The organism is Pseudomonas sp. Fl5BN2 (assembly GCF_009908205.1).
Taxonomy (GTDB): domain Bacteria; phylum Pseudomonadota; class Gammaproteobacteria; order Pseudomonadales; family Pseudomonadaceae; genus Aquipseudomonas.
The window spans coordinates 1-57,391 of sequence record NZ_JAAARL010000007.1; the positions used below are offsets into that span (position 1 = coordinate 1).

The following is a 57,391-nucleotide window of genomic DNA, read 5'->3' on the forward strand; positions in this document are numbered from 1 at the left end:
GACCGTAAGGTAAACGAGCTGGCTACCGAATTTCTTGACGACCATAGAGCGTTGGAACCACCTGATCCCATCCCGAACTCAGTAGTGAAACGATGCATCGCCGATGGTAGTGTGGGGTTTCCCCATGTGAGAGTAGGTCATCGTCAAGATTAAATTCCGAAACCCCAATTGCGAAAGCAGTTGGGGTTTTGTTTTGCCCGAGAAAAAGCTGCAGGCAGCTCTCTGTCCTTGTTGGGTCGGCCCGGCTGCCAGCATCTTGTGACAGCCGCCAGGGCTGCGCGCTGACTTTACAGATGATTCATGGTCTTGATCTGGTAGTGCGATGCGAGCCAAGGCTTGCCTGAGTTGTACACGTGCCTCATCTGGCAGTGCTCCTGGCTTGGCGTCACCAAGTAGCAACTGAACAGTTAGTTCTCAGGGGGCGACGAGTTCATGGCCTTGAAGGCAGAGTCGTCGGGTAAGCCGATATCGCTGGCATTGCTGGTTGTGGCGAGGCGCTACGGGACGGCGGCGAGGGCTCAGAAAGTCGGCGGGGTTATGACCCAAAGCACCAGCGCATCTTCCTCGCCGGGGTTGCCATACTTGTGCGGTTCCTGGCTGGAGAAGCTGAAGCTGTCGCCTTCGCTGAGTTGGAAATGGCGCTCGCCAACCCACAGTTCAAAAGTCCCCGAAAGCACGTAACCGGCTTCCTCCCCCTCGTGGCTGTAGCTCTCCTTGCTATAGGTACCCGGAGGAAATCGCGAGTGCAGGAACTCCAGTTGGCGAGTGGGCTGCGGGGTCAGCAACTGGTCGATGATGCCGTTTTCGTAGTTGACCTGCAGGCGCTGCTTTTTGCGCACCACGTAACCCTGGTCTTCAGGGGCTGTTTGGGTTTCGCTGGCGAAAAACCACTGGATGGTCACTCCCAGGCTGCGGGCGATATTGAACAGCGCGGGAATCGACGGATAGGCCAGGTTGCGTTCCAGCTGGCTGATGTAGCCCGCGGTCAATTCGCTCATCTGCGCCAGCCCGGTCAGGGTCAGGCCCCGGCGTTTGCGCAGGCCCCGAATTCGCGTGCCGAGGAACTGCGGGCCGCCGGCAGCGGACACGGCGATCTCGCTGTCGGTGTCCGGTTCCGGGCTGGCCGCGAGGTTCGCAGACAGTGTCTTGCTGCTGTTGTTCATGGCAGGCTCCGAACCATGGGAACGGGTACGTCCGAGCACCCATCCTGGAAAAAGGCCTGAAGTATAAAGCAGCCTCAAAGCTCCCAGGCGACTTTCAAACCTTCATAGATTGCCTCTTCTACAGTGCGTGGCGCCAGGCAGTCGCCGATGCGGCGAAACTCCACCAGTCCCTGCAACTGTGCGCCAAGCTCGTCGACAGATTGATGGCCCTGGCACAGCACCAGGCTGTCGACGTTTTCCAGCAGCATCGGCTCGCCGCTTGCGGTGTGTTGCAGGTACACAGTGCTGTCATCGCAGCCGTAGAGGCGGGCATAGGGAATGATCGGGATCGCCAGCTTGTGCAGTTCGCCGGCCATTTGGTCACGCACATACAGCGGCAGGCTTTCGCCGCAGTGGGTGCCGTTGACCGCCAGTTGCACTTGATGCCCGGCACGCACCAGGCGTTCGGCTATGCCCGGTCCGATCCAGTCGCAGCGCCAGTCGGCTACCACCACCGAGCGCCCTAGTTGCACTTCGTCTCGCAGCACCTGCCAGGCGTCCACCACCTGAAGTTCGCCACCACGCTCGAAAGCCGGCCAATAGGGCTGGGCGCCAGTGGCGATAATCACCAGATCGGGCTGTTCTCGTTCCACCAAGGCACGGTCGACCCGGGTATTGCGTTGCACCTCGACCCCGGCCAGCTGCATCTCCCGCTGCAGGTTGGTGCTGGCGCCGCCGAACTCGCTGCGTCGGGGCAATAGCTGCGCCAGCAACACCTGGCCGCCGAGTTGCGAGCCGGCTTCATAGAGGGTCACCGCGTGGCCCCGTTGCGCCGCCACCGCTGCGGTTTTCATCCCCGCCGGGCCGCCGCCCACCACCAGGATGCGTTTGCGCCGGGCTATCGCTTTAGGTTGGCCATATTGCAGTTCGCGGCCGGTTTCCGGGTGCTGGATACAGGAGATTGGCAAGCCCTTGTGGAAGTGGCCGATGCACGCCTGGTTGCAGGCGATACAGGCGCGTACATCCTCGACGTGGCCGCTGTCGCTTTTGTTGGGCATCTCAGGGTCGCAGATCAGTGCTCGGGTCATGCCGCAGACGTCGGCCTGGCCCCTGGCGATGATCGCCTCGGCTTCCTGGGGCTGATTGATGCGTCCGGTAACGAACAGCGGGATCGATAGCCCGGCCTTGAAGGTCCCTGCCTCCCGGGCCAGATACGCCGCTTCCACCGCCATCGGCGGTACGATATGCACGGCGCCGCTCAAGGACGCCGAGGAACCGGCGACGATGTGTACGTAGTCCAGTTGCCCTTGCAGCATCTGCACCGCGGCCAGGGATTCGTCTTCGGTCAGGCCTTCGGGGTCGCGCTCATCGGCGCTGATGCGCAGGCCGATGATGAACGCCTCGTCGGTGCTGGCACGCATGGCGTCGAGGATTTCCTGGATGAAGCGCAGGCGCTGTTGCAGTTCGCCGTTGTAGCCATCCGTGCGCCGGTTGACCCGAGGATTGATGAACTGCGCCGGCAGGTAGCCATGGCTGGCCACCAGTTCCACGCCGTCTAGCCCAGCCTGGTGCAGGCGTCTTGCGGCATCGGCATAGCCCTGGATGATCTCGTCGATCATGGCCTGGTCCAGTGCTCGGGGCATTACCCGGAAGCGTTCGTTGGGTACCGCAGAGGGCGCATAGGCCACTGCCAGCAGGCCGTCGCTCGACTCCATGATTTCCCGCCCCGGGTGGAAAATCTGCGACAGCACCACAGTGCCATAGGCGTGGCAGGTCTCGGCCAGGCGCCGATAGCCGTCGATGCAGGCATCGTCGGTGGCCATCAGTACATGGCTGGTGTAGCGCGCACTGTCGTGGACCCCTGCCACCTGCAGCACAATCAGGCCGACACCGCCTTCGGCCCGCGCCCGGTGGTAAGCAATCAACTGTTCGTTGACCAGATTGTCGGTGGGCATCGAGGTGTCATGCCCACTGGACATGATGCGGTTCTTCAGGCGTTTGCCACGAATCTGCAACGGCTCGAAGAGGTGCGGGAAAGCAGGAGCGGCGGTCGACATGCTGCGGTTACTCCAGGCAGGCCGAGGGCAGGGCGCAGGGCCTCGGCGTTGTTATTATGTCTCTATAAAAAATTACCTGTAGTAAAAAATCAACTTGTTTTTTTACTTGCCGATGCAGTAGCTTCGATTTGCGCCCGCTTCGGGACACACCTCACAACAATAAAAAAGGGTCATGCCGGTGCGCGCCGGTCTGGCACCGGCACGAGGAATTACAGATGAAAGCGCTCTCCCTTACGCACGGTTTTTCTTCCCTGACACTGAGCCTGGCGCTAAGCCTGATGTTGGGCCTGGACAGTGCCCAGGCAGCCCCCGACATGGTTGTCGTGGCATACGGCGGAGCCGGACAAAAAGCCCAGGATGTGGCGCTCTTCCAACCCTTCAGCAAGGCCGACGGCAGCAAACTGATCCAGAGCGAATACAACGGCGAGATGGCGCGGATCAAGGTCATGGTCGACACCGGCAACGTCGACTGGGACGTGGTGCAGATCGAGGGCCCGGACCTGATGCGCGGTTGCGACGAAGGCATGTACGAGCGCCTTGACTGGAAGGTCCTGGGGCGTGCTGCGGAATTGATTCCCGACGCCGCCCAGGCCTGTGGCTCAGCGGCGCTGGTGTGGAGCGTGGCGATCGCCTATGACCGCAACAAGCTGGCCAAGGCGCCCGCGTCCTGGGCCGACTTCTGGGACGTCAAGCAATTCCCCGGCAAGCGCGGATTGCGCAAGCGCGCGGTGTACAACCTGGAGTTCGCGCTGCTGGCCGACGGGGTCAAGGTCGAGGATGTGTATAAGGTCCTGGCCACTCCGGAGGGCGTGGACCGGGCCTTCGCCAAGCTCGGCGAGCTCAAGCCATACATCCAATGGTGGGAAGCCGGGGCACAACCGGCGCAATGGCTGGCTGCTGGCGACGTGGTGATGACTTCGACCTACAGCGGCCGGATCGCCGCAGCTGCGCAAGGCGGCGCGCCGCTGGCGCTGGTCTGGCCCGGCAGCCTGTACGGCATGGATTACTGGGCGATCATCAAGGGCTCGAAACACGTGGACCAGGCCAAGCGCTTCATCGCTTTTGCCAATAGCCCCGAGGCTCAGGTGAAGTATGTGCAGCAGATCCCTTATGGGCCTACCAACACCTTGGCCGCAGCGCAGCTTGATTCGGCCCTGGCGCAATGGGTGCCGACCTCGGCGCAGAACCTGGCGGGCGCCCTGGCGATGAACGTCGAGTTCTGGGTCGACCATGGCGAGGAGCTGGAGGAGCGTTTCAACGCCTGGGCCAGCAAGTAGCCCGAACGGGCTGGACGTCGCTGGACGTGCAGCCCTATTGTTTGCCAGCCCAACAGCCCTGAGGACCCCAACAATGAATAATATCGCCTCCAGCCCGACCCACAGTACTCGTGCCACGCCTGAACGCAGCGCCACCGAACAGCGCCTGCGAGAAGAGCTGGCCGCCTGTTACCGACTGATCGCGCACTTTCGTATGAGCGACTTGATCTTCACCCATATCTCGGTGCGCCTCCCTGGCCCCGAGCACCACTTCCTGATCAACCCTTACGGGCTGATGTTCGACGAGATCAGTGCGTCCAACCTGGTGAAGATCGACCTCGACGGACGTGCCGTAGAACCATCGCCATACCCGGTGAATCCGGCAGGCTTCGTGATCCACAGCGCCATTCACGGTGCCCGTGAGGACGCCCAATGCGTCCTGCACACCCACACCAAGGCCGGTTGTGCGGTAGCGGCGCTCAAGTGCGGGCTGCTGCCGGTGAACCAGATTTCCATGGAGTTCTATGGCCGCGTGGCCTACCACGACTATGAAGGCGTGGCCCTGGACCTTGGCGAACAGCAACGGCTGGTCGCAGACCTGGGCGACAAGTCGGTGCTGATGCTGCGCAACCATGGCTTGCTCACCGTGGGCGAAACCGTGAGCCAGGCTTTCTTGCGCATGTATTACCTGGAAAAGGCCTGCGAGATCCAGCTGGCCGCCCAGGCGGCGGGGGAAGTAGTGCTGCCCCCGGCAGAGGTGTGCGCCCACACCGAACGTCAGTTCAACGACCCCGGTCGGCCGTTGCAGGAAGGCGAGCTGAACGATCCGGATGCCATGCAGCTGGCATGGGCTGCATTGCTGCGGCTGCTGGAGCGGATCGCCCCCGACTACCGCGCCTGACTACACGCCTGTAGCAATGAGCCGCGGGCTGGATGGGCTGGCAAGCTTATTGTACAGTCGTTCAGTTTGCTCTTTCGTCATTGCCCCAGGAGTTTGCCCCATGAGCCAGGAAGCGCGTTTTTCTCGTCTGGAACCCGGGCTGCGCAAGGCCGAGCTGATCGAGGCGACGCTGGTCTGCCTCAAGCGCCACGGTTTCCAGGGCGCTTCGATCCGCAAGATTTCCGCAGAGGCAGGGGTCTCGGTCGGGCTGATCAGCCATCACTATTCCGGCAAGGATGAACTGGTGGCCGAGGCCTACCGCGCCATCACCGGGCGGGTCATGGCGCTGCTACGTGAGGCCCTGGACCAGGCCGCTCCGACTCCCCGCGAGCGGCTGTCGGCGTTCTTTCGCGCGTCGTTTTGCGCCGAGTTGCTGGATCCCAAGCTGCTGGATGCCTGGCTGGCATTCTGGGGCGCGGTGAAGACTGCCGAAGCGATCAACCAGGCTCACGAACATTCTTACGCCGAGTACCGCAATGAGCTGGGGAGCATGCTGGCCAGTCTGGCGCGGGAACATGCCTGGGAAGGCTTCGACGCCGATCTCGCGGCCATCAGCCTCAGCGCGTTGCTCGATGGCTTGTGGCTGGAGTCCGGGCTCAACCCCGGGACGTTCAGCCCACAGCAAGGTGTTCAGATCTGCGAGGCCTGGGTCGAGGGGCTGCAGGCCAGTGAAGGCAAGGGCTTCACGGCCCGGACAGAGGGCTGTTGATCGGTTGTTCAGTAATGGCTAGTCTGCAACACGCAAGACCTATAACTCTAATAAGAAACCATCAGGACAACTGGCGATGACTCCTCGGGTATTGATCGTCGATGACGATCCGCTGATTCGCGAACTGCTCCACGCTTATCTCTCCCAGGAAGGGTACGAGGTGCACTGCGCCGCTACGGCGGAGCAGGCGGAAACCTTTCTCGGCCAGCACACCGTCGACCTGCTGATGCTGGACATCCGCCTGCCGGGCAAGGACGGCTTGACCCTGACCCGTGAACTGCGGGTGCGCTCGGAAGTGGGGATCATCCTGATCACCGGGCGCAACGACGACATCGACCGCATCGTCGGCCTGGAATGCGGCGCCGATGACTATGTGATCAAACCCCTCAACCCCCGCGAGCTGGTGTCCCGGGCCAAGAACCTGGTGCGGCGGGTCCGTCATGCGCGGCAGCTGCAACCCATGGCCGCCAGCCCGAGCCCGGTCAAGCAGTTCGCCGACTGGGCACTGGACACCGATCGCCGCCGCTTGATCGACCGCCGTGGCGGCGAAACCCTGCTGACCCACGGTGAGTACCAGTTGCTCAGCGTGTTCCTGCGCAACAGCGGTCACACCCTGAGTCGCGACCAGTTGATGGACCAGATCCGCAACCGCGAATGGGTACCCAGCGACCGCTCCATCGACGTCTTGGTGGGCCGGCTGCGGCGCAAGCTGCACGATGATCCGGCCGAGCCGGAGTTGATCATCACCATCCACGGCGCCGGTTACCTGTTCACCGCCAGCGTGGCCGCCTGAATTGTTGCGGCACGCCTGGGGGCTGTGCTTGATCTTGCTCGCCGGCTCGCTGTCGGCGCAGCCGCTGCTGCGTTACTGCGACTACCCGGTGTACCCGCCGATCTCCTGGAGCGACGGCCTGCAGGTGCGCGGCCTGGCGCCGAGCCTGGTGCGCCAGGTGCTGGAGGACCTGGGTTATCAGGTGCAAGTGGTGGTGCTGGGTAACTGGAAGCGCTGCCTGCTGGACGCCGCCGAAGGCCGGGTCGATGTGGTGCTGGCCTACAGCACGGGCCAGCGTCAGCAAGATCTGCTGTTTTCCCGGGTGCCGGTGTTGCGTGAAGAAGTCGCGCTGTTCGTCAATCGGCGCAACCCGCCGCACTTCCGGCAGTTGCAGGACCTGCGGGCCTATCGCGGCGGCTTGCTGTTCGGCGAAAGCTATGGCCAGGATTTCGACCGTCAGGTGGTGCAGCACGGCAACATCGAATGGGTGTCCAGCAGCCAGCAGAACTTCGGCAAGCTGATCCGCCAGCGCATCGACTTCATTCCCTATGAGCGCCGTACCGGGCAACTGTTCATCGAGCAACTGCCGGGTGCTGAAGACATCGTCGCCTTGCCCCAGGCGATCAGCGTCGATTACCTGCGCCTGGCGGTGTCACGGCAATCGCCCCTGGCCGCGCGCATGGCCGAGATCGACGTGCAGTTGCAGCGTCAGGTGGACAGCGGGGCGATCCAGCGCTGGCTGGAGGAAAGCCAGGCCGGCTATCGCGCCATGCTCAAAGCGCAACAGGCCGACAGACCATGATCCGCGCCCGCCCCGGTGGTCTGTTGCGGCGCCTGCTGCTGTTCATCTTGCTGTTCAGCCTGTGCTTCACCGTGCTCGCCAGCGCGGTGCAACTGTATTTCGAATACCGCCGGGAAATGCGCGACATCGACAGCCGCATGGAGCTGATCCGTGCCGGCTACCTGGGCAGCCTGGAGCGCAACCTGTGGGACCTCAACCAGGAGCAGCTGACCGTGCAACTGCAGGGGCTGGTGGATTTTTCCGATGTGGCACAGGTGCATTTGCTCAGCGCCGATTTCGACTTGCAGCAGGGCCGTGCCGAGCTGATCGGGCCGTTGCGGGTAGAGCGTTTCCCGCTGAGCTATCAACCACCCTCCGGGCCCTTGCGGCAACTGGGAGAGCTGCAGGTCAGTACCGACCTGGGGGCGGTGTACCGACGCCTGTACGCCACCGGGCTGGTCAGCTTGCTGTGGATGAGCGTGTTTCTCTGCGGGCTGGCGGTGGCGTTGTCCGGGCTGTTCTATCGGCTGGTGACCCGGCACCTGCAGGTGATGGCCGACTTTGCCCTGCGGGTGGCGGGCGGCGACTGGCACGAGCCCTTGCGCCTGGACAAGCGCCAGCGACCGGGAGGCGATGAGATCGACACCGTGTCCCGGGCCCTGGATGAGATGCGGCGCTCGATCCTCGACGATATCCAGCGTCGGGAAGTCGACCGCCTGGCCTTGCAGGACAAGCGCGACGAGCTGCAGAAGATGGTCCAGCGGCGCACCGCCAGTCTGATGCAGGCCAAGAACGACGCCGAAGCTGCCAACCTCGCCAAGTCGCGCTTTCTGGCCACCATGAGTCATGAGTTGCGGACCCCCCTGAACGGTATTCTGGGCATGGCCGAACTGCTGCGCACAGCCCCTCTGGACACCCAGGACCGGCAGCGCTTGCAGGCCTTGCACCAGGCGGGGGAAGGCTTGCTGGCGATTCTCAACGAGGTGCTGTCCTTCGCGCGCCTGGAGGAGGGTGAGAGCCGCCCGGAAGTCCGGGATTTTTCCCTGCGCCAGTTGCTCGAGGAAGTCAGCACACTGCTTGGACCCCGTGCCGAGAACCACGGCACGCGTCTTGAACTGCAGATCGACCCGCAGCTGGCGCCCCGCCAGCAAGGCGCCGAGCAGTACCTGCGCCAGGTCCTGAGCAACCTGCTGGCCAATGCCATTCGTTTTACCGAAGGCGGCTGGGTGCAGGTCGAGGTCCGAGTGCTGCGCGCTGAGGTGGATGTGCAGCATCTGCGCTGCTGCGTGCGCGACAACGGCATCGGCATTGCCGCGTCCATGCGGGAAAAGATCTTCGAGCGTTTCGTCCAGGCCAGTGACGAAGTGACCCGGCGTTACGGCGGCACCGGCCTGGGCCTGGCCATCTGCAAGCACCTGGTGCAGCAACTGGATGGTGCCATCGGCGTCGACAGCGAGCTGGGGCAGGGCAGTTGTTTCTGGTTCGAGTTGTCCCTGGGCATCGGCCGTACGCCGCTGCCGGCGCCGGCGATCGTCGGGCCGATCCGAGGGCTGAAGGTCCTGGTAGTGGAAGACGTGGCGCTGAACCGCGAGGTGGCTTGCGGCCTGCTGGAGCGCGACGGCCATCAGGTCTGGCTGGCGGAAGATGGCGAAACCGCCCTGGCCTTGAGTCAGCAACAGGCGTTCGACCTGTTGCTGTTGGATGTGCACCTGCCCGGCATCAGCGGGATCGAACTGTGCCAGGAGATTCGTCGCCATCCCGGGCCTAATCGCCAGGCGCGGATCTTTGCCCTGACCGCCAGCGTGCAGCCGTCCCTGGTGCGCAGTTACCTGCAGGCCGGGATGCAGGGCATCTTGGGCAAGCCGTTGCAATTGGACGGCCTGCGCGAGGTACTTGGCGGGCAGCCACTGGCGCAATCCATCGCTGGGTCGCAAGGGCTCATCGACCAGTCGTTGCTGGACACCCACCGCAGCTTGTTGGGCGAGCAGAAGTTGCAGGGTCTGCTCAGGGTCCTGGCAGATGCCCTGGACCAACAACAACCGCTGTTGGCCGAGGCCCTGGCGGCCGAGGACTGCACGGAAGTCCTGCACTTGTCCCATCGTCTGGCCGGCAGCACCGATTCCCTGGGTTTTTGCGGCCTGGCACGGGCCCTGCGGGAGTTGGAAAACGCGGCCCTGGCAGCTGACCGGACCTTGCTGGCGCCCCTGGCGCAGCGTCTGCAACCCTTCTGGCAACAGTCTCGGGCGCTGTTGGCGCAATTGCTGAACGCCTGACGTACAAAATCCTTACGACTTTTTACATCTTCGATCTTTTGCTTCAACCCGAACTTACATGGCTTTCCAATAATCCCTGGAGCCGCGCCCGTCGCGGTCTTCGAAGCTTATTGGAGATAATAATAATGAACTGCCTGCAAGCTGCTTTTTCCGCCCGCGTTACCCCATCGCCCCGCGCCTTGCGCCTCACAGACTGCTGAGGTGCCCACATGACCACCACGACCGAACGTAAAGGCATCCAACTGACCCGGTCCTTGAAGAGCCGGCACATCTTCATGTTGTCCCTGGGCGGTGTGATCGGCACCGGGCTGTTCATGGGCTCCGGGGTCACCATCAACCAGGGCGGACCCTGGGGCGCAATCCTCTCCTACCTGGTGGCCGGGTTCCTGATGTACCTGGTGATGGTCTGCCTCGGCGAGCTGTCGGTACAGATGCCGGTATCGGGTTCGTTCCAGGCCCACGCGACGAAATACATCGGCCCGGCCACCGGCTTCATGATCGGCTGGGTCTACTGGATGAGCTGGGCCACCACCGTGGGCCTGGAGTTCACGGCAGCCGGCATGCTCATGCAGCGCTGGTTCCCCGGAGTGCCGATCTGGTACTGGTCGGCATTTTTCGTGGCCCTGCTGTTCGGTATCAACGCCATGGCCACGCGCGCCTTTGGCGAGGCCGAGTACTGGTTCGCCGGGATCAAGGTGGCGGCGATCCTGGGCTTCATCATCGTTGGCGTGCTGGTGATTTTCGGCGTGATCGACCTGCCCGGAGGCGCCCCGGCACCGATGTTCAGCAACTTGACCGGTGATTCACTGTTTCCCAACGGCCTGTCGGCGGTGTTCGCGGTGATGATGACCGTGGTCTATGCCTTCCAGGGCTGCGAGATCATGGGGGTGGCGGCGGGAGAGACCGACCAGCCGGAAAAAAGCATCCCCCGAGCGGTGCGCAACGTGGTGTTCCGGGTGCTGATCTTCTACGTGCTGGCGGTGATGGTGCTGGCGGCGATCATTCCGTGGCAGCAGGCCGGGCTGGTGGAAAGCCCGTTTGTCCAGGTGTTCGACATGGTCGGTATTCCCTATGCGGCGGACCTGATGAACTTCGTGATCCTCACGGCGATCCTCTCGGTGGGCAACTCCGGGCTGTATGCCTCCACGCGCATCCTCTGGGCCATGTCCAAATCCGGCATGGCGCCCAAGGCCCTGTCGCCCCTGAGCAAACAGGGCGTACCACTGCGAGCCCTGGCCATCACTCTGTGCTTTGCCCTGGTCTCGCTGCTGACCAGTGTGGTCGCCGCCGATACCCTGTTCATGGTGCTGATGGCGGTGAGCGGCATGGCCGGCACCGTGACCTGGATCGTCATCGCCCTGGCCCAGTACCGCTTCCGCCGCCAATTCCTGCGCGAAGGCGGACAACTGCACCAGCTCAAATACCGCGCGCCCTGGTTCCCCCTGGTGCCGCTGCTGTGCATCGTCCTGTGCAGCTCGTTGTTCGTGTTCCTGGCCCTCGACGAAACCCAGCGCCCGTCCCTGTACTGGGGTTCCGGCTTCATCGCCCTTTGCTATGGCGCCTACTACCTGATGCAGCGCAAGCGCCAACTGCAACCCGCCGCAGCCCTGTAGGAGCCGGCTTGCCGGCGAAGAGGCCCTTAAGCCTTGCATCGCCTGGGCGGACGCCTTCGCTGGCAAGCCAGTTCCGACAGGGCGCGCGTACCACACAGGAATCAGGCCGGCCGCCAGGCAATACACGAACAGAAGCAGGCTCCCTCGCCAAGGCTCACCGCCGTATGGCTTTGTCGAGGGTTGTTCGAAGTTGTAACAGCAACCTCGCCGCAATCCCCATGGCACTATTGTTTTTCCAAACAAAAACAATGAGATAGGTGAGTTTTTCGGCTGCGCCCAGGTACTCAGGCAAGCAATTGCCGCCTTGTTGAACACTCGTTTAGTATGACCCTCAAGTCACCCCCTCACGCCAACCAGAATAATTCGAGGACGCACATGACTCCTTCATCGTCGCTGCTCAGCCGGGTCGAAGCCGGCGTAGCCTGGATCACTCTCAACCGCCCGGAGCAGCGCAATGCTCTGGACATTCCCACCCTCAAGGAGCTGCACGCTCTGCTGGAAAGCTGCAACAGCGATCCGGCGGTGCGGGTGCTGGTGCTGACCGGCACTGGCCGCAGTTTCTGCGCCGGGGCCGACCTGGCGGAATGGGCCGCGGCCGACGCCCGCGGGGCCCTGGAAAGCTACGGTTGGACCGAAACCGCCCACGCTCTGATGACCCGCCTGCACAGCCTGGAAAAACCCACTATCGCCGCCATCAACGGCACCGCGGTGGGCGCCGGCATGGACCTGACCCTGTGCTGCGACCTGCGGGTGGCGGCGCAGTCGGCGCGCTTCAAGGCCGGCTACACCAGCATGGCCTACTCGCCGGATGCCGGCGCCAGCTGGCACTTGCCGCGCTTGATCGGCAGCGAACAGGCCAAGCGCCTGCTGTTTCTCGATGAGTTGTGGGGCGCCGAACGGGCCCTGGCCGCCGGTTTGGTCGGCGAGGTGTGCGCCGATGAGCAGTTGATCGGCAATGTCAGCGAACTGGCTGCGCGCCTGGCCACGGGCCCGACCTTCGCCTTTGCCCAGACCAAGAAGCTGATACGCCTGGGCGCCGATCGCAGCCTGGCGCAGCAGCTGGCCGCGGAACTGGCCGCAGGCCTACTGTGCGGGCGCAGCGCCGACGGGGCCGAAGCCCTGCGCGCCGCCACCGAAAAACGCCCGCCAAAATTCACCGGACTGTAGGAGCGGCCGGGCGGCGTTCCGCTTGCCGGCGAAAGGGCCCTTGGGCCATGCGCCCATTGTGTAGGAGCCGGCTTGCCGGCGAAGGCGCGCTCAAGAACAGCGCCTCATTCAAGGGCCTCTTCGCCAGCAAACTGGCTCCTACGGGAAGGGGTTGTGGGCAGGGAGCCCTAGCAGATCAGCCGTTTTTTGCACCGTCATTCACTCACAGGTAGCGCCATGAATTTCCAACTCAGCCAAGAACAAGAAATGCTGGTGGACGCGGTTCGCAGTTTCGTCAGCAAGGAGTTGCTGCCCCACGAGGAGGCGGTGGATCGTGCCGATGAGGTCAGTGCCGACCTCGCTGGGGAAATCCGCAGCAAGGCCATCGCCGCCGGCTTCTATGCCTTCAACATGCCCGAGGAGGTCGGTGGCGGTGGCCTCGACTACCTGTCCCAGGCGTTGATCGAACGTGAGCTGGCCAAGTGTTCCTGGGCCTTGCACGTGTTCGTTGCCCGGCCGTCGAAGATCCTCATGGCCTGCACCGGCTCGCAGATCGGCGACTACCTGTTGCCCTGCGTGCAGGGCAAGAAGACTGACTGCTTTGCCCTCACCGAACCCGGTGCCGGCTCCGATGCCAACGCGATCAAGACCCGCGCGGTGCGCAATGGCAGCGACTTCGTGCTCAACGGCAGCAAGCACTTCATCAGCCACGCCGGGCATGCGGACTTCGCCATCGTCTTTGCGGTCACCGGCACCTATGAGCACAACGGCCGCCAGCGTAACGAGGTGACCTCGTTCCTGGTGGACCGCAACACCCCGGGCCTGACCATTCGCCGCGGGCCCAAGTGTGTGAGCAACCGCGGCTACCACACCTTCGAGATGTTCTTTGACGACTGCCGGGTGCCGGCGTCCAAGGTGCTGGGGGAGGTGGGCAAGGGCTGGGAAGTGGCCAACGCCTGGCTCACCGCCGGGCGGGTGATGGTCGCGGCCAACTGCGTGGGCCAGGCGCAACGCGCCCTGGATGCATCCCTGCAATGGGCAGCGGACCGCAAGCAGTTCGGCCAGGCCATCGGCAGCTACCAGGGGGTGTCGTTCAAGTTGGCGGACATGGCCACGCAGATCCGCGCCGCCGAGCTGATGACCTTGCACACAGCGTGGAAGATGGACCAGGGCAGCATGACCGATGGCGAGGCCGGCATGGCCAAGCTGTTCGCCAGCGAGGTGTTGGGCAAGGTGGCCGACGAGGCGGTGCAGATCTACGGCGGCATGGGCCTGATGGATGAGGGGCCGGTGGAACGCATCTGGCGCAACGCGCGGATCGAGCGGATCTGGGAAGGCACTTCGGAGATCCAGCGGCACATCATTTCCCGTGAACTGCTGCGCCCGTTGATGCGCTGAGCCGCTTGGAGAACCTGTGTGATGTCCCAGAATCTTCGTGACAACCTCAAGCGTCTGCTCGCCCCCCGGCACCTGGCTTTCGTCGGTGGCCGCAGCATGGCCCGGGCCCTCAAGCGCTGTGCCGAGGGCGGTTTTGCGGGGCCGATGTGGCTGGTCAACCCGCAGTACCCGGAGCTCGATGGCGTACCGTGCGTGGCCAGTATCGAGCAGTTGCCCTGCGCCCCGGATGCGGTGTTCGTCGCCACCAATCGCGAGCTGACCCTGACCTGTGTTGCCGAGTTGGCGGCCAAGGGGGCGGGCGGGGCGATCTGCTACGCCTCGGGTTTCGCCGAGACCGGCGCCGAGGGCCAGGCCCTGCAACAACAGCTGCTCAAGGCCGCGGGTGACATGGCCTTGCTGGGTCCCAACTGCTACGGCCTGCTGGACTATCTGCACAGCGCCGCGCTGTGGCCGGTGGCCCATGGCGGGCAGTCGGTGGCGCGCGGCGTGGCGGTGCTGACCCAGAGCGGCAACTTTGCCTACAACCTGTCCATGAGCGATCGATCGCTGCCGGTGGCCTACATGGCTTCGGTGGGCAATCAGGCGCAGTTGGGCATCGCCGAACTGATGGACGTGCTGCTGGATGAGCCACGAGTGACGGCGATCGGCCTGCACCTGGAGGGCCTGAAGAACGTGCCGGGGTTTGCCCGGGCGGCGCACAAGGCCCTGGAAAAGGGCATTCCGATCATCGCTCTGAAAACCGGGGTGTCGCAGATCGGCGCCGAGCTGGCCTTGAGTCACACCAGTTCGCTGTCCGGTTCCGATGCCTTGTACGACGCGCTGTTCCAGCGCCTGGGAGTGATCCGGGTGAGTGGCCCGGTAAGTTTTGTCGAGACCTTGAAAGCCGCTTCATGCGGGCAGTTGCCAAGCGGCCCGCGACTGATCGCCCTGGCCTGTTCCGGTGGCGATGCCGGGTTGATCGCCGACTACGCCGAAGGCAACCGCCTGAGCCTGCCCAAGCTCGACGGCGGACAATGTGCCGAGTTGGCCGAGGTGTTGCCGGGGTACGCCAACCTGGTCAACCCGCTGGATTTCACCACTGCCATCTGGGGTGATGCCCTGGCCCTGCAACGCATGCTCGACACGGCCCTGCGCAGCGACGCCGATGCAGCGATGCTGGTGCTGGATTACCCGGCGCCATTTACCGGCGAGCGCAAGGAGTGCGACCTGCTGCTGGAGCTGTTCTGCGCAGCGCTGCAACGGCACGGCAAGCGCGGTTTTGTCACTTCGGCGTTTCCCGAGCTGCTGCCCGCCAGCGCCCGTGAACGCCTGCACGCCCACGGGATTCCGGCGTTGCAAGGGGTCGAGGACGGGCTGGCGGCCTGGGGCCGGATCTGCGCGTATCAGGCGCAGCGTCAAACGCTGCTGGCCCTGGGCGAGTCGGCCCTGGTGCCGCTGTGTCCACGGCCGCTGGAGGCGGGGCAATGGCTCGACGAGTGGCAGTCCAAGCAGGCCTTGCGCGGCTTCGGCCTGAACACCCCGGACGGGGTGTTGAGCACGCCCGCAGAGGCTTTGAGCGCGGCGGCCAGCGTGGGTTACCCGTTGGTGCTCAAGGCGGTCAGTGCACAACTGCCGCACAAGACCGAGGCCGGGGCCGTGGCCCTGAATCTCCAGGACCCGCCAGCCTTGAGCGCGGCCCTGCGCCTGATGCGGGCGCGGATCGCCGAGCACGCCCCCACGCTGGCTTTCGAGCAGGTGCTGCTGGAGCCCATGGCGGCAGCGCCGCTGGCGGAGCTGATTGTCGGTATCAAGCGCGAAAACGATTTCGGCCTGGCGCTGGTGATCGGTGCGGGCGGGGTGCTGGTGGAGTTGCTCAAGGACAGTCGCAGCCTGCTGTTGCCAACCACCGAGGGGGCAATTCGCCAGGCGTTGCTCAGCCTGCGCAGCGCACCCTTGTTGCAAGGTTTTCGCGGGCGTCCGTCGGCGGATATGCAAGCCCTGGTGGCGGCCATCGGCGCGGTAGCGGATTACGCCTGCGAAAATGTCGGGCAACTGCTGGAACTGGATGTGAACCCATTGTTGGTCGGTGCCAGCGGCACCGTCGCGGTCGATGCGTTGATTCGCCTCGGCCGGGCTGAAGGAGAACGACATGCATGATCAAACCTTGACCGGTGGCCAGGCCCTGGTGCGCCTGCTGGCCGGCTACGGCGTCGACACCGTATTCGGCATTCCCGGGGTGCACACCTTGGAGCTGTACCGCGGCCTGCCCGGCAGCGGCATCCGCCATGTGTTGACCCGGCATGAACAGGGCGCCGGGTTCATGGCCGACGGTTATGCCCGGGTCAGCGGCAAGCCCGGGGTGTGCTTCGTCATCAGCGGCCCGGGAGTGACCAATGTCGCCACGCCCATCGGCCAGGCCTATGCCGACTCGATCCCGCTGCTGGTGATTTCCAGCGTCAACCACAGTGCCAGCCTGGGCAAGGGGTGGGGCTCGCTGCACGAGACCCAGGACCAGCGCGCGATCACCGCGCCAATCACTGCGTTCTCGGCCCTGGCCCTGAGCCCGGAGGACCTGCCCGAGCTGGTCGCCCGGGCCTTTGCGGTGTTCGACAGCGAGCGCCCGCGGCCGGTGCATATCTCGGTGCCGCTGGATGTCCTGGCGGCGCCAGTGGCCTGGGACTGGACGACGCAGGTGCTGCGGCGCCCAGCCCGTGGTCCGGCAGCGGCGACGGATATCCAGCAGGCGGTGAGCAAGCTGCAGGCAGCCAAACGACCGATGATCATCGCCGGCGGTGGCGCCTTGCACGCAGCGCAGCAGTTGCGGGCCCTGAGCACCCGCCTGGGTGCGGTGTTCTTTAGCAGCGTCGCCGGCAAGGGCCTGCTGCCGGATGAAGTCCCCTTGAATGCCGGGGCAACCCTGTGTGTAGAGCCCGGCTGGCAACTGATCAGCCAGGCCGATGTGGTGCTGGCGGTGGGCACCGAGATGGCCGACACCGACTATTGGCGCGAGCGCCTGCCGCTCAACGGCGAGCTGCTGCGCCTGGACATCGACCCGCGCAAGTTCAATGACTTCTACCCTTGCGCGGTGGCCTTGCAGGGCGACGCCCGGGCGACCCTTGATGCCTTGCTGCAAGCCTTGCCGTCTCAACCGAGGGAGGCCGCGGCGGCGATCCATGCCGTAGCCGAACTGCGCAGGACGGTGCAGGGCGGGCAGGGGCCCTTGCAGCAGATCCATCAGCAGATCCTGCAGCGGGTGGCGGCGGAGTTGCCGGAACACGGCTTCATCAGCAGCGACATGACCCAGCTGGCTTACAGCGGTAATTACCTGTACCCGAGCGGTGCGCCCCGCAGCTGGCTGCACCCCACCGGCTACGGCACCCTCGGCTACGGACTGCCGGCGGCCATCGGTGCCAAGCTCGGTGCGCCCCAGCGTCCCGGGCTGGTGCTGGTGGGCGATGGCGGCTTTCTCTACACGGTGCAGGAGCTGGCCACGGCGGTGGAGGAGCTGGACAGCCCGCTGGTGGTCCTGCTGTGGAACAACGATGCCCTGGGGCAGATTCGCGACGACATGCTCGAGCTGAATATCGAGCCTATCGGCGTGCTGCCGCGCAACCCGGATTTTATCGCCCTGGCCCAGGCCTTCGGCTGCCCGGTCAGCCAGCCATCCAGCCTGGATGAGTTGCAACAGGCGCTGCGCAGCGGTTTTGCCCGTAACGGCGTGAGCCTGATCGAACTCAAGCACGCATGCGCGCGCTGATGCGTTTCAACCTTTTGCCAGGAGTCTCACCATGCGCTTTTCTCAGCTGACCCAACGTATTGCCGGTGACGGCGCCGCTGCCTGGGACATTCATTACCGCGCCCTGGCCAAGCGTGAACGGGGTGAAGAGGTCTGGTTGCTGTCGGTGGGCGATCCGGATTTCGACACCCCGCAGCCGGTGGTCCAGGCCGCCATCGACAGCCTGCGGGCCGGCCACACCCACTATGCCGACGTGCGCGGCAAACGGGCCTTGCGCGAGGCCATCGCCCGGCGTCATCAACAGCGCAGCGGCCAAGTCGTGAGTGGCGAGCAGGTGGTGGTGCTGGCCGGGGCCCAGTGCGCCTTGTACAGCGTTGCCCAGTGCCTGCTGGACCCGGGTGACGAGGTGATCGTGGCCGAGCCGATGTACGTCACCTATGAAGCGGTGTTCGGTGCTTGCAATGCCCAGGTGGTGCCGCTGCCGGTGCGCGCCGAAGATGGCTTTCGGGTGCAGCCCGAAGCGGTGGCCGCGCGTATCACCGGCAAGACCCGGGCGCTGGTGCTCAACAGTCCGCACAATCCCACCGGCGCGAGCATTCCGCGAGCCACGTGGGAGGCCCTGGCGGCGCTGTGCATCGAGCATGACCTGTGGCTGATCTGCGATGAGGTCTACAGCGAGCTGCTCTACGAGGGTGAACATGTCAGCCCGGCCAGTTTGCCGGGCATGGCCGAGCGCACTGCAACCCTGAATAGCCTGTCCAAGTCCCACGCCATGACCGGCTGGCGCCTGGGTTGGGTGGTGGCGCCAATGGCCCTGGCAGCGCACCTGGAAAACCTGGCTTTGTGCATGCTCTACGGTTCGCCGGAATTCATTCAGGACGCCGCCATCGTCGCCCTGGAGCAACCGTTGCCACAGCTGCGGGAAATGGCCGCTGCCTACCGCCAGCGCCGGGATCTGGTGTGCGACTGCCTGGCCGATTGTCCGGGGGCGAAGCCGTTGAAACCCGATGGCGGGATGTTCGTGATGGTGGATATTCGTGCCACCGGGCTCAGTGCCCAGGCCTTCGCTGAACACCTGCTGGAGCACCATGGGGTTTCGGTGTTGGCCGGAGAGGCCTTTGGCCCCAGTGCCGCCGGGCATATCCGCCTGGGCCTGGTGCTGGAACCCCTGGCACTGCGCGAAGCCTGCCAGCGAATTGCCCGCTGTGCCGGTGACTTGCTGGGGTAGTCGTCGCCGCTGCCACAACGGACGCCAGCTTGCGCCGCTCCAGCGACACTGGCGGTCCGTGGAGCTGTTGCCGCCTGTGGCAGCAGTGACAGAGGAAGGTGCCTATCGCTCCTGGGCACTTTCCAGGGGCGGGTCGAAGGCTACGAACAACTGGTCGGCGGTGATGCTGGCCAGGTCCAGGCGCATGTTGCTCTCCAGCAGGCTGAAGAGGCGGGTGAAGACCTCGAACACCTTGCAGTGGTCTTCCATGCCGGAAAACGGGTTGTCGATTTTCTCGGCGATCAGCGAGCTTTCCTGTACCGCGTCATAGACATCCCGCAGGGTGATCTGCGAGGCCGGGCGGGCCAGGGTCAGGCCGCCCTTGGGGCCGCGCCAAGAGGTCAGGATGTTGGCCTTGACCATCTGCGACACCAGGTTGCGTACCCGGGTCGGGTGAGTCTTGACCCACTTGGCGATGGTCTCGGTGCGCAGTTTCTGCGGCGCATTGGCGGCGACGAAGGAGAGGATGTAGGACGCGGTGATCAGGCGGGTCGACTGGCTCATGAGTGTCTGTAAGTCCCTTTGAAAAGTGGAGTATGACAGCCCTGGATCTGCCTGTTCAGGGGCTGCAATTTTTCGGTTGTACGAGGCTTAATGTATTTGTTACGGTGACAATTGCAAATAAAAACAACTGCACCCAGCCGCAACATTTTCTCTGCTTTTCATCAGGGGCAATGCCATGAGCGATAACAACAACAAGATTCCTCAAGCGATGCACGATGTCTTCCTCCCGCGTCGGGACTTCCTCAAATACAGTGCAACCGCGGCAGCGGTGGCAGGGGCCTTCAGCCTGGGCTTGCCACTGGGCGCCCTGGCCGCCGAGCCCATCCCCAAGGCCGGTGGCGTGCTGCGTATGGGCTTGGCGGGAGGCAGCACCACCGATTCCCTGGACCCCGGTTCCTGGAGCGACACCTTCACCTTTGTCGGCTTCTCGGCGGTGTACAACACCCTGAGCGAGATCGCCGTCGACGGTACGGCGATTCCCGAGCTGGCGGAGCACTGGGAGTCGAGTCCCGATGCACGGATCTGGACCTTCAAGCTGCGCCCCGGGGTGACCTTCCATAACGGCAAGTCGCTGACCGCCGAGGATGTGGTGGTCTCGATCCAGCACCACCTTGGCGAGCAGTCGACCTCAGCCGCCAAGACCGTGCTCGGCGACGTTGCCAAGGTGCGCGCCGAGGGCAGCGACAGCGTGGTGTTCGAACTGCATTCGGGCAACGCCGATTTCGCCTATGTAGTGGCCGACTATCACCTGGTGATCATGCCTGCCAAGGATGGCCTCGCCGACTGGCGCTCCGGTGTCGGCACCGGTGGTTACCGCCTGACCTCATTCGACCCCGGGGTGCGCATGCAACTGGAGCGCAGTGCGGACTACTGGAAAGCCGGACGTGCGCATTTTGCCTCGGCCGAGCTGCTGGCCATCAGTGACGGCACAGCCCGGATCAACGCCCTGGTCACCGGGCAGGTGGACGTGATCAACAAGGTCGACCTGAAGACCGTGGGCCTGCTCAAGCGCAACCCGAACCTGGTGATCGAGGAAACCAAGGGCGCCCAGCACTACACCTTTGCGATGCTCTGCGACAGCCAGCCGTTCCAGAACAACGACATTCGCCTGGCGCTGAAGTACGCCATCGACCGCAATGCGCTGCTGGCCTCGGTGCTGCATGGCTACGGCCTGGTGGGCAATGACCACCCGATCCAGCCCGGCAGTCGCTTTATCAATAGCGCTCTGGAGCAACGCAGCTACGATCCGGACAAGGCGCGTTTCCACCTGCGCCAGGCCGGGGTCGAATCGCTCAAGGTGCGCCTGCAGGCGTCGGACGCGGCCTACAGTGGCGCGGTGGACGCTTCGGTGCTGTTCAAGGAACAGGCGCGCCAGGCCGGGATCGACATCGACGTGGTGCGCGAGCCGGCCGACGGCTTCTTCTCCAACGTGTGGATGAAACAACCCTTCACCACCTCCTTCTGGTACAGCAGCCTGACCGCCGACCGCATGTTCAGCATCGGCTACGCCAAGGGCGCGGCGTGGAATGAAACCCACTGGGACAACCCACGCTTCAACCAACTGCTCAATGCGGCCCGGGGCGAGATGAACGATCCGCTGCGGCGTGAGATGTACAACGAAATGCAGGGCCTGTGTCGCGATGACGGTGGCGCCATCGTGCCGCTGTTTGCCAGCTCGGTGGCGGCCCGTTCGAAGCGGGTGACCCATGGCGGCGTCACCGCGCCCTACGGCGAACTCGACGGCTTGCGCTTGATCGAGCGCTGGTGGCAGGCCTGAGGGCCGGGCTGACCGGGTTCGCGGTGGCGGGGCTGCCCGCCACACCATCTGCATTGAAGGAGTGAGTCGGTGAAGAGTCTGCGCAATCTGCTGCTGCAGCGGTTGGCCCTGGGCCTGTTTTCGCTGTTTGCGGTATCCGTGATCATTTTTCTCGCGGTCAGTCTGCTGCCCGGGGACATTGCCCAAGCCATGCTTGGCCAGTCGGCGACCCCGCAAACCGTGGCCGCCTTTCGCACGCAACTGGGGCTGGACCAGGCGCCGCTGGTGCGCTTCGGCCACTGGCTCTGGCAACTGCTGCACGGTGACCTGGGGCTGTCCCTGGCCAACCAGCGGCCCATCGCCGAACTGGTGGCGGCGCGCCTGGGCAACACCTTCAGCCTGGCGGCGCTGGCGGCCCTGGTCTCGGTGCCCATTGCCCTGGGGCTGGGCATGCTGGCGGCGCTGTACCGCAACAGCCGTTTCGATCGGCTGTTGAATACCGCAGCCCTGAGCGCGGTATCGTTTCCGGAGTTCTTTGTCGCCTACATCCTGATCCTGGTGTTCTCGGTCAAGCTCGGCTGGCTGCCGAGCCTGTCCAACCTGCCGCCGGAGGCGTCCCTGGGCACAGTGCTGGAGCGCTCGGTGCTGCCGGTGGCAACCCTGAGCCTGGTGGTGATTGCGCAGATGATGCGCATGACCCGCGCCGCGCTGATCAACCTGCTGGCCAGCCCCTACATCGAGATGGCCCGGCTCAAGGGCCTGCGTCCGTCGCGGATCATCCTGCGCCATGCCTTGCCCAATGCCCTGGCGCCCATCGTCAACGTGGTGGCGCTGAACCTGGCTTACCTGGTGGTGGGCGTGGTGGTGGTCGAAGTGGTGTTCGTCTACCCCGGGCTCGGCCAACTGCTGGTGGACTCGGTGGCCAAGCGCGACATCCCGGTGGTCCAGGCCTGCAGCCTGATCTTTGCCGCCACTTACATCCTGCTCAACACCAGTGCCGATGTGCTGTCGATTGCCAGCAACCCGCGCCTGATGCATCCCAAGGGGTAGTCCATGAGTCTGTTCAAGTCCTTGCTGCGGGCGCCATTGAGTGCGCGCTTCGGCCTGTTGGTGATCCTGCTGTACATCCTGGTCGCGCTGTTCGCACCGGTGCTGGCGCCTTACGGTGAAACCCAGGTGGTGGGCGAGGGTTTTGCGCCCTGGAGCAGCCAGTTCCTGCTGGGCACCGACAACCTCGGGCGCGACCTGTTCAGCCGCCTGGTCTATGGCGCCCGCAACACCTTGGGCATCGCGTTCCTGACCACGCTGCTGGCCTTTGTACTGGGCGGCCTCGGTGGCCTGGTTGCCGCGTTGCGCGGTGGCTGGATCGACCAGGGCCTGTCGCGGTTGGTGGACATCCTGATGGCTATCCCGCAGCTGATTTTCGCCCTGTTGATTCTCAGTGTGGTGGGCACCAACGCCACCTCCCTGGTGCTGGTGATTGCGCTGCTGGATGCCACCCGGGTATTTCGCCTGGCCCGGGCGGTGGCGATGAACATCGTGGTCCTGGACTTTGTCGAGGCCGCGCGCCTGCGTGGGGAAGGGCTGTGGTGGCTGGTGACGCGCGAGGTGCTGCCCAATGCCGCGGCGCCGCTGATCGCCGAGTTCGGCCTGCGCTTCTGTTTTGTCTTTCTGTTCATCAGTGCCTTGTCGTTCCTCGGCCTGGGCATCCAGCCGCCCACCGCCGACTGGGGCAGCATGGTGCGCGACAACGCGGTGCTGATCACGTTCGGCGACTTTAGTCCGTTGCTGCCGGCCCTGGCAGTGGCGCTGATCACCGTCAGTGTGAATTTCGTCGTCGACTGGGTACTGCATCAGTCCAGCGGACTCAAGGAGTGCTGAACATGCCCGAGACTCAGGCAACACCATTGCTGGAGATCCGCGACCTGCGCATCGAAGGCCATTACCAGGACGCCTGGCATCCACTGATCAAGGGCCTCGACCTGAGCTTGCAGCGCGGCGAAGTGCTTGGGCTGATCGGCGAGTCGGGGGCCGGCAAGTCGACCCTGGGCCTGGCTGCCATGGGGTATGTGCGCGATGGCTGTCGCTTCAGCGGTGGCTCGGTGCGCTTTGATGGCATCGAACTGCTGCAGGCCACGCCGGAGGCCTTGCGCCAGCTGCGGGGCTTGCGCATCGCCTATGTCGCACAAAGCGCGGCGGCGTCGTTCAACCCGGCTCATCGGCTGATCGACCAGCATGTGGAAAGCGCGGTGATCAACGGTGGTATCAGCCGGGCCCAGGCCGAAGCCGAGGCGGTGGAACTGTACCGGGTGCTGCGCCTGCCGGACCCGGAGCAGATCGGCCAGCGTTACCCGCACCAGGTGTCCGGTGGGCAGTTGCAACGGGTGATGACCGCCATGGCCATGGCCTGCCATCCGGACCTGATTATCTTCGATGAGCCCACCACCGCCCTCGACGTCACCACCCAGATCGAAGTGCTGGCGGCGATCCGCGACGCGGTCAAGATCTATGGCAGCGCCGCGCTGTACATCAGCCATGACCTGGCAGTGGTGGCCCAGATGGCCGATCGGATCATGGTCCTGCGCCACGGCCAGTTGGTGGAGCAGGCGCCGACCCGGCGCATGCTCAGCGACCCGCAGCAGGCATACACCCAGTCGTTGTGGGCGGTGCGCAGCTTCCGCACCGAAGCCAAGCCGGAACCGGCCCGGGCACGCCCGCTGCTGGAGTTGCGCAACGTCTGCGCGGCCTATGGGCGGCAACCGGTGCTGGAGGACGTTTCACTGAGCCTGCATGCTGGCCAGACCTTGGCCGTGATCGGCGAATCCGGCAGTGGCAAAAGCACCACCGCGCGGGTCATCAGCGGCTTGTTGCCGCCCGGTTCCGGGCAGTTGCTGTACGACGGTCAGGCCTTGCCTCTGGACTACCGGCAGCGCAGCAAGGAGCAATTGCGGCGGATCCAGATGATCTACCAGATCCCCGACACCGCGCTCAATCCGCGCCAGCGCATCGTCGATATCCTCGGTCGGCCGCTGAGCTTCTACCTCGGGCTCAAGGGCGCGGCGCTGCGTGCCAGGGTCGGCGAATTGCTGGAGATGATGGAACTGGACCCGGCGACGTACATGGAGCGTCAGCCCCGCGAGCTGTCCGGTGGGCAGAAGCAGCGCATTTGCATCGCCCGGGCCCTGGCCGCCGAGCCGCAACTGATCATCTGCGATGAGGTGACGTCGGCTCTCGACCAACTGGTGGCCGAGGGCGTGCTCAAGCTCCTGGACCGTATCCAGCGGCAACTGGGGGTGGCTTATCTGTTCATCACCCACGACGTGGCTACCGTACGCGCCATTGCCGATCAGGTGCTGGTGATGCAGCGTGGTCGCGTGGTCGACCAGGGCAGCCGCAGCCGGATCTTCACCCCGCCTTACCAGGACTACACCGGATTACTGTTTTCGTCCGAGCCGCAAATGGACCCCGACTGGCTCGACCAGTTACTGGCCCGTCGCGGCGCACCTTGCCCCTTGCAATCTGTTTGAGGAATGTTCATGAACGTGTTGATCGTCCACGCCCACCCCGAGCCGCAATCCTTCACTGCCGCCTTGCGCGACCAGGCCGTTACCACCCTCGAAGCCCTGGGGCATCAGGTACAGGTCAGTGACTTGTACGCGATGAACTGGAACCCGGTGGCCAGCGCCGAGGACTTTGCTGCCCGGGATAACCCTGACTACCTGGTGTATGCCCTGGAGCAACGCCTGGGGGTGAAGAACGGCAGCATCGCCGCGGACATCCAGGGCGAGCTGGACAAGCTGTTGTGGGCCGACCTGCTGATCCTGAATTTCCCGGTGTTCTGGTTCTCGGTGCCCGCCATGCTCAAGGGCTGGATCGACCGGGTGCTGGTGTCCGGGGTGTGTTACGGCGGCAAGCGCTTCTATGACCAGGGCGGCCTGGCGGGTAAAAAGGCCCTGGTGACCCTGACCCTCGGCGGGCGTGAACACATGTTCGGTGAAGGGGCGATTCATGGGCCGCTGGAGGACCTGCTGCGGCCGTTGCTGCGGGGGACGCTGGCGTATGTCGGGTGTGAGGTGCTGGAGCCGTTCGTGGCCTGGCATGTGCCCTATATCAGCCAGGAGGCCCGGGAGGAATTCTTGCGCAGTTATCAGCGGCGTCTGCAGCACCTGGCGGATGATCAACCGCTGGTGTTCCCGCGCCTGGAACAGTTCGATGAGGCGTTGTATCCACGGCCTGCTTGAGCTGCACGGATGAGTCTGGCGGGTCTTCGGAGTGCTTTCATCAGCAAGCCCCACGCTGATGTCTATAGGAGCTGGCTTGCCGGCGAAAGGCGCCTCAAGCCTGGTACTGCGCTCGCCGGTGCCTGCGTCGGCAAGCCAGCTCCTACAAAAAGTCAGCTGGGGGTAGCGCCTTAGAATCTCAAGGTGACGCCGGTGGTCAGCCAGCGATCACGTGCCTCGGTCAGATGCTGGCCGACAATCAGGTCCAGGTCCAGGTGCTGGCCTACGTGAAGACGGGGGCCGGCCTGCCAGGCCTGTTCGCCACCCCGCTGGCCGTAGCGTTCGGCAATCAGGGTCAGGCTCTGTGCCAGGTCATATTCGACGCCCGTGCCCCAGGTCCAGCGGTGGTTCTGCTCACCGTCGTCGTAGGCATGGGCCCAGCCGGCATTGACGTTCAGCCGCAGGCTCTGGCTGGGACTGAAGGTCAGGGGCAGGCTCAGGTCGCCGCCGTCAAAACTGTGGTTGCGGTTCAGCGCCCAGTGCGCGGAGCCGGCCAGGGCCAGTTGCAGGCCGAGGTCTTCGCGGTCCAGCAAGGCGAGTTTGATCTGCGGGCTGAGTTGCGTTTCGCCCTGGCCATCGGCCTGCTGGCGCTGTACGGCAGCCCCCAGCTGGACCCAGGGCAACTGGCTGAAGGTACAGGCCGGAGCAATCACGCTGTTGTGATTCGAACGCTGGTGCCGGGTGCTCTGGTACCAGACATCGACATTGCATTCCCCAGGGGCATTGATCGCACCGTCATCCACCACGTAGGCGCCACCGGCGGCCTGGGCCTTGGAGCACAGCGCCAGGGTCGCGGTAGCACCGGCGGTGAGGGCGAGGAACAGCAGGTTGCGTTTGAGCATGCGGCTTTTCGCAGCAGGCAGGGAGTGGCCCCAGGAGGTGGAACGTGAGGAGCGATGTGGCGTGTGCTTGGACATGGCGGATCTCGTTCTGTGTGGGGCGCCGGCTCGGTGGGTTATGGGCCGGCGCGGGTGGGTGCTGCATGGGGGTGGGTCTACTGCTCGTCCACCGACAGGGTCTGGACACCACGGTCACGGGCCTGGGCCAGCAACTCTTCGGTGTCCTCTCCGCCGGGCAGGGCGAGGACGATGTCCGGGCGGCTGTCAGCCAGCATGAAGCTGTTGCGCAGGCGCTCGGCGTGTTTGCCGTGCAGTTGCCAGTTGGGCGGGTAGCGGACGATGTCGGCCCCGGTTTCCCGGGCCCAGTCCTCGATGTGCGCACCGAGGAACTGGCTGCCGCCATGAATCACCACCCGGACTTCGTGCAGGCGCTGGAAGGCCTCCAGGACCTGGCGGCACAGGCGGCTGTCGGCGTAGTAGCGGCCGGCACAGATCAGGACGCGCATCGGCTGTTCTCCTTGGCCTCGGCAACCCCAGGCTCGCCGGGCAGCGCTTCGGGCAACGGCTCATGGAGGTCGGTGTGTTCGATGTCGCGCTCACCGGCGCGCTCCAGGGCCGGGTAGGCCAGTGCGGCGATGTGGTGGTGCACCCGTCGGTAGTCCCGCAGCAGACGCTGGAAGATGTCGCCGGATTCGGCCCAGGCGCTGCGGTCTTCGCGCAGTTTGCGAAAGTGCTCGCGACCGGCCGCGGCTTCCAGGCGCCGGACGGTTTCCTTGCGTGCCAGCAACTGGTGCGCGGTGGATAGGTCCTCGCGCAGGAACACGGTGATGGCCAGGCTCAGGCTGTCCAGCAGTTCCTGGTGCAGCGGGTACAGGGTGCCCAGCTCGAACTCGGAGAACGGTTCGCCACGACGCAGGCGGCGTACCGCCAGTTGCGCGAGGCTGGTGGAGAGGATGTCGCCGGCGTGTTCCAGGTTGATCACCAGCAGCAGGATCTCCTGGGAGCGGTCGGCGTCCTGGTCGCTGATGCCTTCCTTGCCGATGTCCGCCAGGTAGGCGCGGATCGCCGCGCTGAGCAGATCCAGGGACTGATCGATCTGCCGCAGCTGATCGGCATTGTCCAGGCTGGAGGTGCGGAACAGCTGCAGCACCCGGTCGAGCATGCCCGAGAGCATGTCGGCCATGCGCAGGGCTTCCCGGGCGGCATTCGACAGGCCGATATTGGCCACTTCGAGCCCGGCTTCATCCAGGTACAGCGGCATGCCCGGATCGGTCACCGGAGCAGGCGCCGGCAGCAGCCGGGTCAGCAGTTTGCCCAATGGCTCGGTGAAACCGATGAACAGCAGGGCCAGCACCAGGCTGAAGGCGCTGTGCAGGTACACCACCAGCAATGCAGGCGGCAGCTGTTCGACGGCCGGCAACTGCGCCAGGGTGCCGATCCAGGGCAGTAGCACAACCACCCCCATCAGGCGCACCAGCAGGTTGCCCAAGGGCAGGCGCCGGGCGACGTTGCCGCTGGCACTGAGCAGCGACGGCAAGGTGCCGCCGAGGTTGACGCCCAGCACCAGAGCCATGCTGGTGGCCGGCGACAGCAGGCCCGTGCCGGCCAGTGACGCGATCAGCAGCACCACCGCGACACTGGAGTGGCACATCCAGGTCAGAAGTACCGCCACCAGCATCGCCAGCAGCAGGTCGCCGTCGAGGCTGCTCATCACTAGCTGGAACACTGGGGTGCTTTCCACCGCCCCCAGGGTTGCGCCGAGCATTCCCAGGGCCAGCAGCATCAGCCCCAGGCCGATCAGCGCGCAGCCGATGCTTTCAAAGCGCGAGTCGCCCTGCAGGCGAAAGCTCAGGAAGCCCGCCAGCAGTACCACCGGGGTCACCAGTGACAGGTCGAGACTGAGCAGTTGGACCACCAGGGTCGAGCCGATGTTGGCGCCGAGCATGACCGCCAGGGCCGGGGCCAGGCCCAGGGTGCCGGCGGCAGTAAAGGAGCTGGCCATCAGGCTCACGGCGGTACTGCTTTGCAGCACGCCGGTAATGCCGACGCCACACAGCAGCGCCAGCCAGCGGTTGTTCAGGTGTTGGCCGAGCCAGTGCCGCAGCGGGCTGCCGAAGCCCCGCAGGAGTGATCCGGAGATCATCTGCGAGCCCCACAGCAAGAGCGCGATGGCGCCGGCGAGGTTGATCAGAAGAGTGGTGCCCGACATGAGTATTCTCCCGGGACTGTTACCGGTTCAGGCAATCGCCAGCCGCAGAGACGTGCGGGTGATGACGGCGCTGAATTCCAGCAGGAAACGAACTTCAACTGCGCTTAGCAGGCCTCGCACATAAAGCCGGATGCTCATGCGGGTGAGCAGGCGGGCGCAGGTGCTGAGGCCGATGACCAGTACTGCGCGCAGGGCGCGCTGCAACGACGAAAAAGGCTTGAAGTACATGGCGATGCTCCTTGCAGGCGAACAGCGTCGCCGTCGGCGAGGCACGGGTCGCGCCGACGGTGGCATCGTGTATCGAGTGTCTGGCGCAGCCGCTCGGGGCGGATGCGCCAGGGCTCAGGCCCTTAGAACCACTGCTTGAAGCGGCGGATGTACAGGGTCTTCATGGTCTGGGCGACCACGCAGTAGGCGAGCAGGGTGCCTACCAGCCATGGGAAGTATTCCCACGGCAGCGGCACCAGGCCGACCATGCTGCCCAGAGGCGAGAAGGGCACGTAGATCCCCAGCGCCATCACCAGCCCGGTCGCCAGCATCACCGGCAAGGCTGCGGTGCTCTGGATGAACGGGATCTTGCGGGTCCGCAGCATGTGCACCACCAGGGTCTGCGAGAGCAGGCCTTCGATGAACCAGCCGGACTGGAACAGGGCCGCCATTTCCACGCTGTTGGCGGCGAACACGTACCACATCAGGGCGAAGGTGGTGATGTCGAAGATCGACGAGGTCGGCCCGATCCACAGCATGAAGCGCCCGATGTTCTTGGCGTCCCACTTGCGTGGCTTGGCCAGGTATTCCTTGTCCATCTTGTCCCACGGCAGCGCCAGTTGGGAGAAGTCGTACATCAGGTTCTGCAGCAGCAAGTGGATCGCCAGCATCGGCAGGAAGGGAATGAAGGCACTGGCCACCAGCACCGAGAACACGTTGCCGAAGTTGGAACTGGCGGTCATGTTCAGGTACTTCATGATGTTGCCGAAGGTCTCGCGGCCTTTGATCACGCCTTCTTCCAGCACCATCAGGCTCTTTTCCAAGAGGATGATGTCCGCCGACTCCTTGGCGATGTCGGTGCCGCTGTCCACCGAGATGCCAACGTCGGCATCGCGCAGGGCGGGGGCATCGTTGATCCCGTCGCCGAGGAAACCGACGGTGTGGCCGTTAGCCTGCAAGGCCTTGAGCACCCGGGATTTCTGCAGCGGGGTGAGCTTGGCGAACACGGTGCGTTCTTCCACCAGGCGCCCGAGCACCTGGTCATCCATGTGCTCGATGTCCCGGCCGAGCAGTGGCTCGCCAGCTTCCAGGCCGACTTCGCGGCAGATCTTCGCGGTGACGATAGGGTTGTCGCCGGTCAGCACTTTCACCGTCACGCCGTTGTCGCGCAGGGCGGCAATGGCTGGGCCAGCGGTTTCCTTGGGTGGATCGAGGAAGGTCAGCAAGCCTTCGATGACCAGCTCACGCTCGTCACGGGCACCGTACTGGCTCTGGATCTGGTCCCGGGCGATATCGCGGGTGCCCACCAGCAGCACGCGGAAGCCGTCGCGGTTGTAGTCTTCGGCGAGTTGCAGCAAGGCTGCGCGGCGCTCGGCGTTAAGCTCGACGGCGACCCCGTCGTGGCGAACCCAGGTGGCGGTTTCCAGCATCTCTTCCACCGCGCCCTTGCACACCAGCAGGTGATGGCCGCGGGCATCGGCGAGGATCACCGACAGGCGTCGACGAACGAAGTCGAACGGCAGTTCATCGACCTTGCGCCAGGCGGCGGGCGGGGTGAAGTGCTGGTTTTCCTCGGCGAAGCTGACCACCGCACGGTCCATCAGGTTCTTCATGCCGCTCTGGTGGTAGCTGTTGAGCCAGGCCAGTTGCAGCACTTCATCGCAGCGGCTGCCGCTGATGTCGACGTGGTGTTCGAGGATGATCCGGTCCTGGGTCAGGGTGCCGGTCTTGTCGGTGCAGAGCACGTCCATGGCGCCGAAGTTCTGGATCGCGTTGAGGCGCTTGACCACCACTTTGCGCTTGGCCATGGCCGCGGCGCCCTTGGCCAGGTTGGCGCTGACGATCATCGGCAGCATTTCCGGGGTCAGGCCGACGGCCACCGCCAGGGCGAACATGAAGGCCTCGGCCCAGTCGCCCTTGGTGAAACCGTTGATCAGCAGGACGATGGGCACCATCACCAGCATGAAGCGGATCAGCAGCCAGCTGACGCTGTTGACCCCGCGGTCGAAGGCGGTCTGCGTACGGGAGCCGACGATGGAGCGGGCCAGGGAGCCGAAGTAGGTGCGCCCGCCTGTGGCCACCACTACGGCCGTGGCGGTGCCGCTGACCACGTTGGTGCCCATGAAGCAGATGTTCGGCAGGTCCAGCAGGTCCTGCTGATCGGCCGCCTGGGCCTTGGCGGATTTTTCCTGTACCGCGCCCAGGGTGTCGTACTTCTCCACCGGCAGAGCTTCACCGGTGAGCACCGCCTGGCTGATGAACAGGTCGCGGGATTCGATCAGGCGGATGTCTGCGGGGATCATGTCACCGGCGGACAGCTGGATGATGTCGCCCACCACCAGATCGCGCATTGGCACTTCGCGGACTCGGGCCTGCATGCCCATCTGTTCGCGACGCAATACCGCCGCGGTGGTGCGCACCATGGCCTTGAGGGCCTCGGCGGCCTTGGCCGAGCGGTGCTCCTGCCAGAAGCGCATCAGGCCACTGGCCAGGACCATCACGGTGACGATGATCACCCCAGTGAGATCGGTTTCTTCGCCGGCCTGCAGCGGCAGCCAGAAGTCGGTGAAGAAACTGATACCGGTCAGGGTCATCAGCACATAGATGAAGGGGTTGTTGAAGGCGTGCAGCAATTGCACCAGGGCGTGGGGCGGACGGTCGTGGGCGACTTCGTTGTGGCCATCCCGTTGCAGGCGGCCTTCGGCGTCGAGTTCGGTGAGGCCGGCGGTGCTGGAGTTGACGTTGGCCAGGGTCACGGCCAGGCCGTTCTGGGCTTCGCGAGCGGCACGCATCGACAGCTTGTTGTTGTCGCTGGTGGCGCTGGTGTTCCGAGGAGTTGCGTTTTTTACAGTCATAGTCTGTGCTCCTGCCGCCTGAGTACGGCACGACACAGCGACCACTCAACTAATTAAAGGCGAGCGAAAGTATGTCGAGCCACAGGTTGGCGATCGATTCGGATCTTGGCGTTTTTCAGGTTTTAACGTTCGCTGCTCAAACAATGAAATTGAATAAGCAGCGAACCTACTACTGGCCTCTTCCATAACTTTCTCCGGCAAGTTTCATTAACTTGAAGACAATAAGCCGCCGTCGACTTTCCGAATAAGAAAGTCGTTTGCAAACAACGGTGAAGGACCGTTGATTTATGGGTAGGAGCGCGCCCCGAGGTACAGGCCGAAGATCAGTCCGGCCTGCTGCAAGAGCAGGGCAGCGCCCCGACTCTGTGGGTCCTGGCTGTCATCGAAGCTCCAGCGCTGTTGCAACTGGCCGGTCATCGGGCAGACGCGCCAATTGGCCCGCAGGGCGGTCGCGGCAGAAGGGGACGAAGAGGAGAACGGCGAGCGCGCCAAAGCCTTGGGCTCACGGCACAGCTTGACCCGCATGGTCGCGGCAAACGCGCGTACACCGGGCATTACAGAGGAAGTGAAGTGCATAACTTGTGCCTCGCGACCGGACTGGCGCCGGGGAGGCAAGTTACGTTGGAGCGTCAAGCCCTAGCGCAGCTTACCCGACCGCGGAGTCGAGTCCCGTCATTTTCAGGGTTAAGTGCCTGGCTCTGCGCAGCGGCAGTGACCAGACAGCGTCTAGATACTGTGTCCATTGGCTTCTTTAGTGAGTTGAAAAAAAGGCCGTATTTGCCGGCCCGCGCAATTTACTCAGGAGGGTCCCAGGAGTCAAGGTTAAATTGCCTTTGAATGACTAATCAGTGCGGCACTTTCAGCTGAGGTTCAGCTAGGCGAAAAGAGTTTGCGGGCTGAAGGGTTGGAATATATATGGGATATAAATAAAAAGTGCCCATGGCATTGGGGGTGTCATGGGCGCCGATATATAAAACTTGGCGGATTATCAATTCAGCAAGTGCTGGGATATATCCTTGTAAGTCGCACTGTCAGTGGCTGCCATCAATTGCCGGCCATCCTTGAAGGTGCCGATGAAGGTCACTTCGTTTTCCGTCCCGGCCATCAGATAGCCGGCGATTGCACCCACCGGACCCAGCAGCATGGCGCCGGCAACACCATAGCCAAAGGCATCCTTGTTGGTGATGGGGCTTTCGCTGGCAATCTCCAGCGACTTGAACGCCGATGCCTTGACTTCGACACCGGAAGAGTTGAGCACTGTCTTGAGCCTGAAGGTGCCGTGTCGGTATTCACCGGCGCCTTGCAGGAAATCACCTGATAAAACTTCGATCTTTGCCATGTTGAATCATCCTTATCCAAGCATAACCAGACAGGCCATTGAGCCCCTCGTCATGGGGGGCGTCAACGGGGTTGCGATGAAGGGCACTACCGCCAGTCAGTCTGTCGGGTGCCCATGCCACGCCACTTCAGCATCGGCGCAGCGCTTGCGGATCGTGCTGATCCAGATCAGTCATTGCCGCGTCTCAGCCCCTCCTTGCTGAAGCTTCGCCGAGGCTTCTTCCACTTGCTGCGCCAGGCTTTTCAGGTTGCTTTGCAGGGAAGGGGCCTGGGCGTGACGGAAAAGGAAACTGAAGCTCGCTTGATAGTGCTTTTTCGAGCTGCCGGCCGATGCCGCGACACCCGCATAGACATGACAGCCTAGGCAACTTTCAGCGTTTTTCTGCAGAAAAGTTTCCAGTACCGGGTTGATCAAGGTCGAGGTGTTGGGGGTGCCGTTGGGCGCGGGCGTCTCGGCGCCGGGCTGGCCGATGGCCTTGGGCGAGTTGGGCCACTGCACGTCGATCAGTTGGTAGTACTGCAGGGCCGAGTTGGGGGCTTGTTGCTGGATCAGGTCCTGCATGAAGGCATTGACCGTTTGCGCATCGGGGTTGTTGGCGAAGACCTGCACCACCTGAGTGGGCTTGCTGGTCTTGTCGTTGACCGCACATTGGCGGCACTGGGGGTTGTTGAAGGAGTAATGGGGTTGCCCGCTGCCGTTCAGGGTGGGGGCGTTGTCCACTTGGGAGAAGGTTGCCCAGAACCCCTGGTTGAAGTCGCTGGAGGGCATCTGGAAGACGTGCAGGCCCACCAGGCCCATGGTCACGGGTACCTGGCTGCCGGGCAGCAGGGCCCGGGCGGTGAGAAACCGCAGGGGCGGGGAGGCTTCCTCGGGAGTCAGTACTTTCCAGGCCGCCTTGAGTTCAATCGAACCGCTGGGCAGGACGATGCCCTTGGCTTGTGCATAGCGGTTCTGTTGCGCCGAGTTGTAGAGCTGGTTGGTGTAGATGTATTGAAAGTTGACCTCGTTCACCAGCATCTCGTAGTACACCGGCTGGTTGTTCTGGTCATAGAGCACACCGCCTTGAGCCTGCTCGATTTCATCCAGCATGGGCCCATCGTGGCTGTTGGCGGCGCCAAACACCTTGCTGGTGCTGTTGAGCAGCCGGATCGAGGGCCGTGGCGCTGCCATTCCGCGCAGTTCCAGGCGTTGCATGGTCAGGAAGTTATCGTTCCAGGGCGCCGGTTGCTGGCCGCCGGGCAGATAGACTTCGTTGTAGTCCTTGTAGGTCTGCCAGACCGTCGGCCCCGGATCGCCGAGCTTGGCCTGTGGGTTGGGGACACCGCGCTGCCCCGGCTGTGCCGGCCAGTTCAGGTACACCATGGTCTGCCACATGAAGCAGTCGATGGCCGGATCCTGGGCGGCCAGTTGCGGGCTGGCCTGTACGGGCTGGATCACCGGCACCGGGTTGAACGGACTGCCACAGGGATTGGCGCTGCCCGCCTGGGCCGCGAGCGGGCCCAGCAGCAGGCAAAGTGCAAGGGCGAAAAGAGTGCGCATGATTCCTCCTTGGCGTCACTGACGGTGCCGCGCTGTGCTGCACGCCGTCCAAGGCGGACAGCACCTCGCGGCAGAGCCTTGCTCAGTCGCGACCGCGACGTATAGACGCCTTGACCGGAGCGCTCTGGCGCGTCGCCAGTGTCGGACCGCCCACCGTCAACAGCCCGATGGCTGCCTGCTGTGTCGCCGGCAGGCTCGGGACGCTCGCCAGGATGGTGCGGTCGCCGATGGCTGCATCGGCCTCGACGCTGAGCGTGACCAGGTACACCCCCGTGGGCTGCTGCTGGGTGCCATCGATACGAATGCTGACCCCGCCCTCCGGCACCGTGAATACCGCGCCGTCAGGAACCGTGCCGTCAAGCAGCAGGGCAATGTTGCTGACCTGCTGGCCCGGTTGGAGGGCCAGTGCCAGGACTGGAATCGACATCGTATCTTCGTTGCAGGCCTGCTCCTGAGCCCGGTAGGCGTTGAACACCGAGAGTGGCTGCAGCGCGCTGACTGCCGGGTTCGGGAGCTCTTTGTCCAGGCTCCGGCCCACTGCGGTCTGAGTGACCCCGCTGTTGGGGAACACCGTGGCCATCAGCGCCATGGTGATGGTCGCGGCGATCTGTGAGCCGAAGTCGATCGGCTGGTCGTTGATCTTGATATCGCCGACGGTGTAGTTCTTCTCGGGGGGCACGCTGAAGGTTGCATGCAGGATGCGGTCGATGTCGCCAGGCACCTTCGGATCCTTCAGGTCGCCGCGGACCACGGTCCAGAAGTTTTCTGCCGGGGTGTTGTCAGGGCTCTGGTAACCGCTGAAGTTCGGCGTCTGCATGTACAGGCCCGGAGGGTCAGTCAGGGTGGCCTGCGGGAGGGGCAGGCTTGGTGTGTAGTTGACAAACTGATTGACGTTCTGGCCGATGGTTGGATCGCTGTGACGGCCGATCCGGCCGTAGCGAGCAAAGCACACCAGGCGCGAGGCCGAGGTGACCGGCTCGTGATTGTCCTCCCGAGGCAGGGTGGCCGAAGCCGCCAGGTCGTACTCCGCACCCAAGGTGTTGGGGGAACTGGTCAGGTGCATGGCGCCGCCGCTGTCCGGCAGGCTGCGGGTGCCGCAGTTCCACTTGTTCAGCGGGTTGTAGCACGGGGCGCCCGTCAACGGGTCCAGCAGCACCTGGCCCAGAGCGTCCCTCAGGCAGAGGTCCGAGAGTTGCACCGCAGGGTGGATGGTTTGCTGGTAGATCTGCAGCACTTTGCCTGGGTCAACCTGCCACAGGGTCATCCAGTATTCCGGGTTTTCACAGGTGAACATCACGCTGGTGATCTTGCCGGCGCTGTTGCGGGTCACGCTCCATTCGCAGTATTCGTCCTGCCAGCCCCGTGGACCGGTGGGTGAATAGGGCGCAGGGGGGACGCTGCTACCGCTGCACAAGTTGGTGGTGACGGGCAGGGGTACGCCCTGGTCGGCCCATTGCTGCCAGGACTGGGCTTGAGTCGGGAACAGTGCCTGCAGGCGGCCGGGGAAGGCGTTCCAGGTGATAGCGGCGTTGGCGCTGGTGTCCGGGGTGTCGGTCAGCAGCGGGTTGTAGAAGGCCGGGCGCGGTCCGTTGTTGGTCCGGCTCCATATGTCACCCACCATGGCTGCATTGGCCCAGCGATTGATGTTGTCGCTCCAGGCGGCGTTCATGCGCTCTTGTTGGGCGCGATTGTCGCTGAAGTCCTGGATGTGGGCGGGAGGTGAGAACTGCGCGAGTCTGGCCATGTTAACGCTCCTTGTTCTGTCACTTGCAAGACCGTAGCCGGACCGGCGGCGGGTGAGAGCTAGACGCTAGTCGAGGCCAAAGTCCTTGCAAGGCGGGGGATAAACCACTTCGCGATATCAAATTGATGTCTAGCTCGGAATCGGTTATTGCGCTGATTTACCAGAAGCGGAGGGTGGGATTCGCTGCGGCCTGGATGTTAATAAATGTTAGATTGAAAAACAGCTTCACATAATCTGATCATTGGTGGATGATCTTTCACAGTCCACGCTCAACCTGATAACAACAGCAGCAGGATGGCCACGATGATCGATTCGCTCTTGCCACCCACTACGCCCGCTCCAGGTGTCATCCGCCTTGAGGCTTCGCTGCCCGGCACAGTACCTGCTGTCGTCAGTCCGTTTTCCTTTGCCGGGCCTGTGGTCCGGGTTTTCCTGTCCTGTCCGGTTTCAGCCCACGGCCTGTCGGGCCTGGGTGAGCCGGGATCTTTCACTGGAGTCCCCCATGAATAACAACAATGTCGGTGTCATCGGTCTTGGCGCCATGGGCCTGGGCATCGCCCGGTCGCTGCTGCGCAGTGGCTTCAAGGTGCACGCTTGCGACGTCCGTAGCGCGGTCACCGAGCAGTTCGCCAGCGAAGGCGGGGTGGCTTGTGCCTCGGCCGTGCAACTGGCTGCCGAATGCGAGGTGATCATCACCGTGGTGGTCAACGCCGAGCAGACTGAAAGTGTGTTGTTCGGCGAGGGCGGGGCCGTGTCGGCGCTGCGCCCCGGTAGCCTGGTGATTGGTTGCGCCACCGTGGCGCCGACCTACGCCGTGGAGTTGGGTCAGCGCCTGGGCGAGTTGGGCTTGCTGTACCTGGATGCGCCGATTTCCGGTGGCGCGGCCAAGGCAGCGGCCGGCGAGATGACCATGATGACCTCGGGCCCGGTGGCCGCTTATGCCAAGGCCGAGGCCATCCTCAATGGCATGGCCGGCAAGGTCTATCGCCTGGGGGACGCCCATGGCCTGGGCTCCAAGGTCAAGATCATCAATCAACTGCTGGCCGGGGTGCACATTGCCGCGTCCGCCGAAGCCATGGCCCTAGGTTTGCGTGAAGGCGTGGACGCCGACGCCCTGTACGAGGTGATCACCCACAGCGCAGGCAACTCCTGGATGTTCGAGAACCGCGTGCCGCATATCCTCAAAGCGGATTACACGCCGCTGTCCGCCGTGGACATCTTCGTCAAGGACCTGGGTCTGGTACTGGATACCGCCCGGGCCAGCAAATTCCCCCTGCCGCTGTCGGCCACCGCGCACCAGATGTTCATGCAGGCTTCCAGTGCTGGTTTCGGTCGCGAGGACGATTCGGCGGTGATCAAGATCTTCCCAGGCATCGAGTTGCCTGTGGCCAAGCCTGATGCCGTTTGAGGAATTTGCGATGACTACTGCCAACTCGCGGCCCTTGCTGGGCTGCATCGCCGATGATTTCACCGGCGCCACAGATCTTGCCAACATGCTGGTGCGCGGCGGCATGCGCACGGTGCAGAGCATCGGTATTCCCAGCGCCGAAGTGGCTGCCGGCCTGGACGCCGACGCCGTGGTGATCGCCCTCAAGTCGCGGACCACACCGGTTGCCGAGGCGATTGGCGAATCCCTGGCGGCACTGCAGTGGCTGCGCGAGCAGGGTTGCGAACAGATCTTCTTCAAATACTGCTCGACCTTCGATTCCACTGCGGCGGGCAACATCGGCCAGGTCAGCGAAGCATTGCTCAAGGCCCTGGGCAGCGACTTTACCCTGGCGTGCCCGGCGTTTCCGGAGAACGGCCGGACGATTTTCCGTGGCCACCTGTTTGTCCAGGACCAGTTGCTCAATGAGTCGGGCATGCAGCATCACCCGCTGACGCCCATGACCGACGCCAACCTGCTGCGGGTGCTGCAGGCGCAGACCAGGCTGCCAGTGGGCCTGTTGCGCTACGACGTGATTGCCCTGGGGGTGGACGCGGTGCGGACGAAGATCGCCGAACTGCGCGGGCAGGGGATCGGTATGGCGATTGCCGATGCGCTGTCTGACGCCGACCTCTATACCCTCGGCGCGGCCTGCGCCGACCTGCCGCTGCTGACCGGCGGTTCCGGGCTGGCCCTGGGCCTGCCGGAGAACTTCCGTCGCGCCGGCAAGCTGCGTGACCTGGATGCCGCGAGCCTGCCAGCAGTGCCGGGTGGAGAAGTGGTGCTGGCCGGTAGCGCCTCATTGGCCACCAATGCCCAGGTCGATGCCTGGCTGGAGGCCGAGCGCCCGGCCTGGCGCATCGACCCTCTGGCTTTGGCCGCCGGTGAGCCGGTGGTGGATCAAGCCCTGGCGTTTGCCCGTAACCAGCAGGACACGGTACTGATCTACGCCACCAGCACCGCGGAAGAGGTCAAGGCGGTACAGCGCCAGCTCGGTGTCGAGCGTGCCGGTGCCCTGGTGGAGACGGCCTTGGGCGAGATCGCCCAGGGCCTGCGCGACAGCGGTGTGCGGCGCTTTGTGGTGGCTGGCGGCGAAACTTCCGGTGCGGTGGTCAAGGCCCTGGGGGTGCAGTTGTTGCAGATCGGTGCGCAAATCGACCCAGGGGTTCCGGCGACGGTCAGCAGTGGCGGCGAGCCCCTGGCCCTGGCGTTGAAGTCCGGCAACTTTGGCGGCCGCGAGTTCTTCAGCAAGGCATTGGGCCAACTGGCCGGAGGTCAGTCATGAGCAAGGAAAATGCACTGCGCGAGGAAATCTGTGACGTCGGCCGCAGCCTCTATCAACGCGGCTACACCGTGGGCAGTGCCGGCAATATCAGCGCCCGGCTCGACGATGGCTGGCTGATCACTCCCACCGACGTCTGCCTCGGGCGCCTGGACCCGGCGACCATCGCCAAGGTCAATCTGGCCGGGGAGTGGGTCAGCGGCGACAAGCCGTCCAAGACTCTGGCCCTGCATCGCCAGGTGTATGACCGCAATCCGCAGGTGGGCGGGGTGGTACATACCCATTCCACTCATCTGGTGGCACTGACCCTGGCTGGGGTCTGGAGCAATGACGACATCCTGCCCCCGCTGACTCCGTACCAGGTGATGAAGGTCGGGCACATCCCGCTGATCGGCTACCAGCGCCCGGGTTCGCCCAAGGTCGCCGAGCAGGTCGCGCAACTGGCCAACCAGGTGCGCGGGGTGATGCTCGAACGCCTGGGGCCGGTGATCTGGGAGAGCAGCGTGTCCAAGGCCAGCTACGCCCTGGAAGAGCTGGAGGAAACGGCACGCCTGTGGCTGCTGAGCCAGCCGCGTCCGGCCCCCCTGGAACAACGTGCCCTGGACGAACTGCGAGATACGTTCGGCGCTGCCTGGTAGCGCCCGGCCCCTGACAACGCTTCACCCAAGCCTGCCCTCGGGAGCTGCCAATGGCCGCTCGTGGGGAGCGGCTTGCCGCTGGAAAACAATAACAACAGGACTTCCCGAGATGAATGATTGCACGCGTTTTACGGGTTCCAGTACTCCCTGCCATTCCCCCCTTCACCGTTGTGGAGGGGTGGCGCCATGAGCCCGCTGATGTTGATGGTCACTGCCGGGGCCGGCATCGCCCTGTTGCTGTTCCTGGTGCTCAAGTACAAGTTCCAGCCCTTTGTCGCCCTGATGCTGGTGAGCATCCTGGTAGCCCTGGTGGCCGGGGTGAAACCGGCTGACCTGGTGGCCACCATCGAAGGCGGCATGGGCAAGACCCTTGGCCACATCGCCATCATCATCGCCCTGGGGGCGATGATCGGCCGCATCATCGAGCTCTCCGGCGGTGCCGAGGCTTTGGCCAAGACCCTGATCGAGCGCTTCGGCAACCGCCGCACGCCCCTGGCCCTGACCGTCGCCGGCTTCATCATCGGCGTACCGGTGTTCTTCGAGGTTGGGGTCATCATTCTCATGCCCCTGGCCTACGGCGTGGCCCGCAGTGCGCGCAAGCCGCTGCTGGTGTTCGCCTTGCCGATGTGCGCCGCGCTGCTCACGGTGCACGCCTTCCTGCCGCCCCATCCGGGGGCTGTGGCAGCGTCCAGTCAGTTGGGGGCGGACCTGGGGCGAGTGCTGATGTTCGGCCTGCCGCTCACCGCATTCCTGTGTTACGTCGGCTATCGCGTGGCGGCCCGCATGACGCGGCGCGACTACCCGATGACTGACGATATCCGTGCCGAAGTCTATGGCCCGCACGTCACCAATGAGGATCTGGCAGCCTGGAACAAAGGGACCGAACTGCCCAGCGCGCAAGCCGTTGCCGCCGTCGCCCACATGGGCCTGGAAGAGTCCACCGGCAGCCTCGTGGCGAAACTGCCGCCGGCGCCACCACCGGGTTTCGGCCTGATCGTCAGCCTGATCCTGCTGCCCATTGTGCTGATCCTGCTGGGCACCCTGGCCACCTCCCTGCTACCACTGGAGTCCACCTTGCGCGGGGTGCTGACGGTGCTCGGCGCGCCGCTGGTGGCACTGCTGCTGGACACCTTGCTCTGTGCCTGGCTGCTGGGCACACGTCGGGGCTGGAGCCGCAGCCAGGTGTCCGAGGTGATCGGCTCGGCGTTGCCCGGGGTGGCCATGGTGATCCTGATCGCCGGGGCCGGCGGGGTGTTCGGCAAGGTGCTGGTGGACACCGGGATCGGCGCCGTGGTGTCCGACATGCTGCGCACCACCGGCCTGCCGGTGCTGGCCCTGGGCTTTTTGCTGACCCTGTTGCTGCGTGCGGTGCAGGGCTCCACCACTGTGGCCCTGGTAACCACGGCGGGGATCATCGCCCCGCTGATCGCCACCCTGAACCTGAGCCCCAACCACATGGCCCTGCTGTGCCTGGCCATGGGTGGTGGCGGGCTGGCCATGTCGCATATCAACGATGCCGGGTACTGGATTTTCACCAAGCTGGCCGGGCTCAATGTGGCGGATGGCCTGCGCACCTGGACCGTCATCACCACTTTGCTTGGCACCTTGGGGTTCTGTATTACCCTGCTGATCTGGCCATTTGTCTGACCCTTGGTCCTTAGGAGTTAACATGCCTCGTTTTGCTGCCAACCTCAGCATGCTCTACCCGGAACATGCCTTTCTCGATCGTTTCGCTGCGGCCGCGGCCGACGGTTTCACTGCGGTGGAGTACCTGTTTCCCTACGACTACAGCCCTCAGGAACTGAAGCAGCGCCTGGATGATCACGGCCTGCAGCAGGCGCTGTTCAACGCGCCACCCGGTGACTGGGCGGCGGGGGAGCGGGGCATCGTCTCCCTGCCCGGACGCGAGCAGGAGTTCCGCCAGGGGTTCGACAAGGCCCTGGAATACGCTGCAGTGCTGGGCAACTCGCGGATTCACGTGATGGCCGGCCTGCTGCCCTCGGAAAGCGACCGTGCCCGCCATCACGGGGTGTACCTGGAGAACCTGGCCCATGCCACGGCCCAGGCGGCCAAGGCGGGTATCACCGTACTGCTGGAGCCGATCAACACCCGGGACATGCCGGGGTTCTTCCTCAATCGCCAGGACCAGGCCCAGGCCATCTGCAAGGAAGTCGGCGCGGCCAACCTCAAGGTGCAGTTCGACTGCTATCACTGCCAGATCGTCGAAGGCGACCTGGCGGTGAAACTGCGCCGCGACCTGGCCGGGATCGGTCATGTCCAGATCGCCGGGGTGCCGGATCGCCACGAGCCGGACCTGGGTGAGCTGAATTATCCCTACCTGTTCCAGCTGCTGGACGAGCTCGGCTATGACGGCTGGGTCGGCTGCGAATACCGCCCTCGTGGCGACACCTCCGCCGGCCTGCAATGGCTGCGGGACTGGCAGGCGCGCTAGGCGCTCGCTGCCCCCTGGCGCAAGGCGCGCCAAGGGGCCTCTGCGATAACAACAAGCACAGGAGTTTCCCCATGCAGCGTTTTGCCTGCCGGGCCGCGCTCGGCCTGATTTTGTCCCTGGGCGGTGTTTCCCTGGCCACGGCGGCCAGCCTGCCGACGGCCACCCAAGGCGCTTGGATCGCCCCGCAGTTCACCTTCCACAACGGTGAACAGCTGGCCAACCTGAAACTGCACTACATCACCCTGGGGGACCCGAAGAACCCGGCGGTCCTCTACTTGCACGGCACCTATCGGCCGGCCAGCGACTTGCTGAGCAAGGATTTTGGCGGTGAGTTGTTTGGCCCGGGGCAAGCCCTGGACGCGAGCAAGTACTACATCATTGCCACCGACGGCATCGGCGTCGGCCAGTCGAGCAAGCCCTCGGACGGCTTGCGCGCGCGGTTTCCCCAGTACAACTACGACGACATGGTCCAGGCCCAGTATCGGCTGGTTACCGAAGGCCTGGGGGTCAAGCACTTGCGGCTGATCATCGGCAATTCCATGGGCGGCATGCAGACCTGGCTCTGGGGCCAGAAATGGCCGCAGATGATGGACGCCCTGGTGCCGATGGCCTCCCAGCCCGGGGAGATGTCCTCGCGCAACTGGATGATGCGCCGCCTGCTGGTGGAGTCGATCAAGCAGGATCCGGCCTGGGACCAGGGCAACTACCGGCAACAGCCGCCGTCCCTGCGCCTGGCCAACGCGCTGTTCGCCACCGGCACCAGTGGCGGCACCCTGGCCTATCAGGCCCTGGCACCGACCCGGGCCCAGGCCGATCAACTGGTGGAGGAGCGCCTCAAGGCCAGTCAGAGCGCCGATGCCAATGACTTCATCTACCAGTGGCAGTCTTCGGCGGACTACAACGCCGCGCCAGGGTTGAGCAAGATCCAGGCGCCGGTGCTGGTGATCAATGCCGCGGACGATGAGCGCAACCCACCGGAAACCGCAACCCTGCAAGCGGCGCTGAAACAGGTGAAAAATGCCCGCCTGCTGCTGATTCCCGCCAGTGCCGAAACCCGTGGCCATGGCACCACCGGCATGGCCCGGTTCTACGCTCGTGAGCTGGGGCAGTTCATGGCCGAAACCGAACAGCCCCGCTAAGGGCTCATGCGGGGCGAGGGTGGGGGCCAGTGCTGACTCAGGGCTGTGCTGGCAGGAGCAATTCCACCCCGTGCTTGCGGATCCCGTCCGCCGCTGCGGGGGCGAGGGCAGCGTCGCTGATGATGATGTCGAACTGCTCCAGTTCGGCGATCTTGTACATGCTGAAGGTGCCGTACTTGGAGCTGCTGGCCACCAGCACCACCTGGGTCGCCGACTGCATCGCCACCTGCTTGACTTCGACCTTCAACGCCGACGGCGTGGTGATGCCCCGGCGCAGGTCCCAGGAGCTGGTGGAGATAAAGGCCACGTCGGTCACCACCTGGCAAAGGGTGGCCACCGCCAGCCCGCCGACACAGGAGTGGTTGGAGTGGTCCAACTGCCCGCCGGTATGGATCACCGTCACCTGGGGCGCATCCATCAAGGCCTGGGCCACGCCGAAATCGTTGGTCACCACGGTCATTCCCGAGAGCGCCTTGATGTAGGGCACGATCTCCAGGGTGCTGGTGCCGGCATCCAGATACACCGTCATGTCCGCATGCAGCAGGCTCGCCGCGAGCTTGGCCATGGCCTGCTTCTGCGGCAGTTCCACCACCGCCTTGGACTGATGGCTGGGCTCGCTGTGCAACTGGCTGACGATGCGCACGCCGCCTGTGACCGAATAGGCCCGGCCTTCCTGTTCCAACAGGGCGATATCGCGGCGCACGGTCATGTGCGAGCAGTCGAACATCTCCATCAACTGATGCACGCTGAGCACCTGATGCTTGCGCAACTGGCGCAGGATCTGCTCGCGGCGCTGTTCCGGAATCATCGGCGCGCCGCTGTCGCTGGCAAGGTCCTTGGGAGTAGGCATTGAAGCTCCGAAGCAGGGCTGCAGATGAGGGAAAAGAGCGGCATATAGTAGCGAATCCGTGCAGTGTAGAGGAGCTTGGAATGCCTTTGGGGCGCAGGTTCGATAGCTGCTGGTTGGCCCTGGGGGTTACCCTGGCCATCCGCAGATCCACATTGAGTAAAGGTTCTATCCGCGATGAGCGACGACGAAGGGTTTTTCCAGGGCCGTCTCACCCTCAATACTGCCTGGCGAGAAATGCGCATGAGCCATTGGATCGCTAGCCCCAGGCTGGTGGAGTGCGGCAGCGGCAGGGTGCTGCTGGATCTGCACGGTAGCCTGTGGGACCTGCTGTCGAGCCACGAGTCGGCCGACGCATTGGACCTGTCGTTGCGGCGCTACCCGGGCGATCAGGGCGCCTTGACCTTGCGCATCAAGGCGGCGGATTTCAGCCTGTGGCTCGGTTCGCATCCGCTTGCGCCGGCGGACGTGGAAGTGGCCCTGGACGCGGCACTGCAAGCAACACCGGTTTAGCTGCCCGCGCGGTCTGTGAGCAGGCCCAGCACAGGGGGGACGCTCAGGTTTGCCGCTCATGCAATTGCGCGTAGGCCTCGGCCTCCAGCTCACCGCTGCCGGTGAGCGCCTGGCCTGCTTCGTTATAGAGAGCAAAGTCATGTTGCTGGCCGCCGATGCTCGCCGCGCCATCCAGGCCCAGCAACAAAGTGTAGAGCTGGTCGGTCAAGGCGCAGTCGAGTAACTCTACGACCTGGGCCTGCTGGTCGGCAGGCAGCGCCAGGGCGTGCAGGCGAGCAGCGGCGCTGGAGGAGGGGGACTCCTGCAGGCTGTTCAGGTAATGCTGTTTTTCCGCAATCCAACTGGCCACCAGCGTCTTGGCATCCATCGGGGTTACTCCTGTATGGGGTGGATCTTGGCCTGGTCGATATGCCAGCGCTGCTTGATTTGCAGCAGGCTGCCATCGCGTTTCATTGCATCCAGGGCCTGTTGCCAGCGGGCCACCCGGGCAGCGTCGACCTTGGGCGAGAAGGCGATATAGGCATCCTGGTGCATCAGCGGTATCTGGTAACGCAACTGGTCGACGTGCAGGCCCTGTTCGGCGGCGAAGGTGCCCACGCTCATGGTGTCGGCCACCACGTACTGCACGCGGCCGACCTGCAGCAGGCGCATCATGATTTCCGGGCTGTCGACGCCCCACAGGTTGTCCAGCCCCTGTTGCTTGAGGTAGCTGTAGACCAGCCATTTGCGCGGCACGGCGATCTGCCCCCGGGTCTGGCGCACATCAGTCACCGTTGCACTATCGCTGCTGCGGGCGTAGAGCGCGGTCTCGGTCTGCATCAGCGGGCCTACCCACTGATAACTGGACTCGCGCTCGGCGGTGCGCAGTATGGTAAACACCGCCGTGTCGGCGGCTTCGCTGGCATCGCGCAGGGCGCGCAACATTGGTCGTTGCTGAACCCGGATCTGATCGCCGCTGCGTTGTGCCAACGCCTCGACCACATCGACGCCGAAACCCACCATTCGCTCACCCTGCTGGAAGTGCAGCGGCGGATGGTTATCGGTCAACATGCGCAGTTCCGCCGCGTTGGCCGCGAGGCTCAACAGGGCCAACATTCCTCCCAGAACCCAGTTCATCGCGCACCTTGAAAATACAAAGGAGCAGAGCTTAGTACGACAGTGCCAGAGCCGTCGCGGAAAAATTACCGGCATCACCAGACGAGAGAAAGGGCCTGCTGTTGCAGGCAGTTTTTTTCATCAATGCTGTGCAACCGAGAAAGGCCTGCGGGTATTCTTGCGCGGCCTTTTCAGAATGGAATCGACCCATGTTTTTACCCCTCATCCGCTCATGGCCGGCCTGCGGGCTGTTGTTCGTTGCCCTGGCCTGTTCCCAGGGGCTCCAGGCCAGCAGTTTCGACTGCAAAAAAGCCGCCAGCACCAGTGAGAAGGCGATCTGTGCCGACCCTTACACCGCCGGTTTGGACAGCCGCCTGGGTGCAGCCTGGGCGACGACCCTGGCCAAGGCGACAGACCCCAAGGCGCTGCGCTTCGATCAGCGGCAGTGGCTCAAGCGGCGCGACCAGTGCGCGGCCGAGCTGGCCTGTCTGCGGGGCACCTACCTGAGCCGTTTGACCGAGCTGCGCTACATGAATGTGCCGTTCAATTGGCAGGGCACTTGGCAGCGGGTGTCCAACAGTCCGTTTTATGCCGGTGAACTGGTGATCCGGCACGTGGGGGCGGATCGCCTGGCCTTCGATCTATCCGCCATGGGCGGCGCCAACTCCGGTGCGCTGCAGGGCAAGGCGCGAATCAAGGGGGGCGAGGCAATGTACGCGGTCGAAGGTTGCAGCCTGCGCTTCAGTGCGCGCAACGGCCTGCTGGAGGTCATGCAGGATGGCGAGTCCTTCGCCTGTGGCGCCGGCAGCGGGGTCCGTTACGACGGCACCTACGTCGCTTCCAGGCAGCCACTGAAGTCGGAGTACTCGCTGCTGACCCTGGCCCTGGTCCACAGCGAAGAGGAAGACCGGCAAGCCCGGCAACTGCTCAAGGAGGACTACCAGACCTTGCTCGACAGCGGCTCGGTGTTCATGGCGCAAAGCTCTGCCGAGCTGCCGGGCGCCGAGGTCACCGAAATGTGGCTACGAGGGCTGGCCACCACCAATGCAGCGGTGGTAGTCCGCGGTGCCCAGGGGCAGCTGTGGGTGGCGCTGCTGAAACCGGTGGGGCCGGCGGATGAGGTGCGGGTGCGCTACTACACCACGGTCCCGGAGTGGAAGGAAAGCCTGCCGGATGCGGTGCAGAACTGGTACGAGGAACGCACCAAGGGCAAGCGCCTGGCGCTGGACATGATGCCTTGAGGCTTGATCTTGAATTCTTGGCGTGGCCAATGGCACGGGCGAAATCACCAAAATTTCGCTGTACCGACGCGCAACAGCGCAGGTGCAACTGCTAGAGTCTCGCCCCTGGCAATGCGCGACGCCGATTTTTGCGCCAGGGGCGACACTTCGGGCGCTGGCAGACGCGAGCCTTGCCGGGCAAATTCGTCGGGTTGGTGACGCGAAGCCATGGCGAGCGTCTACGACTTAGCAAGTGACACTGCCGCCGCCGTTATCGGCGCCTGGCACATTGAAATTGGGAGAATTTGTATGGTCATCAAACCCCGCGTTCGCGGCTTTATCTGTGTGACGACCCACCCGGTGGGTTGCGAAGCCAACGTCAAGCAACAGATCGATTACGTCACCCAGCAGGGCGCCATCGACGCAGGGCCGAAGAACGTACTGGTCCTCGGCGCATCCACCGGCTACGGCCTGGCGGCACGCATCACTGCCGCCTTCGGTTGCGGCGCCAACACCCTCGGGGTGTTCTTCGAGCGCGGCAGCGCTGACGGCAAGCTGGGCACCGCCGGCTGGTACAACACCGCGGCGTTCCACAAGTTCGCCGAAGAAAAAGGCCTGTACGCCAAGAGCATCAATGGCGACGCCTTCTCCGACGCGGTCAAGGCCGAGACCATCGAGACCATCAAGCGCGACCTGGGCAAGATCGACCTGGTGGTCTACAGCCTGGCCGCCCCGCGCCGCACCCACCCCAAGACCGGTGAAGTGCTGAGCTCGACCCTCAAGCCCCTGGGCAAGTCCGTGACCCTGCGCGGTGTCGACACCGACAAGGAAATCGTCAAGGAAACCACCCTGCAGCCGGCGACCCAGGAAGAGATCGACGGCACCGTGGCGGTGATGGGCGGCGAAGACTGGCAGATGTGGATCGACGCGCTGCACGAAGCCGGGGTTCTGGCTGAAGGCGCGAAAACCACCGCCTTTACCTACCTGGGCGAGAAGCTGACCCACGACATCTACTGGAACGGTTCGATTGGCGAAGCCAAGAAAGACCTGGACCACAAAGTCATCGGCATGCGCCAGCAACTGGCCGACCTGGGTGGCGACGCTAGGGTGTCGGTACTCAAGGCCGTGGTGACCCAGGCCAGCTCGGCAATCCCGATCATGCCGCTGTACCTGTCGCTGCTGTTCAAGGTGATGAAAGAGCAGGGCAGCCACGAAGGTTGCATCGAACAGGTCTACGGCTTGTACAAGAACAGCCTGTACGCCGAGACGCCAGTGATCGACCAGGAAGGCCGTCTGCGCGCCGACTACAAAGAGCTGGAACCGCAGGTCCAGGACCGGGTGAAAGCCCTGTGGGACCAGGTCACCAGCGAGAACCTCTACGAAATGACCGATTTCGTCGGTTACAAGCAAGAGTTCCTGCGCTTGTTCGGTTTCGAGATCCCGGGCGTCGACTATGAAGCCGACGTCGATCCGGACGTGAAGATCAGCAACCTGATCCAGCTGTAAGCTGCGTGTAGCATCAGCCAGCGCCCCTCCTCGTGAGGGGCGCTGTCGTTTGCGCCCACATATTCCCTGTAGGAGCCGGCTTGCCGGCGAAGGGCTCCGCAGGTCTTGTGCTGGTCTTGGCGATGCCTTCGCTGGCGAGCCAGCTCCTACACGAGCCAGCGCCTACGTGAGCGATTCCTGCAGGCGCGGGCAATTGCGCAAGATCGTTCAAGCCAGGGGCGCCGGCAGATGGCACAGTCAGCGTCCGTTATTTGTGTGCAGGGTTCTATGTCCAGCGTTCTCTTACCCCGTGCCGCCTTTGTTCGTGGCGCCATTGCCATCGTGCCGTTGTCCCTGGCCACCGCGCCCTGGGGGCTGCTGGCAGGCTCCATGGCCATTGAGGCCAATCTCACCCCGCTGCAAGGCCAGGGGCTGTCGAGCATTGTCTTCGCCGGTGCCGCGCAACTGGTGGCCATCGGCATGCTCAAGGGCGGGGCGGGGGTCTTCTCGATCCTGCTGACCACCTTGCTGCTGACCTCCCAGCACTTGCTCTACGGCATGAGCCTGCGCTCGGTGATTTCGCCGTTGCCCGGCCGCTGGCGGGTGGGCCTGGGCTTTCTGCTCACCGATGAGCTGTTTGCCCTGACCAGTGCCCATGACCAGCAGCAGTTCAACCGCTGGTACGCCCTGGGCGTGGGCCTGACCTTCTATGTGGCGTGGAACCTCTTCACCCTGCTGGGCATCGTCCTGGGCAAGAGCATTCCAGGGTTGGAGCACCTGGGGCTGGACTTCTCCATTGCCGCCACCTTCATCGCCCTGATTACGCCGCTGGTACGCAATGTGCCGACGGTGGTCTGTGTCGCGGTGTCGCTGTTCTGTTCGGTGCTGTTCAGTTATTGGCACTGGGGCTCGGCCCTGGTATTGGCCGGCCTGGCGGGCATGACTGCGGGCTTTGTCTGCAACAAGCTGTATCGGGGGCGCACATGATGGTCTGGGCAGTTATCTTCGGCATGGGCCTGTTGGTGTTTCTCAATCGCTATGTCTTTCTCGAGCCGCGCCTGCCACTGCGCCTGAGCAGCAATGCGCGGCAGTTCCTCGGTTTCGCGGTGCCGGGAATGCTCACGGCAATCTGCGGGCCCATCGTGTTCATGCCCGAGCATCAGTTGAACCTGGGGTGGGACAATCCCTACCTGTTGAGCTCCCTGGTGGCGATTGCGCTGGTGATCTACACGCGCAATACCCTGGTCAGCATGTTGCTGAGCATGGGTTTCTTTTTCCTTCTGCGCTGGTGGCTGTGAGGGGCGATTGAGGTAGCCTGTGCCGCCTTAGGCTCAGGCCTTTTTTTCAACTGCAATGGATGCTTTGGATGAGCGACTTTCCCCACGATATTGACCTGGATGCATTCTGGGACCAGGGCTCCAGCAGAAAGATCAACCAGCCGCCGCCCAGCGATCAACTGATCGCCGAACTGCAACAACAGTTGGGCTACCGCTTGCCGGCGTCCTATGTGGCCTTCATGCGCCGCTACAACGGCGGCCGTCCGCGGCTGACCTGTTTCCCGGTGGAGCAGGGCACTTCCTGGGCGCAAGACCATTGTGCGATCGACAGTTTCCTGTGCATTGGCAGCGACTCGCACTACTCCCTGGGGGGTGGGCTCGGCAGTCGTTTCATGATCGAGGAATGGGGCTATCCGGACCTTGGGGTGTACATCTGCGATTGCCCGTCCGCCGGGCACGACATGATTGCCCTGGACTACCGCGAGTGCGGCCCCGAGGGTGAGCCGCAGGTGGTGCATGTGGACCAGGAGAGCGACTATGAGGTGACTTTCCTGGCCTCGAGTTTCGAGGCGTTTGTCCGCGGCTTGGTGTCGTGGGAGGTGTATGACAACGCGGAGCAGGATTACCTCGACGACCTGGACAAGGTCGTCAACGCTGGGTTTTCGCCGTTGCTGGGCGAGCTGATCGAGCACTTCCAGCAGGTCCCTGACATCGCTGCACTGATCCGCGAGATTGCCTTGCGGATTGTCGAGGACAAGCGCTACTTCGCCCTGCACGCCGACCCGTTGTCGCAGCTGTTGTACGACCTGCAGTTCTGGCTGTATCAGAATCGCCACCCGGTGGCGGATAAATCACAGTACCTGCTGGCCTACCAGCACATGATTGCCTTCGGCAACGGCTTCGGTACCGGCGGCTACGCGCCGCGCTTCATCGAGGACTGGTTCCGCGATCGGCTGGGCGCCGGGCAGATACGCCAGAGCGCTGGCGGCCTGGTCTTGAGCGAAGACTATCGCGGCCAGTTGCTCAAGCAGTTGGCCGCGTTGCGCGAAGAACAGCCTCAGCCCCAGGAGCACCCATGAGCCACGAGTCGGTCCGTATCACTGGCGAACAAACCCTGTCTGACAACTGGTATGTGCTGAAGAAGTACAGCTTCGAGTTGCGTCGTCGCGACGGTAGCTGGCAGGCCCAGGCCCGTGAGGTCTACGACCGGGGCAATGGCGCGACGATCCTGTTGTACAACCTCGAGCTGCGCACGGTACTGCTGACCCGGCAGTTCCGCATACCGGCCTTCGTCAATGGCCACAGCGGCTACCTGATCGAAACCGCCGCCGGCCTGCTGGACAACGCCAGTCCGGAAGTCCGCATTCGCCAGGAGGCGGAGGAGGAAACAGGTTATCGGGTAGGGGAGGTGCAGAAGGTCTTCGACGCCTTCATGAGCCCGGGCTCGGTGACCGAGCGGGTGCATTTCTTCATTGGCCGCTACCAGGCCGGGGACCGCATCAGCGACGGCGGCGGCCTGGAGCATGAGGGCGAGGACATCGAGGTCCTGGAACTGGACATCGACCAGGCCCTGGGCATGATCAAGAGCGGGGAGATCGCTGATGGCAAGACCATCATGCTCCTGCAATACCTGCAGTTGCATGTGCTCAAGCCTCGCAGCCTGATGGTGCTGGTGGCCGGCCCTTATCGTTCCGGCACGGATGACGATCCGGCGTTGCTGGCACGCAATGTCGAAGCCATGGAGCAGTGTGCCGCCCAGGTCCTGGCGGCCGGGCATTTCCCGGTGCTGGGGGAGTGGGTGGCGTTGCCAATGACCCGCCTGGCGGGCTCCCGGGCCGTGGGTGACGCGGTGTACAACGCGCAGTTTCACGCCTATGCCGAACGCCTGCTGGAGCGCTGTGACGCGGTGCTGCGCATCGGTGGGGCCTCGGCAGGCTCCGATGCCATGGTGCGCATCGCCCAGGGGCTGGGCCTGGGTATCTATCATCAGGTGGAGCAACTGCCTGCGCTGACTCCGGTCGCGCTCCGCGCCTGATCAACCCGCGCTGCTGAGCGGACTGTTGGCGGCCTCATTCGCCGCCGGCAGTCCCGGCCTGCTCCAACGTCTCTCCAGTGCCACCCCGGCCCCGGGCTTTTCTTCGAGCCTGGCGGAAAAATACTGTCTATCTTCAATAGGCAAGCGGGAGCTTCGTCAAAGACCATATGTCGGCGTGAGTCACGCCGGTCGCTTTGTCGCTATGGCGCATGGAGCCCTATGGAAAATCTCGGTCTTGATCCGTCACCAGGGAGCAGCCCCTCCAATCAGGCGCTGACCCGGACCACCTTGCTGGGATGCTTGGGGCTGTTGCTGGCGCTGTTTCTGTTCACCGCGGTGTTGCTGGTGTACATCGCCCTCGATCAGAACCTTGCCGCCGAGCAGCACAGCCGCCTGGATCTCGACAAGGCACTGCAGGCCTTCGACAGCAATGCCCGCACCACCCTCAAGGACTACGCGCTGTGGGGTGATGCCTACCAGCACTTGCACCTGAGCGTCGATCTGGAGTGGGCTTTCACCCGTCAGAACTTCGGTCCGACCCTGTACCAGGACCTGGGGTTCGACGGGGTGTTTGTGATCGACCCGCAGGGGCGGACCGTCTACGCGCTGGTGGCCGGACGCCTGGTGTCGATGGATGCCCGGGACTGGCTGGGGGAAACCCTGCAACCTCTGGTGGATCACGCGCGTCTGGTGGCGGCCGGCGGCAACGCCAGCAGCCGCTACCTGTCGATCGCCGGCGTTCCGGCGCTGGTGGTGGCCGATGTGCTGAGCCCGGGCAACGATCCGCAGGTGCGGGGCGATGCCGGACCGCAATCGGTGCTGATCTTTGTGGCTCGCTTGGATCCGACGCGGTTGCTAGCCCTGGGGCAGGGAATGGGCATCGAGCAACTGCAACTGGCCGCTGCCGGAGCGGCGGACGGGCTGCCCACCCTGGCCTTGCCCGAAGGCGCCGGAACCCTGCAGTGGCAACCCGCGCGTCCGGGGCACCGGTTGTTGCTGCTGGTGATGCCGCTGTTGCTGTTGGCGGGCCTGCTAGTAGGGCTGATGGCTGGGTTCCTGTTGCGCCGAGCCGCTGCTGCGGCTCGGCTGATGGATCAGCAAGTGCAGGCCTTGCGCGTCAGTCGCTGGGCCCTGGCGGCCAGCGAGGAGCGTTTTCGCGACGTCGCCGAAGCTGCCTCCGACTGGATCTGGGAAGTCGATCCGCAACTGCGTTTCACCTATCTCTCCGAGCGCTTCGAGGTGGTCACGGGGCTGGCTCGGGAGGCAACCCTGGGGCTGGCGATGGACGAGCTGCTGAGCACCGATCAGGATTCGCTGCAAAGCTGGCTGGCGCTTCCGGACCGGCACCCGCAGGCGGTCTTGCAGTGCACTTACCTGGATGGTGAGCGGCAGCCGCGGATCTGCCGTCTTTCGGTGCGGGCCATGGCTGCTGGTGGTTACCGTGGCACCGCCAGCGACATCACCGAGGAAGTCGCGGCCCGGCGGCGGATCGAGTACTTGTCCCAGCACGATGCCCTGACCGGGCTGGCCAACCGCACGCGCATGCAGGAGTTTCTCGAAGGCAAGCTCCAGGCCTTGCCGCTCTTGCAGGAGCCCTTGTTGATGCTCAGCATCGACCTCGATCGCTTCAAGCCGGTGAATGACCTGTTGGGGCATGCGGCCGGCGACCAGGTGCTGCATGAGGTCTCCCAGCGCCTGAGCCAGTGCCTGCGCAGTGAAGACCTGGTGGCCAGGGTCGGCGGCGACGAGTTTGTCCTGGTGGTGCCGGGGCAAGTGACCGAGGCCGAGATCGAAGGCCTGTGCCGGCGCTTGATCGAGCGGATCGAAGCGCCGTTCTACATTTGCGGGCATGAAGTCTTCATCAGTGCCAGCATCGGCATTGCCCGGGCCCCGGCCGACGCCCGCCAAGCCGAGGAGCTGCTGCGCTTCGCTGACATTGCCCTCTACGAGGCCAAGGCGGCAGGACGCAGCACCTGGCGTTTCTATGCCGCTGACATGAAGGTGCGGATCATCGAGCGGCGCAGCCTGGAGCGCGACCTGCGCCATGCGATTGAACAGGATCAACTGATCCTGCAGTTCCAGCCTCGTTACCGGCTGGCCGACCGACGCCTGGTGGGCGCCGAGGCGCTGGTGCGCTGGCAGCATCCGCAACGCGGGCTACTGGAGCCGGAGGTGTTTGTACCGATCGCCGAGGACAGCGGCCTGATCCTGCCGTTGAGCGACTGGGTGCTGCACGCGGCCTGCCGCGCCGCCCGCAGCTGGCCCGGGCACCTGCTGCTGGCGGTAAAGCTGTCGTCCAGCGAGTTTCAGCGCGGGCAACTGGTGGCCCGAATCAACGGTGCGCTGATTCGGAGCGGGCTGGAGCCCTCACGGCTGGAACTGGAAGTGACCGACAAGATGCTGTTCGACGACAGTCGTCAGGTGCTGACCAGCATGCAGGGGCTCAAGGCTTTGGGGGTGCGTCTGTTGATGGATGACTTCGGTACCGGCTACTCGGCGTTGCAGTTCCTGCAGAGTTTTCCTCTGGATGGCCTGAAGATTGACCACAGCCTGGTGGCCAGGATGCACGGCAATGACACCGGGCGTTCGATTGTCCAGGCGATCGTCGACCTGGCGCACGCCCTGTCGTTGCGGGTGGTTGCCGAAGGTGTGGAAACAACGGAGCAGCTCAAGCTGCTGCATGCCATCCAGTGTGACGAAGTCCAAGGCAGCCACCTGGGGCCGCCGCTGGAGACTGCAGGGTTATTGGCACTCTGCGCCGAGGCGGCCCAGGCCGCAGGTTCGAGCACCTGAGCGAGGTGCCTTCAGGGCAGGTGATCGGCGGCGAAGTCCGCCTCCGAGCGGGCCTGCAGGCGGCCCTTGCGGCAGGCCTGCTGGAAGCGCTCGAAGTCCCGTTCGTTTTGCGTGGCATAAGCCTGGGCGTAGTGCCACAGGGCTTCGGCCAGGGTCTCGCTGCTGCCGATATAGCCGCTGATCAGCGCCGCTTTGCCCGAAGCCTTGGCATGGGCCCGGGCCAACGCCCGGCCACAGACCCGGGCATAGGCAGCAAAGGTTTCTTCATCGAAGGTTTCCAGTTCCGCCGAGACCTTCATGTCCCGCAGTTGGCGCACATAGAAGTGGCGACCATTGGGGCCGGTGGTCCAGCCCAGGAACAGGTCGCTGGCGGACTGCATCAGGCGTTGCCCTTCCACCACTCGCTGGCCGTTGTGGCGCGGCCGTGAGCGAGTATTCACGTAGTCGGCGAGCACCGAGCGTCGGGCCTCCTTGAACTGCAGGAACAGCGGCTGCTGCTGGTTATCGGTGAGCAGCGCGACCAGGCAGCGGGTGCCGACGCTGCCCACGCCCACCACCTTGAACACCAGGTCACGGGCGCTGAATCGGGCCAGCAGGTCACGCCGGTCGGCCTGCAGGGTGCCGCGATAGTCGCGCATGAAGGTGTCGTACAGTGGCCGCCAGTCTTCCAGGCGCATCCAGTCGTCATCGTTATCAAGCAACGATGTCTCTTTGTGCAGGTGGAAAATCTCCGGCAAGTCGTCACGAATCCGCAACTGTCCGCGGCTGTCGCGTTCGCTGATCTTCGGCAGCAGGCCGGCGTGGGTGCGTCGCGCCGCCTTGTCGATGGCCCGTTGCAGATGCCCGAGGACATTGCCGTTGGCCTGCGCCTGTTGCAGCAGGTCGTCCTGGGTCAGGGCGTCGTACCAGATGTCCAGGGCGTTCTGTCCGGCGCAGGTGGCCATGCTGCGCTGGTAGGCGCCCACCAGTTCGCGGCAGACCCGCTCCTCGACTCGGGCGCCGTGGCGAAGGTGCCGGGCGGCGATCAGGAAACTCGCCACCAGGCGCTTCAGGTCCCACTCCCAGGGCCCCGGGTGAACCTCGTCGAAATCGTTGACGCTGAACAACAGGTTGCGTTCCGGGGTGGCGAAGCCGCCGAAGTTCATCAAGTGGCAATCGCCGCAGATGGTCGAGCGCAGGCCCATGTCTGGTGTAGTCGCCAGGTCGTGGGCCTGGAGCAGGGCGTTGCCGCGGTAGAAGGTGAAGGGCGACACCAGCATGCGCCCGTAGCGCAACGCCACCAGGGACTGGACCCGCCCCTGGCTCGAGGCTTCGATCAGCGGCAAGGGGTCGCGCTTGACCTGCCCGGGAGCCGCATGGGAACTGCGGGGACAGTGCTTGCGGGCTTGCTTGCCTTGCTTGAGCGGGTCGCTGGGGCGGTTCATGGCTGGCACCTGTGGGAGGGCGAGGTATTGTTGCCGGCGTTTGCCCGGGCGCAGGGTTCAGGCATCGGACGCTGCCGCGTCACGGGCCTCCTGGCGGATCGGTAGCTCCACGCGAAAGGTGCTGCCGACGCCGAGCTGGCTGCGCACGCTGATCTGCCCCCCGTGTTTCTTGACTATTCCATAGGACAACGACAGCCCCAGGCCAGTGCCCTGGCCCACGGGTTTGGTGGTGAAGAAGGGGTCGAAGATCTTCGCCAGGTGCTGCTCATCGATGCCGCAACCGCTGTCGCTCACTTCCAGCCAGACCCGGTCTGCGTCTGCGCCGTTGCTGAGGGTGATGGTGCCGCGTTCCGGGCCGATGGCCTGGGCGGCGTTGACCACCAGGTTCATGACCACCTGGTTGAGCTGCGAGGGCAGGCACTCGATGTCCGGCAATGTGTGGTAGTCCTTGATCAGGTCGGCCTTGTACTTGAGTTCGTTGGCGACGATGTTCAGGGTCGAGTCGATGCCCTGTTGCAGGTTGGCCATTTGCCACTGCTGGTCGCTGTCGACCCGGGAGAAGTTCTTCAGGTCCTTGACGATCTGTTCGACCCGGCCGATGCCGTCCTTGGACTCTTTGATCAGCAGCGGAATGTCTTCCTGGAGAAAGTCCAGGTCGATGCTTTCCCGCAGGCTTTGCAAGCGCTTGCGCAGCTCCGGGGCGGCAATCGCCTCTTCGGCCTGGCGATAGGCGCTGAGCATCTGGTTGAGCTGTTGCAGGTAGCCGGCCAGGCTGCCGAGGTTGGAGGAGACAAAGCCGATGGGGTTGTTGATTTCGTGGGCGACCCCGGCTGCCAGCTGGCCCAGGGAGGCCAGCTTCTCGGATTGCACCAGCTGGTTTTCCAGTTGTTTGCGTTCGTCGATCTCCTGCTGCAGGGCTGCCCCGGTGTGTTTCAGGTCTTCGGTGCGCTGTTCCACCAACTGCTCCAGGTGATGCATCTGCAACAGCGCGCGGGCAGTCATTTCCCACTTGCTGGTGAGGGTGCTGGCCATCTGCTGGACTTCGATGTTGTCGAAGGGTTTTTTCAGGATCAGCAGCCGGTTGTGGCCCTGCAGGCGTTCCAGCAGATCCTCCCAGGAGTAGTCGGAATAGGCGGTGCAAACCACTACCTGCAGACGCGGGTCCGCTTGCCATAGCCGCTCGATGGTCTGGGCCCCGTCCCAGCCCAGGGGCATGCGCATGTCGACGAAGGCCAGGGCATAGGGTCGCTGCTGTTCCAGGGCCTGGCAGACCAGGCCCAAGCCTTCCTCGCCACCGTAGGCCGAGTCCAGTTCGAAGGCCGGCTGCTGGGGCTTGGTCGAGGCGCCGAACAGCTGCGCCTCGAGGTCGTCCAGGGTGCTGTCATCCTGGGGCGGCGGGGTGAGGATTTTGCGGAAGTCCTCGT

The 57,391-nt window shown here is 64.1% G+C and carries 48 protein-coding genes and 1 rRNA gene (1 of these 49 cut by a window edge); 32 read left to right on the plus strand and 17 right to left on the minus strand.

Annotation, left to right across the window (positions count from 1 at the left end):
* The first annotated feature begins 33 nt into the window (after positions 1–33).
* Positions 34–149 (plus strand): 5S ribosomal RNA (gene rrf, locus GV819_RS11515).
* Positions 150–518: 369 nt separating this feature from the next.
* Here the strand turns inward: rrf and GV819_RS11520 are convergent.
* Both GV819_RS11520 and GV819_RS11525 read right to left on the minus strand, forming a co-directional pair.
* Positions 519–1,163, minus strand: coding sequence for a cupin domain-containing protein (locus tag GV819_RS11520; RefSeq protein WP_161756204.1), 645 nt, complete (start codon positions 1,161–1,163; stop codon positions 519–521).
* 74 nt (positions 1,164–1,237) lie between these two features.
* Positions 1,238–3,199 carry an FAD-dependent oxidoreductase gene (locus tag GV819_RS11525; protein WP_161756205.1) on the minus strand — a complete coding sequence of 654 codons (1,962 nt, stop codon included), beginning with the start codon at positions 3,197–3,199 and terminating at the stop codon, positions 1,238–1,240.
* Positions 3,200–3,414: 215 nt separating this feature from the next.
* On the opposite strand from GV819_RS11525, the gene GV819_RS11530 reads away from it, so the two are divergent.
* The 12 genes from GV819_RS11530 (at position 3,415) to GV819_RS11585 (ending at position 19,030) form a co-directional block, all read left to right on the plus strand.
* Positions 3,415–4,476 carry an ABC transporter substrate-binding protein gene (locus GV819_RS11530; protein WP_161756206.1) on the plus strand — a complete coding sequence of 354 codons (1,062 nt, stop codon included), beginning with the start codon at positions 3,415–3,417 and terminating at the stop codon, positions 4,474–4,476.
* A 73-nt stretch (positions 4,477–4,549) separates the two neighbouring features.
* Positions 4,550–5,356 (plus strand): class II aldolase/adducin family protein, encoded by an 807-nt coding sequence (locus GV819_RS11535; protein WP_161756207.1) that lies wholly within the window; start codon positions 4,550–4,552, stop codon positions 5,354–5,356.
* 100 nt (positions 5,357–5,456) lie between these two features.
* Positions 5,457–6,104, plus strand: coding sequence for a TetR family transcriptional regulator C-terminal domain-containing protein (locus GV819_RS11540; RefSeq protein ID WP_161756208.1), 648 nt, complete (start codon positions 5,457–5,459; stop codon positions 6,102–6,104).
* 70 nt (positions 6,105–6,174) lie between these two features.
* Complete coding sequence (locus GV819_RS11545; protein ID WP_178125992.1) at positions 6,175–6,897, plus strand: response regulator; 723 nt, start codon at positions 6,175–6,177, stop codon at positions 6,895–6,897.
* A gap of 31 nt (positions 6,898–6,928) precedes the next feature.
* On the plus strand, positions 6,929–7,678 hold the full coding sequence (locus GV819_RS11550) for a substrate-binding periplasmic protein (RefSeq protein ID WP_434738426.1): 750 nt from the start codon (positions 6,929–6,931) through the stop codon (positions 7,676–7,678).
* Positions 7,675–9,930, plus strand: coding sequence for an ATP-binding protein (locus GV819_RS11555; protein ID WP_161756211.1), 2,256 nt, complete (start codon positions 7,675–7,677; stop codon positions 9,928–9,930). Before GV819_RS11550 ends, GV819_RS11555 begins: the two co-directional genes overlap by 4 nt.
* Positions 9,931–10,139: 209 nt before the next feature.
* Entirely contained in the window at positions 10,140–11,543 is a 1,404-nt protein-coding gene (locus GV819_RS11560; protein ID WP_161756212.1) for an amino acid permease, read from the plus strand.
* A gap of 375 nt (positions 11,544–11,918) precedes the next feature.
* Positions 11,919–12,710: an enoyl-CoA hydratase/isomerase family protein gene (locus GV819_RS11565; protein WP_161756213.1), complete on the plus strand. Its 792-nt coding sequence runs from the start codon at positions 11,919–11,921 to the stop codon at positions 12,708–12,710.
* Positions 12,711–12,926: 216 nt separating this feature from the next.
* Positions 12,927–14,087, plus strand: coding sequence for an acyl-CoA dehydrogenase family protein (locus GV819_RS11570; RefSeq protein ID WP_161756214.1), 1,161 nt, complete (start codon positions 12,927–12,929; stop codon positions 14,085–14,087).
* Between the two features lie 21 nt (positions 14,088–14,108).
* The gene (locus GV819_RS11575) at positions 14,109–16,223 is read left to right on the plus strand and encodes an acetate--CoA ligase family protein (RefSeq protein ID WP_161756215.1); all 2,115 of its coding nucleotides are present in this window, start codon (positions 14,109–14,111) and stop codon (positions 16,221–16,223) included.
* Positions 16,216–17,823 carry a 5-guanidino-2-oxopentanoate decarboxylase gene (locus GV819_RS11580; RefSeq protein ID WP_161756216.1) on the plus strand — a complete coding sequence of 536 codons (1,608 nt, stop codon included), beginning with the start codon at positions 16,216–16,218 and terminating at the stop codon, positions 17,821–17,823. The genes GV819_RS11575 and GV819_RS11580 overlap by 8 nt, the downstream gene beginning before the upstream one ends.
* A gap of 31 nt (positions 17,824–17,854) precedes the next feature.
* Entirely contained in the window at positions 17,855–19,030 is a 1,176-nt protein-coding gene (locus tag GV819_RS11585; RefSeq protein WP_161756217.1) for a pyridoxal phosphate-dependent aminotransferase, read from the plus strand.
* A gap of 102 nt (positions 19,031–19,132) precedes the next feature.
* Here GV819_RS11585 and GV819_RS11590 read toward each other — a convergent pair whose 3' ends face one another.
* On the minus strand, positions 19,133–19,573 hold the full coding sequence (locus tag GV819_RS11590) for an Rrf2 family transcriptional regulator (RefSeq protein ID WP_161756218.1): 441 nt from the start codon (positions 19,571–19,573) through the stop codon (positions 19,133–19,135).
* 175 nt (positions 19,574–19,748) lie between these two features.
* On the opposite strand from GV819_RS11590, the gene GV819_RS11595 reads away from it, so the two are divergent.
* The 5 genes from GV819_RS11595 (at position 19,749) to GV819_RS11615 (ending at position 25,570) form a co-directional block, all read left to right on the plus strand.
* Positions 19,749–21,350 (plus strand): ABC transporter substrate-binding protein, encoded by a 1,602-nt coding sequence (locus GV819_RS11595; protein ID WP_161756219.1) that lies wholly within the window; start codon positions 19,749–19,751, stop codon positions 21,348–21,350.
* Positions 21,351–21,419: 69 nt separating this feature from the next.
* Positions 21,420–22,379, plus strand: a complete 960-nt coding sequence (locus tag GV819_RS11600) for an ABC transporter permease (protein ID WP_161756220.1) — start codon at positions 21,420–21,422, stop codon at positions 22,377–22,379.
* 3 nt (positions 22,380–22,382) lie between these two features.
* Positions 22,383–23,210 carry an ABC transporter permease gene (locus GV819_RS11605; protein WP_161756221.1) on the plus strand — a complete coding sequence of 276 codons (828 nt, stop codon included), beginning with the start codon at positions 22,383–22,385 and terminating at the stop codon, positions 23,208–23,210.
* A gap of 2 nt (positions 23,211–23,212) precedes the next feature.
* Entirely contained in the window at positions 23,213–24,856 is a 1,644-nt protein-coding gene (locus GV819_RS11610) for an ABC transporter ATP-binding protein (RefSeq protein WP_161756222.1), read from the plus strand.
* 9 nt (positions 24,857–24,865) lie between these two features.
* A complete protein-coding gene (locus GV819_RS11615; RefSeq protein WP_161756223.1) occupies positions 24,866–25,570 on the plus strand; it encodes an NAD(P)H-dependent oxidoreductase in 705 nt (234 codons plus the stop codon).
* Between the two features lie 170 nt (positions 25,571–25,740).
* Here the strand turns inward: GV819_RS11615 and GV819_RS11620 are convergent, their stop codons facing one another.
* From GV819_RS11620 to GV819_RS11660, 9 genes are all read right to left on the minus strand, one after another.
* Entirely contained in the window at positions 25,741–26,526 is a 786-nt protein-coding gene (locus GV819_RS11620; RefSeq protein ID WP_161756224.1) for a hypothetical protein, read from the minus strand.
* Positions 26,527–26,603: 77 nt separating this feature from the next.
* Positions 26,604–26,954 carry a DUF2493 domain-containing protein gene (locus GV819_RS11625; RefSeq protein ID WP_161756225.1) on the minus strand — a complete coding sequence of 117 codons (351 nt, stop codon included), beginning with the start codon at positions 26,952–26,954 and terminating at the stop codon, positions 26,604–26,606.
* On the minus strand, positions 26,942–28,657 hold the full coding sequence (locus GV819_RS11630) for a Na/Pi cotransporter family protein (RefSeq protein ID WP_161756226.1): 1,716 nt from the start codon (positions 28,655–28,657) through the stop codon (positions 26,942–26,944). Before GV819_RS11630 ends, GV819_RS11625 begins: the two co-directional genes overlap by 13 nt.
* Positions 28,658–28,684: 27 nt before the next feature.
* Positions 28,685–28,885: a hypothetical protein gene (locus GV819_RS11635; protein WP_161756227.1), complete on the minus strand. Its 201-nt coding sequence runs from the start codon at positions 28,883–28,885 to the stop codon at positions 28,685–28,687.
* Positions 28,886–29,007: 122 nt separating this feature from the next.
* Positions 29,008–31,719: a magnesium-translocating P-type ATPase gene (mgtA, locus tag GV819_RS11640; RefSeq protein WP_161756228.1), complete on the minus strand. Its 2,712-nt coding sequence runs from the start codon at positions 31,717–31,719 to the stop codon at positions 29,008–29,010.
* Positions 31,720–32,004: 285 nt separating this feature from the next.
* Positions 32,005–32,295 carry a hypothetical protein gene (locus GV819_RS11645; RefSeq protein WP_161756229.1) on the minus strand — a complete coding sequence of 97 codons (291 nt, stop codon included), beginning with the start codon at positions 32,293–32,295 and terminating at the stop codon, positions 32,005–32,007.
* Positions 32,296–32,707: 412 nt separating this feature from the next.
* Positions 32,708–33,058 (minus strand): hypothetical protein, encoded by a 351-nt coding sequence (locus GV819_RS11650; protein ID WP_161756230.1) that lies wholly within the window; start codon positions 33,056–33,058, stop codon positions 32,708–32,710.
* Between the two features lie 171 nt (positions 33,059–33,229).
* Positions 33,230–34,597, minus strand: a complete 1,368-nt coding sequence (locus tag GV819_RS11655; protein WP_161756231.1) for a hypothetical protein — start codon at positions 34,595–34,597, stop codon at positions 33,230–33,232.
* Between the two features lie 82 nt (positions 34,598–34,679).
* A complete protein-coding gene (locus tag GV819_RS11660; RefSeq protein WP_161756232.1) occupies positions 34,680–36,341 on the minus strand; it encodes a hypothetical protein in 1,662 nt (553 codons plus the stop codon).
* A gap of 472 nt (positions 36,342–36,813) precedes the next feature.
* On the opposite strand from GV819_RS11660, the gene ltnD reads away from it, so the two are divergent.
* The 6 genes from ltnD to GV819_RS11690 all read left to right on the plus strand — a co-directional run bounded on the left by ltnD (position 36,814) and on the right by GV819_RS11690 (position 43,278).
* Positions 36,814–37,749, plus strand: a complete 936-nt coding sequence (gene ltnD, locus GV819_RS11665; protein WP_368668889.1) for an L-threonate dehydrogenase — start codon at positions 36,814–36,816, stop codon at positions 37,747–37,749.
* A 10-nt stretch (positions 37,750–37,759) separates the two neighbouring features.
* On the plus strand, positions 37,760–39,052 hold the full coding sequence (gene otnK / locus GV819_RS11670) for a 3-oxo-tetronate kinase (protein WP_161756234.1): 1,293 nt from the start codon (positions 37,760–37,762) through the stop codon (positions 39,050–39,052).
* Entirely contained in the window at positions 39,049–39,687 is a 639-nt protein-coding gene (locus GV819_RS11675; protein ID WP_161756235.1) for an aldolase, read from the plus strand. The genes otnK and GV819_RS11675 overlap by 4 nt, the downstream gene beginning before the upstream one ends.
* A 186-nt stretch (positions 39,688–39,873) precedes the next feature.
* On the plus strand, positions 39,874–41,334 hold the full coding sequence (locus GV819_RS11680; RefSeq protein WP_161756236.1) for an SLC13 family permease: 1,461 nt from the start codon (positions 39,874–39,876) through the stop codon (positions 41,332–41,334).
* A gap of 22 nt (positions 41,335–41,356) precedes the next feature.
* Entirely contained in the window at positions 41,357–42,139 is a 783-nt protein-coding gene (gene otnI, locus GV819_RS11685) for a 2-oxo-tetronate isomerase (RefSeq protein ID WP_161756237.1), read from the plus strand.
* Positions 42,140–42,210: 71 nt separating this feature from the next.
* Positions 42,211–43,278 (plus strand): alpha/beta fold hydrolase, encoded by a 1,068-nt coding sequence (locus GV819_RS11690; RefSeq protein ID WP_161756238.1) that lies wholly within the window; start codon positions 42,211–42,213, stop codon positions 43,276–43,278.
* Positions 43,279–43,315: 37 nt separating this feature from the next.
* Here the strand turns inward: GV819_RS11690 and GV819_RS11695 are convergent, their stop codons facing one another.
* Entirely contained in the window at positions 43,316–44,128 is an 813-nt protein-coding gene (locus GV819_RS11695; RefSeq protein ID WP_161756239.1) for a DeoR/GlpR family DNA-binding transcription regulator, read from the minus strand.
* A 174-nt stretch (positions 44,129–44,302) separates the two neighbouring features.
* On the opposite strand from GV819_RS11695, the gene GV819_RS11700 reads away from it, so the two are divergent.
* Positions 44,303–44,638, plus strand: coding sequence for a hypothetical protein (locus GV819_RS11700; protein WP_161756240.1), 336 nt, complete (start codon positions 44,303–44,305; stop codon positions 44,636–44,638).
* Positions 44,639–44,681: 43 nt separating this feature from the next.
* Here the strand turns inward: GV819_RS11700 and GV819_RS11705 are convergent, their stop codons facing one another.
* Positions 44,682–45,005 carry a hypothetical protein gene (locus tag GV819_RS11705; protein ID WP_161756241.1) on the minus strand — a complete coding sequence of 108 codons (324 nt, stop codon included), beginning with the start codon at positions 45,003–45,005 and terminating at the stop codon, positions 44,682–44,684.
* A gap of 5 nt (positions 45,006–45,010) precedes the next feature.
* On the minus strand, positions 45,011–45,754 hold the full coding sequence (locus tag GV819_RS11710; RefSeq protein WP_161756242.1) for a substrate-binding periplasmic protein: 744 nt from the start codon (positions 45,752–45,754) through the stop codon (positions 45,011–45,013).
* 188 nt (positions 45,755–45,942) lie between these two features.
* Here GV819_RS11710 and GV819_RS11715 point away from each other — a divergent pair, with 188 nt between their 5' ends.
* The 7 genes from GV819_RS11715 to GV819_RS11745 all read left to right on the plus strand — a co-directional run bounded on the left by GV819_RS11715 (position 45,943) and on the right by GV819_RS11745 (position 54,543).
* Positions 45,943–46,974, plus strand: coding sequence for a lysozyme inhibitor LprI family protein (locus GV819_RS11715; RefSeq protein ID WP_161756243.1), 1,032 nt, complete (start codon positions 45,943–45,945; stop codon positions 46,972–46,974).
* A gap of 288 nt (positions 46,975–47,262) precedes the next feature.
* Positions 47,263–48,459 carry an enoyl-ACP reductase FabV gene (fabV, locus tag GV819_RS11720; protein ID WP_161756244.1) on the plus strand — a complete coding sequence of 399 codons (1,197 nt, stop codon included), beginning with the start codon at positions 47,263–47,265 and terminating at the stop codon, positions 48,457–48,459.
* A 267-nt stretch (positions 48,460–48,726) separates the two neighbouring features.
* Positions 48,727–49,425, plus strand: coding sequence for an AzlC family ABC transporter permease (locus tag GV819_RS11725; RefSeq protein WP_161756245.1), 699 nt, complete (start codon positions 48,727–48,729; stop codon positions 49,423–49,425).
* Positions 49,425–49,736 (plus strand): AzlD domain-containing protein, encoded by a 312-nt coding sequence (locus GV819_RS11730; protein WP_178125091.1) that lies wholly within the window; start codon positions 49,425–49,427, stop codon positions 49,734–49,736. The genes GV819_RS11725 and GV819_RS11730 overlap by 1 nt, the downstream gene beginning before the upstream one ends.
* Before the next feature lie 68 nt (positions 49,737–49,804).
* On the plus strand, positions 49,805–50,794 hold the full coding sequence (locus GV819_RS11735) for an SMI1/KNR4 family protein (RefSeq protein WP_161756247.1): 990 nt from the start codon (positions 49,805–49,807) through the stop codon (positions 50,792–50,794).
* Positions 50,791–51,750 (plus strand): GDP-mannose pyrophosphatase NudK, encoded by a 960-nt coding sequence (gene nudK, locus GV819_RS11740; RefSeq protein ID WP_161756248.1) that lies wholly within the window; start codon positions 50,791–50,793, stop codon positions 51,748–51,750. The genes GV819_RS11735 and nudK overlap by 4 nt, the downstream gene beginning before the upstream one ends.
* Before the next feature lie 219 nt (positions 51,751–51,969).
* Positions 51,970–54,543 carry a bifunctional diguanylate cyclase/phosphodiesterase gene (locus tag GV819_RS11745; protein WP_161756249.1) on the plus strand — a complete coding sequence of 858 codons (2,574 nt, stop codon included), beginning with the start codon at positions 51,970–51,972 and terminating at the stop codon, positions 54,541–54,543.
* 11 nt (positions 54,544–54,554) lie between these two features.
* Here the strand turns inward: GV819_RS11745 and GV819_RS11750 are convergent, their stop codons facing one another.
* Positions 54,555–55,967 carry a DUF2252 domain-containing protein gene (locus tag GV819_RS11750; RefSeq protein ID WP_161756250.1) on the minus strand — a complete coding sequence of 471 codons (1,413 nt, stop codon included), beginning with the start codon at positions 55,965–55,967 and terminating at the stop codon, positions 54,555–54,557.
* A 57-nt stretch (positions 55,968–56,024) separates the two neighbouring features.
* Positions 56,025–57,391 carry the 3' portion of an ATP-binding protein gene (locus tag GV819_RS11755; protein ID WP_161756421.1) on the minus strand. It continues 55 nt past the right edge of the window, so the window shows 1,367 of its 1,422 coding nt (coding positions 56–1,422); the start codon falls outside the window, past its right edge; its stop codon occupies positions 56,025–56,027.

Bases quoted from the DNA above. Each gene is read 5' to 3' on its own strand.
- GV819_RS11520 (WP_161756204.1), bottom strand. From the start codon at position 1,163: ATGAACAACAGCAGCAAGACACTGTCTGCGAACCTCGCGGCCAGCCCG.
- GV819_RS11525 (WP_161756205.1), bottom strand. From the start codon at position 3,199: ATGTCGACCGCCGCTCCTGCTTTCCCGCACCTCTTCGAGCCGTTGCAG.
- GV819_RS11530 (WP_161756206.1), top strand. From the start codon at position 3,415: ATGAAAGCGCTCTCCCTTACGCACGGTTTTTCTTCCCTGACACTGAGC.
- GV819_RS11535 (WP_161756207.1), top strand. From the start codon at position 4,550: ATGAATAATATCGCCTCCAGCCCGACCCACAGTACTCGTGCCACGCCT.
- GV819_RS11540 (WP_161756208.1), top strand. From the start codon at position 5,457: ATGAGCCAGGAAGCGCGTTTTTCTCGTCTGGAACCCGGGCTGCGCAAG.
- GV819_RS11555 (WP_161756211.1), top strand. From the start codon at position 7,675: ATGATCCGCGCCCGCCCCGGTGGTCTGTTGCGGCGCCTGCTGCTGTTC.
- GV819_RS11560 (WP_161756212.1), top strand. From the start codon at position 10,140: ATGACCACCACGACCGAACGTAAAGGCATCCAACTGACCCGGTCCTTG.
- GV819_RS11565 (WP_161756213.1), top strand. From the start codon at position 11,919: ATGACTCCTTCATCGTCGCTGCTCAGCCGGGTCGAAGCCGGCGTAGCC.
- GV819_RS11570 (WP_161756214.1), top strand. From the start codon at position 12,927: ATGAATTTCCAACTCAGCCAAGAACAAGAAATGCTGGTGGACGCGGTT.
- GV819_RS11575 (WP_161756215.1), top strand. From the start codon at position 14,109: ATGTCCCAGAATCTTCGTGACAACCTCAAGCGTCTGCTCGCCCCCCGG.
- GV819_RS11580 (WP_161756216.1), top strand. From the start codon at position 16,216: ATGCATGATCAAACCTTGACCGGTGGCCAGGCCCTGGTGCGCCTGCTG.
- GV819_RS11585 (WP_161756217.1), top strand. From the start codon at position 17,855: ATGCGCTTTTCTCAGCTGACCCAACGTATTGCCGGTGACGGCGCCGCT.
- GV819_RS11590 (WP_161756218.1), bottom strand. From the start codon at position 19,573: ATGAGCCAGTCGACCCGCCTGATCACCGCGTCCTACATCCTCTCCTTC.
- GV819_RS11595 (WP_161756219.1), top strand. From the start codon at position 19,749: ATGAGCGATAACAACAACAAGATTCCTCAAGCGATGCACGATGTCTTC.
- GV819_RS11605 (WP_161756221.1), top strand. From the start codon at position 22,383: ATGAGTCTGTTCAAGTCCTTGCTGCGGGCGCCATTGAGTGCGCGCTTC.
- GV819_RS11610 (WP_161756222.1), top strand. From the start codon at position 23,213: ATGCCCGAGACTCAGGCAACACCATTGCTGGAGATCCGCGACCTGCGC.
- GV819_RS11615 (WP_161756223.1), top strand. From the start codon at position 24,866: ATGAACGTGTTGATCGTCCACGCCCACCCCGAGCCGCAATCCTTCACT.
- GV819_RS11620 (WP_161756224.1), bottom strand. From the start codon at position 26,526: ATGTCCAAGCACACGCCACATCGCTCCTCACGTTCCACCTCCTGGGGC.
- GV819_RS11625 (WP_161756225.1), bottom strand. From the start codon at position 26,954: ATGCGCGTCCTGATCTGTGCCGGCCGCTACTACGCCGACAGCCGCCTG.
- GV819_RS11630 (WP_161756226.1), bottom strand. From the start codon at position 28,657: ATGTCGGGCACCACTCTTCTGATCAACCTCGCCGGCGCCATCGCGCTC.
- GV819_RS11635 (WP_161756227.1), bottom strand. From the start codon at position 28,885: ATGTACTTCAAGCCTTTTTCGTCGTTGCAGCGCGCCCTGCGCGCAGTA.
- mgtA (WP_161756228.1), bottom strand. From the start codon at position 31,719: ATGACTGTAAAAAACGCAACTCCTCGGAACACCAGCGCCACCAGCGAC.
- GV819_RS11645 (WP_161756229.1), bottom strand. From the start codon at position 32,295: ATGCACTTCACTTCCTCTGTAATGCCCGGTGTACGCGCGTTTGCCGCG.
- GV819_RS11650 (WP_161756230.1), bottom strand. From the start codon at position 33,058: ATGGCAAAGATCGAAGTTTTATCAGGTGATTTCCTGCAAGGCGCCGGT.
- GV819_RS11655 (WP_161756231.1), bottom strand. From the start codon at position 34,597: ATGCGCACTCTTTTCGCCCTTGCACTTTGCCTGCTGCTGGGCCCGCTC.
- GV819_RS11660 (WP_161756232.1), bottom strand. From the start codon at position 36,341: ATGGCCAGACTCGCGCAGTTCTCACCTCCCGCCCACATCCAGGACTTC.
- otnK (WP_161756234.1), top strand. From the start codon at position 37,760: ATGACTACTGCCAACTCGCGGCCCTTGCTGGGCTGCATCGCCGATGAT.
- GV819_RS11675 (WP_161756235.1), top strand. From the start codon at position 39,049: ATGAGCAAGGAAAATGCACTGCGCGAGGAAATCTGTGACGTCGGCCGC.
- GV819_RS11680 (WP_161756236.1), top strand. From the start codon at position 39,874: ATGAGCCCGCTGATGTTGATGGTCACTGCCGGGGCCGGCATCGCCCTG.
- otnI (WP_161756237.1), top strand. From the start codon at position 41,357: ATGCCTCGTTTTGCTGCCAACCTCAGCATGCTCTACCCGGAACATGCC.
- GV819_RS11690 (WP_161756238.1), top strand. From the start codon at position 42,211: ATGCAGCGTTTTGCCTGCCGGGCCGCGCTCGGCCTGATTTTGTCCCTG.
- GV819_RS11695 (WP_161756239.1), bottom strand. From the start codon at position 44,128: ATGCCTACTCCCAAGGACCTTGCCAGCGACAGCGGCGCGCCGATGATT.
- GV819_RS11700 (WP_161756240.1), top strand. From the start codon at position 44,303: ATGAGCGACGACGAAGGGTTTTTCCAGGGCCGTCTCACCCTCAATACT.
- GV819_RS11705 (WP_161756241.1), bottom strand. From the start codon at position 45,005: ATGGATGCCAAGACGCTGGTGGCCAGTTGGATTGCGGAAAAACAGCAT.
- GV819_RS11710 (WP_161756242.1), bottom strand. From the start codon at position 45,754: ATGAACTGGGTTCTGGGAGGAATGTTGGCCCTGTTGAGCCTCGCGGCC.
- GV819_RS11715 (WP_161756243.1), top strand. From the start codon at position 45,943: ATGTTTTTACCCCTCATCCGCTCATGGCCGGCCTGCGGGCTGTTGTTC.
- fabV (WP_161756244.1), top strand. From the start codon at position 47,263: ATGGTCATCAAACCCCGCGTTCGCGGCTTTATCTGTGTGACGACCCAC.
- GV819_RS11725 (WP_161756245.1), top strand. From the start codon at position 48,727: ATGTCCAGCGTTCTCTTACCCCGTGCCGCCTTTGTTCGTGGCGCCATT.
- GV819_RS11730 (WP_178125091.1), top strand. From the start codon at position 49,425: ATGGTCTGGGCAGTTATCTTCGGCATGGGCCTGTTGGTGTTTCTCAAT.
- GV819_RS11735 (WP_161756247.1), top strand. From the start codon at position 49,805: ATGAGCGACTTTCCCCACGATATTGACCTGGATGCATTCTGGGACCAG.
- nudK (WP_161756248.1), top strand. From the start codon at position 50,791: ATGAGCCACGAGTCGGTCCGTATCACTGGCGAACAAACCCTGTCTGAC.
- GV819_RS11745 (WP_161756249.1), top strand. From the start codon at position 51,970: ATGGAAAATCTCGGTCTTGATCCGTCACCAGGGAGCAGCCCCTCCAAT.
- GV819_RS11750 (WP_161756250.1), bottom strand. From the start codon at position 55,967: ATGAACCGCCCCAGCGACCCGCTCAAGCAAGGCAAGCAAGCCCGCAAG.